The sequence below is a fragment of the Microcoleus sp. S28C3 genome (assembly GCF_036700785.1).
Classification (GTDB): Bacteria; Cyanobacteriota; Cyanobacteriia; order Cyanobacteriales; family Microcoleaceae; genus Microcoleus; species Microcoleus asticus.
This window is the reverse complement of record NZ_JAUBPO010000015.1, coordinates 1-52,330: the sequence shown is the minus strand read 5'-3', so window position 1 is coordinate 52,330 and position 52,330 is coordinate 1. Positions and strand designations below refer to the sequence as shown.

The following is a 52,330-nucleotide window of genomic DNA, read 5'->3' as shown; positions in this document are numbered from 1 at the left end:
GAACAATTTACTCTTAAAGGTCATCGCAACTGGGTAAATGCAGTAGCAGTCACTGCTGATGGCAAGCGGGCGATTTCTAATTCATCTGACAACACCATCAAAGTCTGGGATTTAACAACTGGAGATGAACAATTTACTCTTAAAGGTCATCGCAACTGGGTAAATGCAGTAGCAGTCACTGCTGATGGCAAGCGGGCGATTTCCGGTTCAAGAGACAGCACCATCAAAGTCTGGGATTTAACAACTGAAGATGAACAATTTACTCTTAAAGGTCATAGCAACTGGGTAAATGCAGTAGCAGTCACTCCTGATGGCAAGCGGGCGATTTCTGGTTCATCTGACAACGCCCTCAAAGTCTGGGATTTAACAACTCGAAAGGAAGAATTTACTCTCAAAGGTCATAGCGACTCAGTAAATGCAGTAGCCGTCACGGAGGATGGCAAGCGGGCAATTTCTGGTTCAAGAGACAAAACCCTCAAAGTCTGGGATTTGTCGAGTGGAAATGTCATTGTTAGTTTCGCGGGTGAAAGCTCGATCGCCTGTTGCGCGATCGCACCCGATGGAGTCACAATTGTGGCAGGCGACGAATCCGGCCGCGTATATTTCCTGCAGCTAGAAGGGGTGGAGGAACTAACATGAATTCCTCACCTCTGCCAACTCCCATCTCTACCGATTCTTACCCAAAGGAATTTCAGCAACTCCTGCGAGAAAAAACCGAGAATTTTGCAGGCCGCAAGTTTGTTTTTTCTGCGATATCCGACTTTCTGAACTCCCACAGCCGCGGTTATTTCACAATAGTCGGCACTCCCGGCTGCGGCAAAAGTTCCATCCTCGCCCAATATGTCAGGGCCTATCCTCGCAGTATCTATTACAACGCTGCAGTTGAGGGCAAAAATCGAGCTGAAGATTTTCTCGCTTCAGTCTGCACTCAACTGATTGACAAATACCTTGCCGCCAATGGGGAAACATCGGAAATCCTCAAGCTAAGATCTCAACTTCAAAATCTCGAATCCGATGATGGGAGTTGGTTTCTGTCTTTGTTGCTTCAGCAAATTAGCGATAAATTAGACGATCGCCAAAAGTTGATAATAGTCATTGATTCTGTAGACGCGATCGCCCGCACCAGTCAGCCTCCCAGCTCAAATCTGTTTTATCTGCCGAGATATTTGGGCGATCGTACTTATTTTATCCTCGCCCGCCGCCCGTTTTTGAGAGAGAAATCCGGTTTGTTAATTGAAACCCCCTCTCAAACTCTCGATTTAAGAGATTATCCCGCCCAAAATCGCGAAGATGCCCTTAACTACATTCAGCAATACCTATCAACTGCACCGGATTTAACTCAACCCGAATTCTGCCAACAACTCGCAACTGTCAGCGAAAACAATTTCATGTATCTGAGTCAGATGTTACCTGCCATTAACGAGAATTCACACCCCGATGCTAATCTGGGGGAGTCCTCACTTTTCCCTGAACTTCCTCCCGGTTTAGCAACTTATTATCACAACCACTGGCTGCGGATGAGAGGCGATGCTTTATCGGCGATCGAGTTGTCTGTGCTGAATGTTTTGATAAAATCCACAGCAGGTTTGTCTGTAAGTGCGATATCCAATATAATTGATGAGGATGAATACGAGGTTGAAAAAGTGTTAGATAATTGGATCGAGTTCTTAAATAAACAAGAATTTGGAGGAGAAATTTGCTATAGTTTGTATCATAATAGTTTCCGCGAATGGCTGGGAAAACAATCTATTTTAGAATCATGATGAGGACACGGCAGTGTCCATTGGAGTCAACTTAACGTTACACCGATAGTCCGACAGGGGTTGAAACCCCTGTCTCAAAGCTGAAGTCCTCTAAAAGAGGACTAATGAATTATTCAGTCCTTTTTTAGAGGACTTTCGCTATTAGACAGGGAATTCATTCCCTGGCGGACTGCCGGGTAGGCGGGAGGACTAGCGGACGAAAAGCTTAAGTTGACACGCCTTGGGCATTGCCGTGTCCTGACTGTGGGTAATATCAATTCCCATGCCACCGAGTTTTATATTATATCAAAAACAATACAACAATGAAACGAGCAGTATTTCTTGACAGAGATGGCGTTCTCAATATCGAAGTCGGCTACATCCACAAAGTAGAAGATTTGCATTTAATTCCCGGAATAGCTGAAGCTGTACGCCGTTTAAATGACCGACAAATATTTTGCTGTTTGGTTTCCAATCAATCGGGTCCAGCGAGGGGTTATAATCCCGTCAGCCACGTAGAAGCTTTGCACAAACGCCTGTGTCAGTTATTAGAAAATGAAGCAGGAGCCAAGTTAGATGCTCTTTATTACTGTCCTTATTTAAGCGCAGCCGAAGGCGGAACCAACCCAGAATTTACGCGGTATACGACTTGGCGAAAACCAAATACGGGGATGTTGGTAGCGGCGGCTTGGGAACACGATTTGGATTTGCGGAATAGTTTTATGGTGGGGGATAAAGCGACTGATGTTGATATGGCTCACAATGCCGGCTGTACTGGCATTTTGGTGCAAACTGGTTACGGGAAAAGCGTGTTGAGCGGTGAGTATCAGCATCATACTAAACCGGATTTTATTGCAGCCAATTTAGCGACTGCTGTGGAGTGGATTTTGCAACACTTTGATTAGTGTTTGTAGTGGTATTTAAGTTGTTTCTCGTTGAGTCTTAGAGGAAAGGGCAAGGTAAGGAAGCGCGACTGTGAAGGTTGTACCAACGCCGATTTTGCTTTCGCAGGCGATCGCACCTCTTTGCAATTCCACAGCTTTTTTAACAATTGTTAATCCCAAACCGTTACCTTTAATCTTTCCGGTATTCTTGCAGCGGTAAAACATTTCAAAGATTTTCCCTACTTCCGTTTCGGGGATGCCGATACCTTCGTCTCGGATACGCATAATTAGTAAAGGAGAGTTACTATTTATAAATTGGGAATTGCCAAAGAAACAGTGAGGAGATAAGCAGAAAATAGCTTCTTTATCTCCCTTGCCTGCTTGACGGTATTCCAATTCCAAGGTGACTTTCCCGCCGTTGGGGGAATATTTGATGGCATTGACGATTAAGTTAGAAATAATGCCGTGCAGCAATTGTTGATCTAACATCGCGCTCGTAACATCTGACGGGATTAATGTTAGTTTGTGCTTGGCTTCATTTCCTAACTGCAATTGAGCGAGCAATTCTTGACAAAATTCGACTAAATTTATCGGTAATGGATTGCATTTGAGTTTGCCTGCTTCTGCTCTACCCATGAACAGCATATCGTCGATTAGCTGGTTCATCTTTTGGGTAGCTGAGTGCACCAGTCGCAGGGTTCTAACTTGGGATTCGTCACTGCTGCGAGTTCGATCGATCTCTAGGAGTTCCGCAGAGATTAAAATTGCGTTGAGCGGGTTGCGCAATTCGTGAGCGGCCATTGAAATATAATGATTTTGGCGGTGCGATTTTTCTTCTAGCGACTCTCTGGCTGCTTCCGAGGCTTTGAGAGATTCTCGCATCTTGGTTTCGATTTCGTGTCTGTGCAGGGCAATCTCGATCGCCACCCGTAAATCATGTTGTTGAAAGGGTTTTATAATGTAACCGAATGGATCTGTAAGTTTCGCTCTTTGCAGCGTTTTATCGTCGGCATAAGCTGTTAAAAATACTGTCGGCACATTCCTATTAGTTCGGATTTTTTCTGCCGCTGTTACTCCGTCCATGTCACCTTTAAGCACGATGTCCATCAACACCAAATTTGGCGGGTTTTCTATAGCTTTTTGAATTGCTTCTTCTCCAGAAGAGACTGTAGCTGTTACTACATATCCGAGTTTTTTTAATCTACCTGCTATGTCTTGCGCTACAATAACTTCGTCTTCTACAACCAAAATTTTTATAGGGTTCATTTTTTTTTAAATGCGCTGCCGATAATTTAATTCTTTGAAAATTAGATTGTAGCAAGTTCCACACTGACTGTCAATGGCAATACTCGCCTCTAATTGATAAGCCAACATTTTAACTAATTGCAATCCTAATGTCTCAGTATTTTCCACATCAAAATTCTCCGGAAATCCGCGACCGTTATCTTGAATAGTTAAGTTAAATTGGTGATTGCTCCCTTCAAAAAAAATAATACTAATTTCCCCTCCTAAGCTAGGGGGAAAGGCATATTTTAACGAATTAGAAACCAGTTCGTTAATAATTAACCCGCAAGGAATCGCTGTTTCTATGTTTAAACAAATGGGGTCAACGTTGAGAGTGAATTGGATCGCAGTGTTGCCGCACCCAAAAGATTGATACAAATTAGCAACTAAGTTTTCGACGTAGAGGGGGAGGTCGATCCGATCGAGATGTTCGGATTGATACAGTTGCTCGTGAATCAAAGCCATTGAATGGATTCGGGTCTGGCTTTCTTCAAATAAAGTTAGCATCGCTTCGTCTTCAATGTATTGAGCTTGAAGTTGCAGCAAGCTGGAAATTACCTGCATATTATTTTTGACGCGGTGGTGAATTTCTTTGAGCAATACTTCTTTTTCGCGGAGTGCTGCTTGGATGCGGGCCTCGGTCAATTTGCGATCGCTGATATCTTCGCCAATACCCGCGATGCGGTAAATTTTGCCCGCTTCGTCGTAAATGGAAAAAGCTCGATCGCACACCCAGCGCATTGTGCCGTCTGGCCGAAAAATCCTATATTCGGTACTGGTTGACTCGCCCTGCAACACTCGCCCCATTGCCTCTTCCAACAAATGTTTATCTTCTGGATGCACCCACTCCATCATTTTTAATGGATCGGCATATAATTCTTCCTGGCTGCGCCCCCAGATGTTTTCGTAAGCTGGACTCAGATACAATAAATCGGTGAATTCAGCAGACATCAGCCAGAAGGAATCTTGGATATTTTCTGCTAGTTGGCGGAAGCGTTCTTCACTTTCACGGATAGTTTTTTCTGCCTGTTTGCTTTCACTTATATCTTCTGCAATGCCAACGATGCGGTAAACTTGACCAGCTTGATTTCTAATCGGAAAAGCCCGAGCGCGAATCCAGCGGATTTTGCCGTCCGGCCTCACAATTCGATATTCGATATCCTCTTCAGACTCAATTTGTTTAGTGAAGGTAGCAATAATGCGGTCGCGATCTTCTGGGTGGAAGGACTCTGTAAAAAAGCGCTCGCAAGCATACAAATCTGCACAGCTTCTGCCCCAAATTTTTGCATAACCCGGACTGATATAAATAATTTCCAGGGGTTGAACGTTTAACATCCAAAACACGCTTTCAATGTTTTCTGCTAGCTGTCGGAACCTTTCTTCGCTCTCTTTCAGTGCTGCCTCAGCTTGTTTTCGATCGCTAATCTCTTCTGTCACTACTACATTGTAAATTGCCCCGCTCAGCGGTTCTTGGATTAGCGATACTGTAATATTTACCCAAACTACAGTGCCGTCTTTGCGCAGCAAGCGTTTTTCCATTTTAAAACTGTCAATTTCCCCGGCAAATAATTGCTTGCTTTGTTCTAAATCTGCATCTATATCTTCTGGGTAAGTAACGTCCATCCAAGTTCGCGACAGCAGTTCGCTCGCAGTATATCCCACGATCTCGCAGAATTTTTGATTGACTCGCAAATAGCGGCCTGTTTTGTCAGGGTGGGTAATGCCGACTGCCGCTTGTTCGACGGTTGCCCGAAAGCGTTCTTCGCTATCTCTGAGGGTCGCTTCTACTTTTGTGCGATCGCTAATATCGCGCTGCACGCCAAAATATCCGACGATTCTGCCCTGGGAATCGTAAATGCAAATATAGTCGCCTTCCACCCAAATTATAACCCCGTCAAACTTGCGATTGTCATTTTTGATGTGAATTCTGCCAGCATCAAAAAATTGCCTGATTATCTCTCTGCCGCCAGTCAAGTTGTGGGAGAAAAAAGAGTAAAGCGTCCTACCAATAAACTCTTCTCTACTACCTCCGTATTGAGCGATCAAAGCATCGTTTGCCTTCGTTACCCGCCCGTTAGCAAACACGTAATCCAAAACTTTTTCTTTTTCAACTGTATCGTCCCAGTTAATCGGTTCGTCCAGCATCATAAAGAAAAAGCCATCTAAAGATTGAGAGAAAAACAATTCTAGCTGTTCTTGGCTTTCCCGCAGAGCTTCTTCGGCGCGCCAGCGATAGATAATTTCTTCCTGCAATTGATTGTTGGCTGTTTTCAAGTCTTCAGTGCGCTTTTGATATTTAATTTCTAGCTGATTTGTGATTTCTTCCCGCGCTATTTCTGCCTGTTTTTTTTCGGTAATATCTTGAGTAACGACCATCCCTGCAAAAATTTCTTCCCGGTTGTTTTTGACGGGAGCAATTGTTGTTGAATAAACGCGACCGCCGTATTTATATTCAAAAGTATTCTCTTTTCCTGCCAAAGCCGCGCGATATGTAGTCTCAAAAAGTGGCAAATCTTCTGGTGGGGATACTTCCCACAATGTTTTGCCTTCCAACAGTTCTTTGGACAAACCAACTACTGCCAACCCTTGACCGTCAACCAGGGTATAGCGCAAATCGCGATCGAACAAAAACACCGAACCATTCGGATAATGTTTGATGAGAGTTCGGTACATTTCCTGGCTTTTTTCCAGAGATGCGATTAACCGAATGCGATCGTCCTCGGTGATATCCAATTCAGTTGCCGAACCCGAAAAGCCAGCATTCTCGACTGCTTTGAGTTGTGCTTCTAATTTCTGGCACAATTCTCTCTGCTGCTGCAAATCCTCTTCAAGTTGCCGAATTTTTGCTTTTTGCTCTGCTACTAATGCTTCGCAGGTTTCGAGAGGTCGATCGATCTTGGTAGGATCAATACACATAATGGCTCTAGGTTTGCCAGTTGCGGGCTTGAGCTTTTTCTAGTTAATACTAACAAAGCTCAAGCCTTTACTGCCAACTTAAGTAGCCAATCTTTCTTGACCGAAAGCATCCAGGATACAAGCCCCCGGATTCATCCGTCCAGAAATAAAAAACCTGTATCCGATGAAACTTGCCCCCCGAATTTATCCGTGGGGTCAATCTAAAATCTAAAATCTAAAATCTAAAATCGATTGACTTGTGCCCAAAGCCTTCTACCTTTATTTAGGAACTCCCGCCGTCAAGACTTCCTGGCCCTCAAGTGTCACCAAAACATCATCTTCAATTCTCACGCCAATACCGCGCCATTTTTCAGGAACCTCCGGCTGTCCTTCAACGGGTTTAATATAAGGAGAAATATAAATCCCCGGTTCCACCGTCAGCACTTGTCCAGCCTGCAAAACTTGCGGATTTTCGCCGTACTGATAAACGCCGACATCGTGCACGTCCAATCCCAGCCAATGACCAGTGCGGTGCATATAAAATGGCTTGTATTTCTCTTCTTTAATTATCTCTTCAATGTCTCCCACCAAAAGTTTTAAATCCATTAAACCTTCCACCAAAACGCGCACCGCTGTTTCGTGAATTTTGCTGTAAGGATTACCCGGATATACTTGACTAATTGCCTGCAATTGTGCTTGCAAAACTAAGTCATAAATTATCTGTTGTTCGGCTGTAAATTTGCCGCTAACAGGAAAGGTGCGAGTAATATCAGCGTTGTAGTAGTCGCAAGCACAACCGGCATCTATTAGCAACAAATCGTTTTCCTGCATTTGGCGGTTGTTTTCGATGTAGTGGAGGACGCAAGAATTGTAACCGGATGCAACAATTGAAGGGTAAGCGGGAGTGCAGCCATTTAAGCCAAAAGTATGTTCTATTTCAGCTTGGATTTCGTATTCGTACCTGCCAGGTTTGGCGAATTCTTGAGCGCGGTTGTGCGCTGCAACTGAGATATTAGCGGCTTTTCGCATTAATGCTAATTCAGTTTCGCTTTTCACCAGCCGCATCGGGTGTAAAATGATGTTGGAATCTTCGATTGCTGTGGGGCCCGTGCCGCGTTTCGGGTAGGTTGCCATCAAGCGCTGCCAGTGATTGAGGACTGTTTGGTCGAAAGTACGATCGCGCCCGAAGTGATAGTATATGCGATCGGCTTTTTCTAAATATTTCGGCAATTTTTCCGCAAGTTCGGCGATGGGGAAAGCTTCATCCGCGCCGTACAATTCCTTAGCGCCTTCTACTCCGGCGCGATAACCGTGCCAAGTTTCTTTTTCCAAGTCTTTTGGCTGCACAAACAGGACAAACTTGTGTTCTTCGTGGTGCGGCGCGAGCACTGCTACCGCCGCAGCTTCGTTGAAACCGGTTAAGTAGAAAAAATCGCTATCTTGTCGGTATGCGTATTCTACATCGTTGTGCATGACGGCTGCGGGCGCGCTGCGAAATATCGCCGTCCCGCTGCCAATTTTTGCCATTAACTGTTCGCGTCTTTGCCGGTATTCGGTGGAGTTGGTCATCCGATTTTAGATTTTAGATTTTAGATTTTAGATTGAGTGTCATATTAACACTCGGCGGTTTCAAGCGCTGCTTGTCAAACTTGCACCCGCAAGCCCAAGGTTGAAGATATAGGCGATCTGTTTTTTTTCTGGGTCTACTTATTTATTCTCTTGTTCTGCGATCGCCAATTGACAAGTATAGTCAACCAGCCCCGACAAAGATGAGTTGCGATCGACTAAAGTCCATCTCGGATCGAAATTCGACCAATTTTCGCCATCTTCGCTAACTCTGACAGTTCTAAACTGTCGCTGCTGGCAGTTAACTTCCATTTGCGCCAACAATTTCTGGTTACTAAACTGTTGAGTTCCTAAAATGGTTCTGACTGGATAAGAAGGAGCACCGGGAATATCTGATTTACTTAATTCAACGCTGCTGGGGTCGAGGCAAATATCTACAAAACATCTTAATTTCTCGGCGCGGGCGCTCAAAGTATTGACACAAACAAAAATAAAAGTTGCTATTAAAAAAAATAACGAATTCTTAGTATGTATGGCAAATTTAGTATTCATCTGCGTTAATTGGCGTTTAGGAGCGGTTTAATATTATTGACAGTTTAATGAAAAAGTAGGGACGTGGCAATAGTGCTGCGTCCCTACTTTTTAAAGACACGGCATTGCCGTGTCCCTAATTTTTAAACAAGTCTTAAAGCTGAGGAACATATTGTTCTTTTTCAGGAACAAAAGTGTACTCAGAGACGATTAGGCGCAACTCTTCGCCGTCGATGGTTTCTTTTTCGATCAACAAATCGACTAAGCGATCGACCACGGTGCGATTTTCGCGAATAATTCGGCGGGCGTCGTCGTAGCAGCGATCGACAATTTCCCGGACTTGTCCGTCAATCCGAGAGGCAATTTCTTCGGAATATTCCGATCGCGCTGTGTAGTCGCGGCCGAGGAAAATTTCGCTTTGCTGAGCTTCCAGGGCGATCGGGCCCAAGGTAGACATCCCGTAGCGAGTCACCATTTGGCGCGCCATACCGCTGACTTGCTGCAAGTCGTTGCCGGCACCGGTGGTTACTTCGGCATCGCCGAAAACTACTTCTTCGGCTGCGCGACCACCCAAAGCACCGCTAATCCGGGCCAAAATTTGCGATCGAGAAATCAAACCTTGGTCTTCGCTGGGCATGAACCAAGTCAAGCCGCGGGCCTGTCCGCGAGGAACTAAGGTAACTTTTTGAACTGGATCGTGGGCTTGAATGATTGTACCGACGATCGCGTGGCCGATTTCGTGGTAAGCAATCAAGCGCTTGCTCTTGCTGTCCACCAAGGGAGTGCCTTCCATACCTGCTACCACGCGATCGACTGCATCGTCAACTTCGAGCATCGTAATCGCTTCTTTCCGGCGGCGGGCAGTTAAAATAGCAGCTTCGTTGAGCAAGTTAGCCAAATCAGCCCCGGTAAAACCCGGAGTGCGGCGGGCGATGGCGTCCAAAGAAATCTCCGGAGACAGCTTCTTGTTGCGCGCGTGAACTTCCAAAATTTCCAAGCGGCCTTTGATATCCGGCGTATCTACGCTAACTTGGCGGTCAAAACGTCCCGGACGCAGCAGCGCTGAGTCGAGCACGTCGGGGCGGTTCGTGGCAGCAATGATGATAATGCCAGTATTGCCCTCAAAACCGTCCATTTCGGTCAGCAACTGGTTCAGGGTTTGTTCCCGTTCGTCGTTACCGCCGCCGATACCGGCGCCGCGCTGGCGGCCCACTGCATCGATTTCATCGATAAAGATGATGCAAGGAGCATTTTCTTTAGCTTTCTTGAACAAGTCGCGAACGCGGGAAGCGCCGACACCGACGAACATTTCCACAAATTCCGAACCGGAGATGCTGAAGAAAGGCACGCCGGCTTCGCCTGCGATCGCTTTTGCCAGCAGGGTTTTACCGGTTCCGGGAGGGCCCACTAGCAGCACGCCTTTGGGAATCTTCGCCCCGACTGCGGTGAAGCGTTCGGGTTTTTTGAGGAATGTCACCACTTCTTGAAGTTCTTCTTTGGCTTCCTCAACGCCTGCTACGTCGTCGAACAGTACGCCTGTTTTAGCTTCCATTTGAAAGCGGGCTTTGGATTTGCCAAAATTCATGGCTTGGCCCGGGCCGCCGGGAACGTTGCCACCGCGGCGGAAGAGGAAAAATAGCCCTCCTACTAACAAGAGGGGAAATACTAGATTGCCTAAAAGTCCCCAGACAGCGCCGTCGTTGCGCAGTGGGTGAGTGTCGAAGCTGATTTTGGAGTCTCTGAGTCTAGAAACCAGTTCCGGGGCATTTGAGGGCAAGTCCACCCGCCACCGCTGCTCGTGATTGTCCAGTTCGGGATCGACTGCTAGGACAATAGCCGTCCGGCCTCCGTCGTAAAGGTCAACGCTGGTCACTCGACCGGCGTTTAAGTAATCTAAGAATCGACCGTAGCTGAGGCGGGTACTGGCGGTGTTCTTGGTCATTTCTGTGGGGGATGGGGCAAAAGCCCCCTGCCACAAGAAAAAGCCGATGACTAAGGCGGGTAAAGTCCAAAGTAGTATAGTTCGCCAAGAAATTTTCATAAATGCGGATGCCTTGAATTGGGGACAGATCGGGTAAGATCGCGGTGTCGGAGAAGTGCGACAAAAGTTTACACTCAGAATCTTAACTAAATTTAACTTAACAATGCACTCTCAGGCAACAGAGCTTAAACGACGATCGCTCCAGAAAAAGTTAGGTTAGTTACGGTAAGGGCGATCGTCCCGAATATAATGTTTGGTGCTGATTTCGATACCAATCTAGGTAGAGTTAGAAGAATCGCCGCAAAACCCACTGTCTTTAATCGTGGCAGTGTCAAGGGATAAGGCATGATAATGGTGAGGCTCAGTGAGGTAACACATTTCAATGACAACTAGACAGCTTGTTCCTAATTCGGCTATGCTGACGCAGCAGACTAAGATCGCTTCTCACAAATCGATTATTAGTGCTGATTTGGGTCGGACGGCAACTAAAGCCTGCGTGAGTCGCAACCCCAGCAGCGTTGTTTTCATCCCTGCCAACGTGGCTGCTATGCCCGTTGAAAAGGTTCGCGGCGGCAGCTTTGAGTCGAAAGCAACAGACCCTCTGTTGGATATGTGGCTGGAGTACCAGGGCAAAGGGTACGCTATAGGCCAACTGGCTGCAGATTTTGGCGCTAATCTCGGCGGCGCCGACCAGTCGAAAGTAGTAGATGCTTTGGTTAAGGTTTTTTCCTGTGCTGGATATTTCCAGATGAAGGGCGAAATAGCAGTTGTGCTGGGTTTGCCGTTTTATTCCCAGGATCAGTTTGAGAAAGAAAAGGAAGAGATTATCAGCCAACTGCGCTCTCCCCACGTTGTGGTGTACAGGGGCGAGCGTGTTGATATTAACATCAGTCACGTTTGGGTGATGCCCGAAGGCTTCGGCAGCCTGATTTGGTGCGAGGCTCAAGACAACAAGGAGTTTACGCCGGAGTTGCCCGAACTGTCGGTGGCTGTTGTCGATATCGGACACCAAACTACCGATTTGTTAATGGTCGATCGTTTCCGGTTCGCCCGCGCGGCTTCTAAGAGCGATTCCTTCGCCATGAACAAGTTCTACGAACAAGTTGCCTCAAAAATTCCGGGGGCAGACCCTCAATCTCTGTCTTTACTGGAAGCGGTGAATAAACCAGAAGGCCAGCGTTTCTACCGTCCGAGAGGAGCGACTAAGCCGACTAATTTAGATCCGATTATTAAGGATTTGCGGGAGGCTTTCGCTAACGAACTGTCCGAACGTTTGGTGCAGTGGCTGCCGGAACGGGTGACGGATGTGGTTCTGACTGGCGGCGGCGGCGAGTTTTTCTGGGAGGTGCTGCAACCTTTGCTTAAAGACGCCAATCTTAAGGCTCACTTGGCTCAGCCTTCTCGGAAAGCTAATGCTTTGGGACAGTTTATTTATGCTGAGGCTCAGCTAGCCACGATAAAGTAACGGATTAAGGCTTGAACCCTATGGCACTGTGGGCAAAAAATAAGGCGAATTTCTCGGTGGCGTTTACTGAAGATGCTGCGGATCAAACTTTGCTGGCCGCTATTGAAAAAGAGTTGGCTTTCACGAAGTATCAGACTTTCAGCAATCTCTGCAAGCAAGCTTTGTGGCAGTTTTTGTCTGTATCTGAGTCTGCTAGCTCTACACAGAGCTTTCAGCGGTTGGAACAGGGTATTGCTGAACTTGCGGTCAAATTTGCTGAGTTCGAGCGCAATGTTTCGGCTGAGGAATTAAGCCGTTTGGAGGGACTGGAACATCACCTGAGTCAACTCAGCGCGCAGTTGGATCAGTTGCAGGGGAGTGTTAACAGTAAGTTTGCTCAAGTTTCTTTTGCCCAAGTTTCAAAAGTAGTAGAGCCTGGCTCGATTGAGTCTGAGTCTGTGGCGGATGATAATTTAGTGTCAGATGCTGAGGTTGCTCCTCCTCGGAATTCCGATCCTTTGTTGGAGCGTTTAAGTTCTTTGTTACCCCAAGATTTCTAGAATGAGGTAGACCCAGGCTAAAAAGCCTTGAGATGTAATGTTAGTGGCCCGCTGTTGGCAGCCGGTACTGAATAAAGAAATAAAACGATCGCTCTTTTAAAAAAAAGGGCGATCGTTTTGTTATGGAAGAAGGAAGTTCGGCAACGGATTCGCTTTCTTTGAATGTAACGGAGGTCAGAAGTCAGAAGGCTTTAGTTATCTAGCGTCGTGAAGCCAGAAGCAATATAAGAGTTCATGTTCCGGCAATTAAGAACCTCCTAAACGTCGGGTGCGGTTGCTATATTAGTCATCCGCCATTAATCATTAGTCTCGATTTTATTCCATCAATCCTAATTTTTGTAATCGCGAACGAATTGCACTAGGCTGTCGCTGAAATCTCTGAACTAATTCGCCAATTTGTTGACCGCTAGCATATTCTTGCTTCAAGTTTTCGTCTTCATCCTGACTCCACTTGACATAAGCTCTGGGATATTTCTGGCGAATTTTCTCATTCTGGGTTTTAGGTCGATAGGCCTTCTTTCGATCGGCATTCAAACCAGAACCAAGCTCTGGGTTAATTTCCCCCCCGCGACTAGCTACTGCCTCCTGCACGCGGTTGGGAATCACAGCAATTTCTTCAGATAGCTCAGCCAAAGCATTGTCTACTTTTTGCTGAAGTTCTGTTAGCTGCCGCTGCTGCAAATTGCCCCACTGTGGCAGTTCGTTGATAAACTGCTGCAAGTCCAGAATTATTGTTGTCAAAGTTTCGACTTGTTGCAACTCCGGCCGCTGTTTGAATTGGCGGCTGGTGAGTTCGATCTCGCTTTGAATCATTTTAATAGTTTTTTCTAAAATTATTAATCGCTGGCGCAGGTTCTCAATTGCTGAAATGAGAGAGTGCACATTTTCTCCCTGCCCAACATTGAGATTTTCGCGAGATGTTTTAGAAAGAGCTTCATCTAAAGCATTTACAGCAAGTTGCAATTGCTCGATCGCGCGATCGGTAGTAGCTCCTTGTTGATTTACGCGATCGAACGTTGCCGCCGTACTTGCTTTAACTTGCCCGTGCAACTTCTGCCGGTTCACAAAATTTAACACCAACGAAATCACTACAGGCACTTGAGCATAAACGCTCTGCCCCCAAACCAAACTAACAGCCAATCCCACAGCAGAGGCAGCAAGAAAAACCGCTTCAGCAGTTTCTAACAAATTGCTCGACTTGGGATTTTGGATTTTGGTTTGTGAATTGGATGATGACATAGGCTAATACCATTTTAGATTGTAGATTTTAGATTGTAGATTTTAGATTTGGAATGACTGATGAAGCTCGTATTTTGGATCGCGAGCCTAATAATTGCATTCTTTTTTACTGGTGCAAAGATGGGGGTAAAAATAAAGTACGCGCCAGTGCAGATATCTGGTAGGGAATCGCACGTTGACCCGAGTTTAGCAGTGGTGAAAAACCGATTAAGTTTTTTATTCACAGCCATCTAATTAAATATATTAAATCTGCAAAATTAGTCGAGCTAAAGTGAAATAAATCAAGACCCCGAGGACATCAACTGCGGTGGTAATAAAAGGAGCAGACATTAAAGCGGGGTCTAAACCCAAAGAACGAAATAGAAACGGCAGAGCTGAACCGGCAATAGAAGCTAAAATTGCGATCGCCAACAAACTCACCCCCACCGCGATTGCCACTGCTAAATTCCCTTGCAGAGTGTAAGCCCAGCCCGTCGCTACAGTCCCCAATATACCTCCTAGCAGCGCTCCCGCCATCCCCTCGCGAACAATTACTTGAAACGGCCCCATTGCTGTAATTTCATCAGTGTTCAAACCGCGAATTACAACAGTTGAGGACTGAGCTCCGACATTGCCTCCAGTGCCAGTCAGCAGTGGAATAAAGGCTGCTAGGGCGACTACTTGGTGCAAAATATCTTCTTGAGCTCGAATAATTGCGCCGGTGACAGTATTAGTTAAAAGCAGAACAAACAGCCACACGACCCTTTTCCGGGCAACGGTAATTAAATCGGTCTGAAAATAATTGTCGCCGCCGGACTGGACGCCGCCCAAGGTATAAATATCTTTGGCTGCTTCTTGTTCTAAAATGTCGATCGCATCGTCAACTGTAATGATCCCGACCAGGCGCTGTTCGCGGTCTACAACGGGCACTGCTAAAAAATCGTAACGCTGGATCAGCCTAGCTACTTCTTCTTGATCCGTTCCTGTTTGAACAGAAACTACGTCGCGGGTCATAATTTCGCCCACAGTTTTGTCGAGGGGGGAAGTGACTAAATCCCGCAAGGATAAAATGCCGGTCAAGCTGCGTCCGGCGTCGGTGACGTAAAGAGAATAAATTGTTTCTGTAGTTTTAGCTAAAGAGCGAATTCGGTCTAAAGCTTGGGCGACGGTAAAGCTTTCTTTCAGAGAAATGTATTCCGGGGTCATGATCCGGCCGGCGGTACTGGCTTCGTAACCCAAGAGTTGCGCCGTTGCTTCCCGTTCCGTCGGGCTCAATTCACCCAACAGGCGACGGACTAATATTGCCGGGAGTTCGTCAAAGAGTTTAGCTCGATCGTCCGGGGACATTTTGTCTACAATATCGAGAACTTCTTGGCGTTTGAATTTTTCGCACAGGGACTGCTGAACGCTGGAGTCAAGATATTCGTAAACTGCGATGGCTTCGTCTTTGGAAAGCAAGCGGAAAGCTATTACTTGCATGGTTTCTGGCAAGCCTTCGATAGCTTCAGCTATGTCGGCTTCCTGCACCGGGTGCAAAATCGCTTTTGCTCCTTTAAAGTCTCCTTCTTCCAACAGGGCCCTTAACTGCGATCGAACTAATTCCCGCAGTTCCTTTCGCGCGTAGGTGGGTAGAGAAGACGATTGATAACTTTTTTCTGTCACTGATGACCCTCCTAAACCTGTGCTGCGCGCCTTCCTGAATCCAGTTTAGAGCTTATTGACGCCACTGGTTGCAGCGATCGGACTTGCCCTGACAATCTCCGCATCTTACACCTATTTTTCTGGTGCGCGCCGAGTACCTTGCGCGATTGGGGCTCAAATACATTTATCTTGATCGGCGACACTCATCGGAAAGAAAGGAGAATTGCGTCCGAGCACTTTTTCCAACAGGTTCGTCGAACTTTGATTGCGAATAAAATTATTGACTGTTTCTTTCCATTCAGTATCGCTTGCTGGCAAGATCATGCCGTAAGAAATGCAGGTTAAAGGCTGCTCCGGTATAACAGAATATTGGCTTGGAGTTAAACCCTGTCTCAGAGCTTCTCCTACTAACAGCATTCCGTCGCTAGCGAAGGCATCGATTGCTCCGGATACCGCATCTTTTACACCCGACTCTCGGCCCCCGATACCTTCATAAATGCGCTGGTTGGCTAGTTGATATCGGCCTGCAATGAATTGTTGGGTAAGAGAACCGCTTAGCACGCCAATGGTCACGTCTTGCAGGAATCCCGAAGGGTTGACTCTCACTCTGTTTTCTGGCTTGACTAACAAATAAGTGCCGCTGTATAAAAAAGGCAGTGAATATGCAATCCCGCTGGGGGGATTTTTTAGGATAGTATTAGGCCCGCATTCTAGGTGAGCGCGCTTGCTGGTAACGCTGCGAAAGCGCCCTTTTTCGGCTGATTCGTTGAGATCTGTTTCTAGTTTTTCTAAGCGGATGGAGCGATTTAATTTTTTTTCTAAGTCAGCTCGGAAAAGTTCTAAGCCTTCCATGCAAACTCCTTGCCATTTTTCACCTTCTAAGTAGCCGAAGGGAGGGGCGTCTTTTCTGATGCCTGCTTTGAGAATTCCGGTTTGCCGAATTTCTTCTAGTGTTGTCTGGGCTGAGGCAACTGTAGGTAAAACAGCAGGGAATAATAGTGAAAATATGGCTGTAAATGCTGCGAGTTTTAGGTTTTTGTTAGTTAGTGCTGAGTTCATTAGTTCGGCATCTAAATAGATATTTTACTGGTTTTTAATATGATACACAAAAAAACCATATTGTCAATATATTTTGGCGGCCTAATTTTGGGCGATCGGGCTGTTTTGGGTGCTGCGATCGGCTAACTTCAACCTGCACCCTCTAAAATTAAGTTTCGGGCGTTTTGCCGCATACAAGTGTCGCTTATTTTAATTAAATCGCCATATCCAATAATTTACAGCGGCTCTCTATCAGCTTTGGCTGCTATATTTCACTCCTATTTTACTACCCAAATTAAACCAATAGTTGATATTTTTCTTCTGCCAAACGGTAAAGCGGCCGCCAAACCAAACGGTTAGTCAATACAACCAACAACGACATCACAGAAGTAGCAGCCAAAAGCAAGGGAAAATTCCCAGATGCCGTCGCCTGAGAAATAGTTTCTCCCAAACCCTCTGTAGTAACAATTTGACCTTTAAACTGCACGTATTCGCTGACTATACTGGCATTCCAAGCTCCGCCAACGGCAGTAATAATTCCTGTGATTAAGTATGGAAAAATTCCCGGTAAAATCAAACTTTTCCAGCGCTGAATTAGGGATAGTTTGTAAACTTGGGCAGCTTCAAATAACTCCGAAGGTATGGCTTGAGCGCCAGCAATAACATTAAACAGCAAATACCACATTGTACCCAACATCATCAGCGCCACAGAACCAATTTGCAAGCCGCCCCCAGCCTGAATTAAAGCTAGTAGCAATACCGGAAATAAAGCGGTTGCCGGTACAGAAGCTGCTATTTGTACTAATGGCTGCAAAATTTGAGCTAAACGCGGATTTCGACCGATCGCCACTCCGACCGGCACTGTCCACAACAGCGATAAAAATAGCGCGCAAATGACTCGCAAAGCTGTAAAAAATGCACCCGTCATGACTTTTTGCCAGTCAGACAAATTCAGCAACCGCAGCAGCAGCACCGCTTCCCAAGTTCCCCAAAGCACAATGACGGCAAACCCGCTGACAAATATCCAATTTATCCAATTTCCGATGCGGCTTTTTTGTCTGGGATTTGTTGGTAAATTAGCAGGTGCAAAAGCTCTTGCCAAACCGCGATCGAAACTGTCTCTAATCGGTGAGATGCGCGACTTCAATACCCGCAGCGTCGCAGATCGCCTCAAAAAATCCAACAAGTTTGACTGCGGTACATTGGTAGCTTCCACGGCTTGATATTTAAACTTTTCCGCCCAAGCAATCAAAGGCTGCCAGATCAAAAAGTCTACGGCTATAATAACAGCAATTAATACTGCTAAACCCCAGCCGATCGCCCCAAAATTACCTTCATTGGCGGCCTTGCCCAAATAGGAACCGAGTCCGGGCAAATTAAAGTTTTTGTCACCCAAAGTAAAAGATTCGATCGCAATCAAAAAGAACCAGCCGCCCGCTACTGACATGACACTGTTCCACACCAGTCCGATCGCACCAGCGGGCAATTCTAACGTCCAGAACTGCTGCCAAGCATTGAGCCGATAAACTTGAGCAGCTTCCTTAAGTTCTCGCGGAATGCCGGAAAGCGACTGATAGAAACTAAAGGTCATATTCCAAGTCATCCCAGTAAATATTAAGATAATCGATGCGAGTTCTACGCCGATTCTTTGACCTGGAAATAAAGTAACTAGCGCTAAAACAACTCCCGGCAAAAAAGATAAAACTGGAATCGACTGCAAAATGTCTAACAAGGGAATTAAAATTTTCGCTGCGAGGGGAAAGCGGTAAGCAGAATAAGCATAAACTAGGGTAAACAGCAGGGATAACAAATAGGCTGCTGCCATGCGTAAAAGACTCTGGGCTGTATATGCTGGCAAGACATTTAGCGTAGTCTCAATTTGAAAATTTGGGTTGTAGTCACTGCTGAATTGAGAAGCTGTTTGGACAATGACCAAAATTAGAGAGAAGATTGCTAGAATCAGCAAGCCGTCTTGCCAAGTCCAAGCTGACCTTTCTAAAGTTTTATTGGCGGGTGTTAGAGGTCTTGTCATAATAATTAGTTATTGGGAATGGGAATTGGGCATCGGGCATTGGTAACTAATGAAAAGAGACAAAAGTCAACATTCAACAGACAGCTAACCACTAACTACTCAGCTTTATCTTCTGATTCTAAGAAGATTTCGCCGCCCGGTTCATCGTAACTGTATAACTCTGCATAGCGACCCCAGTCAATAGCAGTTTTCAATTGCCGCATTGCTTCTTTGGGGCTAAAGTGGGCTTCTAGAATATCCAAAATTAATTCTTCAGAAATGCGGTGATTGCGCTTAGCCTGAAGCATTAGAGAAATTTGCTGTACGAGGCGAATATTACTGAGAATTTGGGTGCGAACAATTTGTTTGCGCTGGTCAATTCCCCCGGCAATGAACTGAATGCCAACAGGAGTTAAAATGAGGTCGCCTTCTTGGATTACCAGAAAATCCATTAATTTTGCTCCTTCCACGATCGGCAAAATGTCGTCAACCTCTAACATTAATTCTTGACCGAGGCGGTAGAGGTCTTTTTCCTTGCGGTCTTCCAAGAGTTCCAACAGACCTGCGATCGCACCGGTTCGCACCTGCGGCAGAGATTGGTATTTAGCGCTTTGAGGGGGTTGAGTTTGAGACACAGCAGCGGCACTTTCAGCAGGTTCTGTCACTGTTTCGTCGCTCAAGTCAGGATTGGTGAGAATTTTGTAAACTTGGTCTACGAGAGCTTGGAATTCCGCAGTTTTGCGATCGCGGTAGTGCGGCAAAGTCACTGTCAATTCGGCGCGAATTCGCCCCGGATTGCGACCCAAGACTACAACTCGATCGGCTAAAATTACCGCTTCCTCAATCCCGTGAGTTACGATTAAAACAGCTTTAGTTGGAATCTTCTTTTCTAGCCACAAATCTAATAACTCAAACCGCAAGTTTTCTGCCGTCAGCACGTCTAAAGCTGAAAATGGTTCATCCATGCAAAGCAATTCGGGTTCCACCGCCAAAGCTCTAGCAAATCCCACCCGCTGCCGCATTCCGCCGGAAAGTTCTTTCGGATAAGCATTTTCAAATCCGTCTAAACCAATAACGTCAATCATACGCAAGGCTTTTTGCCTGCGCGTTTCTGCCACTTCTCCTTTAGCTTTTAAGCCTAATTCTACATTTTCTAGTACCGTCAGCCAAGGATAAAGGGCAAAGTTTTGAAATACAATTGCCACCCCAGGATTTAAGCCGACTAAAGGACGATTGTGGTAAAGAACTTGACCGCCGCTGGGCGGGATAAGTCCGGCAATCATCCGCATTAATGTTGATTTACCCGAACCGGAAGGCCCGAGCAAAGCTACTATTTCGCCCGATCGCAGCTCTAAATTAATTGGCTCTAAAATAGAGATTTTTTGACCGTTGGGCTGCTGGTAAGCTTTGCTAACGCCTTCTAAGGTGATGAGGCACTCTGTTGCTGTTTTAACTATCACAACTCAACCTCCTATGTTTTGTTTAATTTTAGTTATTAGTCATTAATCAGCCGTCAAAAACTCTGGTAAACTGACAACGGATAACAGCTAATTGATACCAGTTTCGTCAAATAATGCAACGGCAGGCAAGCCCCAAACCATGATGCAGTCAGTCATTCTCAATCGAAAATCAAAAATCGAAAATCGAAAATGGTATGACTGTCGAGTATTGGCCAATTTTCTGTGACAAACGATCGCTTTTTCACCAGGAACAAGACGGGAATAGCAGCGAGTTGGAGCGCAACTGAAAATACAACCAGCTAAGTAATTGAGCGATCGTACAAAATTCCCATCGCCAAACTGCCCAGAAACCATGATAAGCCATAGCCTGTGTTAAATATCCCATAGACGGAACCTATTTTGTTGGCAGGCACGAGTCCAGCTACGGCGGCTTTCAAAGTCGATTCCTCGGCTCCCATACCTATACCCCATAAAATCATTTCTAGCAATGCCCCCTGCCCGTTTCCGAAGAATACCAATGGGGCAAACAGTGAAGAAAAAATCACTGCAAACATCAGGGCCGAGATGCTGATGCGATCGAACTTGCCGCCCAAAAATCAGGGCTGCGATCGCATAAATTCCCATCGCCCAAGCGTAAAATAGCGGAATCTGGCTGTCAAATGCGATCGCGCTTCTGTGAAAGTCAGTCGATTTGAGATTTGAGGCTTGGGTGTAAGCGCTGAGTCGAAGGATTTTAGATTTACTCCACAGATGAATCTGGGAGTTTGAACAAAAGTCTAAAATTTCGAGCTCTCCACAACAGGAGTCGGAGGCTTGTATCCGTTTTTGGGCGGCCTTAAAGGTAATAAAGGGAAAATCCCCATAGCCAGCCCCAATCAGCCCTAAAGCATCTAAATCAACCCAAAACAGCCCCGGCAACCGTTCCCCTTTGATTTACCAACGCTCCTGCTTCAAAATCGCGGGGATTGAGATAAATTGGCTGTAGTACCAACAGCACTGTCAGCTCCCAATCAGACAGTAAATAAATGTTCTTCAGCTATTCAATGCTGTCAACTATGATATAGAATACCGAAATAAATCAATGGTTTATTAGTGGTGGCTACGGTAACCAAAATAATTTTATTTATTCAGGAAAAAACAAGATGCAGGAGGTAATACAAGCTTATTTAACCGCTTTTGCAGGTAGGAACCTGCGAGTTGCTAATTCTACTTTAGAAGGCGTGCAACAAGCAATACTCTCTCAGCCAGATGCCATTATTTTGGAAGTTGCCGTCGGCGAAATAGATGGAGTGCGATTTCTCAAACAACTAAGAAAACAACCCCCAACCCAAAGAATTCCAGTTGTGATACTAATTTACGTACCGAAATGGGGTTATTTACAGCAAAGCTGGTTCCAACAATATAACCTGCCAGCAGTGATAGTGAATCCCCTCGCTCCAGCTATGCTTTGTGTTAAAATTGCCAAGGTGTTGGGCTGGGATTTAGACTCTTAGATCAAATTAAGGAACAGGGAACAGGGCAGAGGGAACGGGGAACAGCAAAACTATTTTATGTAGGAATAAGCCTCAAAAGCTTTATCTGAATAGTGTAGAATTGTCAAAAAACAGATGTAACATTACAAGGTGCGTAATAATGTGCGTATTGTGGGATAAAAATTCTCTGCGCTCTTAATATTATTACAGAATGTTTAAACTTGTATCTTTTCCTTAAGCATTTTGTATTCCTTACCAAATCTTTATTTGTTTTTTCTAGGGTATTGTTCTTGGTGCTTCGACCGTGTTTACAGCACTTTGCAACAAGAGTTAAATACCCCCTTAGTTAAGATATAGGTCTTTATGACAGACTGCCCCTGCTGCTCGAATCAAATGCTCCGTCACGTTCACCAGCATCAAATCTACTGGTTTTGTAGCCAATGTTGGCAAACAATGTCTATTTACAATCTGAACAGATGTAGCTCAGCGCTCTTTCTAAATTTAGTGATATATCTAGGGCTTAAGGAATAAGATTATCGCTCGGTATAATTTAAAAGTTCTATTTAGAACCGATCGAGTTTGTTTAGAAATTGTCCGAAGGCGAACTGCTTTTAACGCTTAAAATTTGGCTCGTTAGCATCATAAAATTACACAATTTTTGCCCCAAAATTTGCAGATAAATCTATTAATATATCGTTAATTTATGGCTACAACTAGACTCAACCTGATTATAACCTTATGCCAAACACGATTTAAAAGATGGCTACCTCTTCTGCTTGGGGTGCTGGCTTCTCTTGCTGTTTTACTTACGTGGCAACAGCTAACCATCAACAGACAAATTCACATCGAGCAGTTAATTCAGCAGCAAGCCAATGCGATTCAGTCACAACTGAGCGAAGGATTATCAATTCGAGTGCTGACACTTCGGCAAATGGCGAATCGCTGGGAAGCCGATGGCGGTACGCCATTGGCTCTTTGGGAAGCCGATGCAGAGGCTTATGTAAAGGATTTCTACGGTTATCAGGCGATCGAATTAGTCGATCGATCATTTAAAGTGCGATCGGTTGTGCCGCTGGCTGGGAATGAGGCAGCGCAAAACCTAGATCTTAATCGGGAACTGCGTCGCAAAATCACTTTGCAAGTGGCTCGTGATTTGCGTCAACCTATGTTAACTCGCAAAATTTCACTCGTTCAAGGGGGTCAAGGATTTCTAGCAAGTTTTCCTTTATTTGTAGGGGAGCGGTTTGATGGGTTTATTGTCGGAGTTTTTAAGTTTCAAACTCTATTTGACAGTATTTTAAAAGTGCCTCCTGGGTACAATGTGGCTATATATGATGGCACAAATTTAATCTACGGTCAAGAGCTTTCATCTCATTATTCACTGCATAAAACAGTTGTAATAAGAGCCTATAGTGCAGAGTGGCGACTAGATATCGATCGCAATTTAGATTTAGTAGAAAAGGATAATTTTAATTTACCAATAGTTGTGTTAATTGGTGGCTTAATTTTAGTGTGGCTGCTGATGTCAGTCGTGTATCTCGCACAAGTTAGTTATCGCGAAGTCCATCAATTCAAAAAAGCAAATCGCCAGTTGGAATGGGAAATTCACCAGCGACAACAGGCAGAAATTGCGATCGCCCGACTAGCTGCGATCGTTGAGTCTTCGGAAGATGCCATTATCAGCAAAGATTTAGAGGGTGTAATTACAAGTTGGAATGTAGGAGCAGAAACAATATTTGGCTATACAGCAGTCGAAATAGTAGGGCAATCAGGGACAAAACTGATTCCCGCAGACTATCGAAATGAGGAAAACGAAATTCTCACCAAAATCCAGCGAGGAGAACGCATCGAACACTACGATACAAAGAGGCTAAGGAAAGATGGAACATTAATCGATGTCTCGATGAGTGTCTCCCCCATTAAAGACGAAACAGGGAATATAATTGGATCCTCAAAGATTTCCCGGAATATTGCTGACCGCAAACAAGCAGAAGCAGCACTACGTCAAAGTGAAGAACGCTGGGAACTTTCTGTACGCGGGAATAATGACGGCATTTGGGATTGGAATGTTCAAACCAACGAGATATTCTTGTCTAGTCGCTCGAAGGAAATCTTGGGCTATGAAGACCGCGAAATCAAAAACCTTGTAGACGTATGGGGTAATCTGGTACATCCCGATGATTTGGGATGGGTGATGCAAGCCGTTCAAGACCATTTTGCCAAGAAAACTCCTTTCTATATCACAGAACATCGCATTCGCTGCAAAGATGGTTCCTACAAATGGATGCTCGATCGCGGTCAGGCACTTTGGGATGATGCAGGTAATGTAATTCGGATGGCTGGCTCTCACACCGACATTACCGAGCGCAAGCAAGCTGAATTTGCTTTACAGGTAAGCGAAGCCAGATATCGGCAATTGATCGATAACTTAAATGCGGGTTTTGTGATTCATGCGACAGATACCAGCATCCAATTATGTAATGAAAAGGCCGGTGAATTACTAGGGCTTTCAATGGATCAAATGCTGGGAAAAACAGGGATCTCTCCGGCCTGGCATTTTGTGCAGGAAGATGGCAGCGTTATGCCCCTAGAGGAATATCCGGTAAATCAGGTTGTATCCACTGGAAGTTCCCTGAAAAATTATGTTTTAGGAATTAACAAAGAAATTGATAATTGTGTTTGGCTATTAGTTAATGCCTTCCCGGAGTTCGATCGAAACGGTCAAATTGCACAAGTTGTAGTTACGTTTATTGATATTAGCAAGCGCAAAAAAGTAGAGCTGGAAATCCAAAAAACTCGCAACTTCTTACAAGCACTGCTGGATCATCTACCGATTGCAATTTTTGTTAAGGACGCAGATCCTAAACGATTGGGCGTATTTCAGTTTTGGAATAAAACCAGCGAACGGTTATTTGGCATCTCAGCCGAACAAGCGATCGGCAAAAGTGGCTCTGATTTTTTCCCAATAGAACAGGCTATCTTTTTTGAGCAAAAGGATAGAGAAGCTTTTGAAAAAGGTAAGACTGAGGATATTGCTGAAGAACTCATTGACAGTCATAGTCTGGGCAAACGTTGGCTACATACTGTGAAGATTCCCATTTGCGACGAGCAGCATCTGTTCCAGTACCTACTTTGTTTTTCAGAAGATATCACCGATCGCAAACACGCAGAAGCAGAGCTTAGAGAAATGAGTGAGGTGATGAAAAATGCGGTGGCCGGCATTTCCCAACTGGATGTACAAGGGCGTTACCTATATGTCAATAAAGCTTATGCTGACATGACAGGCTATCACCCAGAAGAAATGATGGGGATGTCCTGGGAAAAGACCGTAGCTCCCGATGAGTTGGAAAAACTGGTTGCAGCTTATTGGCTGATGGTGCAAGAGGGCAGAGTTGAAGTTGAAACGAAAGGGGTTCGTAAAGATGGTTCGGTTTTTTACAAACAAGTCGTTATGATTTCAACTTACGACGAACAGCATCAATTTTTAGGGCATTACTGCTTCATGAAAGATATTACAGATCGCAAAAAAGCCGAACTTGCACTAGAACAGGAACTCCTGCGGACTAAAACGTTTTTTAACACTTCCAGGGACGGTGTTGTTGTCATAAATCGGCGCGGAAACGCGATCGAAGCCAGCCCTAGTTTTGCTAGAATGCTGGGCTACAGCTTAGAAGAAACCCTGAATATGAATGTCTCTGATTGGGATGTTCAATGGACGCAGGAAGAACTACAAATCATGCTCAATACAGAAGAGATTGTTCCTTTGTTTGAGACGCGACATCGCCGCAAGGATGGTTCAGTTTATGATGTAGAAATTAGCTTGGATCGGGTAGAATTAGAAGGTGAAATGATGAACTTCTGTATCTGCCGGGATATTAGCGATCGCAAACGCATTGAAGCGGAACGCCAACAAGCAGAACAGGCACTCCGAGAAAGTGAAGCTCGCTTCCAAGCCTTCATGAATCATAGCCCTGCCCCTGCCTGGATTACCGATGAAAAAGGTGTAATTTTCTATGCTAGCCAGACTTATCTCCATACCTTCGAGTTACCCACTGACGATCTGATTGGCAAATCCATTTGTGAACTTTACTCTGGCGCCGTCGCCCAACAATTTCTCGACAATATCCAAGCGGTTATTCAAACCCAGGAGGTAATTGAAACGGTTGAGGTTGCGCCCCGTCGAGATGGAACGCTGGGTGATTTTCTCGTTTACAAATTTCTCATTCCCGACTTATTTGGACAACTGCTAGTCGGTGGTGTGGCGATCGATCTGACGCAACAACATCAAGCTGAAACAGCTTTACAAATGAGTGAGGAACGCTTAATGCTAGCACTAGAAGCCTCTGGAGATGGACTGTGGGATTGGAACATTAAAACTGGAAAATTTTACCTGAGTTCCCACTACCAGGAAATGCGGGGCTACCAGCCGGGTGAGTTGGTGATGGATTTGAAGGTCTGGGAGCAGATGATTCATCCTGATGATAAATTCTTGGTTTTTGAGTATCTGAACAGTCACTTGCAAGATAGCTCAATTAAGTATGCCTTTGATTATCGCGTGCGTTGCAAGTCAGGGGAATGGAAGTGGATCGCTGACTACGGGAAAGTCGTTGCCTATGATGAACAGGGTAAGCCTTTACGGATGATTGGAACACACAAAGACATCAGCGATCGCAAACAAAAAGAAATAGCACTGCGACAAGCAATGGAAGCTGCAGAATCAGCAAACATGGCGAAAAGTATCTTCCTCGCCAATATGAGCCATGAACTCCGCACACCCCTCAACGTAATTCTGGGATTTACCCAGGTAATGACCCATGACCCTTCCCTCACTCCCAACCAGCAAGAAGACCTACAAACCATTCGTCGCAGTGGCGACCATCTCTTGAGTTTGATTAATGATATTTTAGACCTCTCAAAAATTGAATCAGGACACTGCACAATTGAAGAAAGTGGATTTGACTTAATTGCCCTGCTACATAACCTGCGAAATATGTTAGCAGAACGAGCAAGTTCTAAAAGACTTGACCTTTGTTTCGAGATTGCTCCCGAAGTTCCCCAATTTATTCTTGCCGACGCTCAAAAACTGCGCCAAGTTTTGCTCAATCTTTTGAGTAATGCGATTAAATTTACCGAGCGGGGAAGCATTACTTTGCGCGTCAGCATCAAGGCTCCCACTACAGAAGTAGCATTCACAACTCGGACTATTCTCCAGTTTGCAGTGAGTGACACGGGTGTAGGGATTGCACCCGAAGAAATTGATACTATCTTCGATGCGTTCGTGCAAGCCCAAGCTGGAAAGCAATCGGTAAGTGGCACAGGGTTAGGATTGACCATTAGTCGCAAACTCTTAGAACTCGTGGGCGGAGAAATTGCTGTTAGTAGCATTTTAAGACAGGGAACTACATTTACCTTTACTTTCCCCATCACTCCCACCAGTGGAGTTAACCTCACATCCGAACAGCACGATCGCATCGTGATAGGGCTGGCTCCCGGTCAACCCCACCGTCGCATTTTGGTAGTTGACGATCGCGCCGAAAATCGCCTGTTGATAGTCAGATTGCTGACACAATTAGGATTGGAGGTACGAGAAGCTACCAACGGACAGGAGGCAATCCAGCTATGGCTTGAATGGCAACCCGACCTCACCTGGATGGACATCAGAATGCCCTTGGTAGATGGATACGAAGCCACTAAAAAAATTCGGGCAATGGAACACGGACAAACCAGCATCATTATTGCACTCACAGCACAGGCTTCTCAGAGCGATCGCACCCTCGCCCTCGCTGCTGGCTGCAACGACTACATCAGCAAACCCTTCCGAGAAAATACGCTATTTCTCAAGATGGCGGAATATCTAGGCTTAGAGTATGTATACCAGAAAGAAGGAACAGTGCATGAGAAAGAGGAAACATACCTCTGCTGTACGATCTGTCCCGTTTCAGATGCCCTCGCTCCAACACTGATGGCAACATTACCAGAAGCATGGCTGGCTCAATTGGAGGAGAATGCTGTATGTGGAGACGATGGGGCGATCGTTGAACTTGTATCTCAACTCTCCCCAGAACTCGCTCAACTTGCTAACCGTCTGACTGAACTTGCCAACCAGTATCAATTTGAGCAAATTCTTCAGCTAATTCACGGCAATTCCCCAACCTGAGTGGGGGATAGGAAAATTCTTCAATCCAAAATCCCAAATCTAAAATCCACAATTGACAATTTTTTAACTTTTAGAATTACTTACTTTAAAATGCAAATACCAATTGCTACGAAACCACCCTCACTCACTCCTTTAGAATTGACAACTTTAGAGCAGTGCAGCGATGAATCAGTGTATGCTCCCGGTTATATTCAACCTTATGGAATAGTTTTGAAGTTGCAAGAAGCTAACCTCAAGATTTTACAAGTGAGTGAAAATGTAAAACTGTTTTTTGGCATAGCCGCAGAAGCATTGCTGGGTCAGCCCTTACAGCGGTTATTTTCCCGCGCTCAAGTGCAACGGATTGCCGAATATTTGAGCGAAAATAACCTAGAAATTCATAATCCGTTTGAGCTAAAAACACACCGGAGAATTGCCCAGGTAGATCGGGGTCGGAAAACTCAGACCTTTAGAAGCACGCTGCATCGGACAGGAGATGGGTTAATTCTGGAACTCGAATCTCAACTGACCACCAACAAAACTCATTCAGTCCACTTCTATCATCGCCTCCAAGCTGCCATCCTCAAACTTCGCAGCGCAACCAACCTTTCCGATTTAGCTCAAACCCTTGCCAAAGAAGTGAAAGCGATGACCGGGTTCGATCGCGTCATGATCTACCGCTTTGAAGCCGACAATCATGGGGTGGTGATTGGAGAAGAAAAAGAAAGCCATTTAGAAAGTTATCTGGGATTGCATTATCCGGCGACCGATATTCCCGTACCCGCCCGCAAATTGTTTTACCGCAACTGGGTGCGCCAAATTCCCGATATCAATTACACACCTGCCCCCCTAATTCCTACTAACAATCCCCTCACCAATACACCCCTGGATCTGGCTGATTGTGTGTTACGGGGAGTTTCGCCCTACCACATCGAATATTTGCAGAATATGGGAGTCGCCGGGTCGCTGACAATTTCGTTAATTGACGATCGGCGTCTCTGGGGATTAATTGCTTGTCACCATTACAGCCCGCGATTGGTGAATTACGAAACGCGCAAAAGTTGTGAGTTTTTAGGACAATTTGCCTCGATCGAACTGGTGCATCAGCAAGAAAAAGAATTGAATGTTTACCGAAAGCAAGTAAAAACTATTCAGGATCAACTTCAGCAGGCATTCCAGCGAGAGTCCAATTTTATCGAACAGGTATTGACTCGAAATGCCTCTCAACTGCTAAATTTGGTTGATGCTCAAGGCGCAGCCATCCTACTTGATGGTCGTCTGACACTGGTGGGTCAAACACCATCTGAATCAGAGATAGAGGAGTTTGTAAAGTGGTTGGCGCAACACAACCAGGAACGAGTGTTTGCAACAGCTTCTCTCTATCAGTTGTATCCCCAAGCGAAGCAATTCAAAGACCAAGCCAGCGGTGTTTTAGCAATCTCAATCTTGCTGAGCTATGTCAAAGAAAAGTCATACCACATTCTTTGGTTCCGACCCGAACAAATTCAAACCGTAAACTGGGCAGGTAATCCACAGGATGCCGTCACAGTCGATGAAATTGGAGCAATGCACTTGTGTCCCCGGAAGTCGTTTGAACTGTGGAGGCAGACAGTGCGGGAAATGTCTTATCCTTGGCAGGCGGTGGAGTTAGAAGCAGCCGCCGAAATGAGAAACATCCTGATGCTGGCAGTGCTGGAGTTTTCACAAGCTGCCCTAGAACAAGCCGCAGAGCGGGCTGCGATCGCTAACCGCGCCAAAAGCCAGTTTCTTGCCAAGATGAGCCACGAACTCAGAACGCCGCTGAATGCCATTCTGGGATTTACCCAGCTTATGAACCGCAGTCCTAATATTCCATCTGAATTTCAAGAGCATTTAGGTATCATTAGTCGCAGTGGAGAACACCTGCTGACATTAATCAATGACGTTTTGGAAATGTCCAGAATTGAAGCCGGCAAATTGGTACTGAATCGAAGTTGTTTTGATTTGCATCGGCTGCTTTTTTCTATTAACGATATGTTCCTCCTCAAAGCTTCTGAAAAAGGTTTGAATCTGAGTACAGAGTGGGATGCTACTGTGCCGCGCTATGTCTGCGGTGATGAAGCCAAAGTTCGCCAAATTTTGATTAATCTGCTAGGGAATGCGATCAAATTTACAACCACAGGAAAGATTGCGCTGCGGGGACGAGCTTTTTCATCAGACGGTATGCCATCGGGAACCCTAAGCGAAGGCGAAGACACCATCAACCAAACCAGTTGGACGCTGCCTATTTCTGTTCCCTATAATCTATGCGATATTAAAAAAACAATTACCCTGCATTTTGAGGTTGAGGATACCGGATCTGGTATTGCGCCCTCAGATTTAGAATCTATTTTTGAAGCTTTCATGCAAACCGATTGCGGTCGTCATGCAAAGGGAACGGGTTTAGGACTGTCTATCAGTCGTCAGTTTGCTCGTCTGACGGGAGGGGATATCACTGTCCGAAGCAACCTGAATCAAGGATCGACTTTTACCTGCGAAGTTATTTTGGCTCTACCGGAGTCCCTTGATTTAGAAGAGGCTGAAGCCGATCTCGTTATCGGGCTGGAATTAGGGCAACCGATGTACCGAATTCTAGTCGCAGAAGACGTTCCAGAAAATCGGCAATTGCTGGTGACACTGCTGGAGTCAGTTGGGTTTGAGGTGTGTGCGGTTGAGAATGGGGCACAGGCGATCGCCCGTTGGCAAGTATGGCATCCAGACCTGATTTTGATGGACATTCAAATGCCTGTCATGGATGGTTATGAAGCGGCGAGACAGATTCGAGCGCAAGAGTCATCAGTCATTAGTCAGTCGTTATCAGCAGACAACTCTGAGCCTAAGATAAATGACAAAGGAAACATGACCAGCATCATTGCTCTGACTGCATTAGCTTTTGAAGACGATCGCAACGCCTGTCTGCAAGCGGGTTGCGATGACTACATTACCAAGCCGTTTAGTGAAGCCACACTTTTCGACAAAATAGCTTTTCACTTGGGTGTCCGCTACTGCTACGCTGAAAAAGTTCTCCGAGAGTCATCTGTTTTACTACCAAAGACGTTGACTCCAGAAGATTTGAAAACTATGCCTATCGAATGGATTGCACAAGTCCATGAAGCAGCACTCGATCTCAGCGATCGCAAGCTATATCAACTCATAGCTCAAATTCCCAAGGAGAAACAAGATATCATTGAAGCAATGATATCGCTGGTTGATAACTTCCAGTTGGAAGCGATCGCAACTCTCACCCAATTTTAGAAAGAAGATTATGGCGACTTTACTTAAACTTGCTGCCCAAACGAATATTCTGATCGTGGACGATACCCCAGACAATCTGCGGTTGTTAGCCAAAATCCTAGAGTCACAGGGCTATATTGTTCGCAAATCACTCAACGGTAGAATGGCTCTCGAAGGTGTTCGCCGCAACTCTCCGGATCTGATTTTACTTGACATTAATATGCCTGAAATGAATGGGTACGAAGTTTGCCAACAGTTGAAAGCATCTGAAGCTACTGCTCAGATTCCGATCGTTTTTATCAGTGCGCTAGAACGACTCGAAGACAAGGTACGGGCGTTTGAATTGGGTGGTGTAGATTACATCACTAAACCTTTTCAAGAGCAGGAAGTGCTGCTGAGGGTAAAGAATCAATTACTCATTCAACAGCAACACCAACAACTGATCGAACAAAATCAACGTTTAGAACAGGAAATCCAGGAACGTCTGAGGGCAGAGGCAGAAGTAAGGCAGCTATCCCTGACGGATGAATTAACTGGATTATACAACCGACGGGGCTTCTTTTTACTAGCAGATCAACAACTAAAAATTGCTCGACGCACGCAAACCTCCTACTATATTTTATTTGCTGACTTAGATGGTTTGAAAAAGATTAACGACACTTTCGGACACGAGATGGGAGACAGAGTAATCGTTGACGCAGCTCAAATATTGAAGCAAACTTTTCGTGATTCAGATATTGTGGCTCGACTGGGAGGAGATGAATTTGCTTTATTTGTTCCTACTTTTTCTGGAAATTCATATAATTTTTATAATCGGCTGCAAGCTAATATTGATAGCTTTAATCGACAGCACGAGCGAGCCTATCTACTATCAATAAGTCTAGGGGTGCAGGCTGGGGATTTCAATAATGACTTTTCATTAGAACAATTGGTGGCAAAGGCCGATCAACTTATGTACGAGAATAAACGCACCAAACGCTGTTTAAATCGTTAACTGTTCTTTTGAGAACAGCGATATCCGATCGCCAGAAGTATTATTGATTAAACGTGAACTCAACCGAGAAAGAGTAAACTGAAAACAAGATAGGCAAACTGCTTGAAGACTTTAGCCCCTCACCAGGAAAACACCATGCAGTAAACATCATTTCACTTAAACCTGACAGGGTAGCAACCCCGTTAAAAACCATCTCTGTATTAGGTTAAGGGAACTTGTGTTCAAAAGATGTCATCGTTTTTGTCCGCAACCCCGATCTAAAATCGACTGACTGATGCTGTATGGGTGGAGAGTTTGCCTACAGTTGCATTCTTTTTTCTAACTGGTATTATTTGCACAAACCGATTTTATCTATTTGCCAATTCGTGCTAGAATGATGCCTAGCTGAACGGCGATTACTCCGAGTATGGCACTGCCAGCCCAGTAAGAAGCGGCGATGCTGTAATATCGATCGCGCCACAAGACATTCGTCTCTAAACCGTAAGTTGAAAAAGTAGTATAAGCACCCAAAAAGCCCGTTGCTACCATTAACCTTACTTCCGACGGAATAGTCGGAACTCGTTCAAAAGCGAGGGTAATAAAAAATCCCATAGCCAAGCAACCAGTGATGTTAATAAAAAAAGTTCCGTAGGGAAAAGCCGTACCGAAACGGCTGGCAAACCACAAGGTGATATAATAGCGGCTCAAAGCGCCGGCAACGGCACCTAAACTAATTGCGATCGGATGGCGCAGATTCGGGTCTTGCAGCATACAGCTATTAAATATTTGCTCCTTGATATTGAGATGAATTTTAGATTCAGCGGACTTATGTAAAGTATTGTATGATTAAATTGGCGATCGCTCTGGCTATTCTTAATTAAAACCTATAGAGAGTATTTATGCAAATTGTGCTAGTCGCCGTAGATGATGATTTAGTTAGAGCGTGGGAAAGCACTTGCGGAAATATGGAAAATGTAAAGATACACCGCGGCTCAATGTTCGATGTTAAATGCGATGCTATTGTTAGTCCGGGGAATAGTTTTGGTTTCATGGACGACGGTTTAGATTTAGAAATTTCGGAATATTTTGGAGGTCAGGTTCAAGAACGCCTGCAAAAACTAATTCAGACTCGCCATCACGGGGAACTCTTAGTAGGAGTAGCAGAAGTTGTAGACACCGATCATGCTGAAATTCCCTATTTAATAGCTGCCCCTATCATGCGCGTTCCCACAGTTTTAAGAGAGACAGTAAATGTCTATCTAGCAACCAGGGCTATTTTAACTCTCGTCAAATTTGGCACAGTCCCAGACGGAACGCCAGTCAAACATATCATTGAAACTATCGCTATTCCCGGCATGGGTACGGGCACGGGCAAAGTGCCGCCACATATCTGCGCCAATCAAATGAAAGTTGCGCTCGAAGATATCCTCCTATCTCAGTACGAATTTCCTCAATCTTTACTGCACGCTCAAAGATGTCACCACTTGTTATATTTGAGCGAGGTCGAAGATTTGCAGTTATAAAATTGGCAGTATGAAAGTTGCAATTTTTATAGTATTGAGAAATCAATTTTATTGGTGTGTGTTTTTTGAGGCTGAGCGATTTATTAAAAATTTAAGTTCGCTAAACCGTACCTGCAAGTTGGCGGTATCCTACACACGAACTCAACTTTGGTAGATATAATCTAATATAGAACTGAAACCGCTCGACTGCGGAAGCGCAGATTTAAAATTTGATGAAGCTGGAACAATAATTGCCGAGTTATTCTTAAAGGCCCGAATAAAATCTGGCGCTACACCTACAAAGTCTGCATCCAGGGACTGTGAGATTTTTTGAAAATGTTTGCTACCAAAGGAGAAGATTGATATGACAGATCCAAAAGTAACCGAAGAACCAATTTTAGAGGCAACAGTCGAAACGACGGATCTCGTCAAAAAAGAGATGCCCGACGCGACTGATGAGGCGGTCGCAGAAACTGCGGCGCTGTTTGAAGCAATTAAAAAACGCGCCACCGCCGAAGTGCAAGCAGCGGGCGAACTGACCCGCGAAGCTTATTTAAAAGCTGTGAATAAGGCTTCCGGGGCTATCGAAGAAAATAAGGATCTCGCCCACGAGAGATTCACAGAAGCAGTCAGGCTGATTAAACAAGAAACTGAGAAAAATTGGCTGGTGGTAGATGCGATTAAAACGCGGGCGCAAGCGCAGGTGCAAGATGCCGGCGAAGTCAGTCGCGAAGCTTATTTGAAAGCAGTGCGACAAGCGCGAGAAGCGGTGGAACAAAATAAATTGATCGAACGCGATCGCATCGAACAAGCTGTTGACCACATTCACACGGAAGCTGAAAAGAATTGGCACCTTATTGTGAAGCAAATTGAGTCGATCGGCACTCGCTTGACGGATGCGGCTAAGTCTGCATGGAACGCGCTGACGGCGTTTTTTGACAAGTCTCACAGCGATCGCGGGGATTCCTAGAAGGGCCGGCAGGGGGTTGGGAACTCCCAGCGGGTTGTTAGGGTAGTTAGCTTTGGAATTAATTCCAAAGCTAATGCCGATCGTGCGTGCATTTGCATTCAGCAGAAGTTTCAGGCATACTGCATAATTAAAAAGCTTTATTTTTAGTCCACAACCCCGAATTATGAGAAGTTACTACTGCGGCGAACTGCGAAGCGAACACATCGGAGAGACTGTCACCCTTTACGGCTGGGTGGATCGCCGCCGCGATCATGGCGGGGTGATTTTTCTGGATGTGCGCGATCGATCGGGTATCGTGCAAATTGTCAGCGATCCTGAACGCACCCCCGATTCCTATCGCGGGGCTGAGGCTTTGCGCAGCGAATACGTGCTTAAAATTACCGGGCGAGTCACCGGCCGCCCCGAAGAGTCCCTCAACCCGAAATTGCCTACGGGTGAGGTAGAAATTTATGCTGACGAAATTGAGTTGTTAAATGCGGTTCGCAAACAGTTACCGTTTCAGGTGGCGACGGCGGAAAATGAAAGCGTCCGGGAAGATTTGCGGCTGAAATATCGCTATTTGGACTTGCGGCGCGATCGTATGAGTCGCAATTTGCAGCTTCGCCACCAAGTTGTCAAAGCTATGCGCCGCCACCTGGAAGATGTCGAAGGTTTCATGGAAATTGAAACGCCGATTTTAACTCGGGCGACTCCAGAAGGTGCGAGAGATTATTTAGTTCCCAGCCGCGTCAATCCCGGTGCATGGTATGCTTTGCCGCAGTCGCCGCAGTTGTTCAAACAATTGTTAATGGTGTCTGGTTTTGACAGATATTATCAAATTGCCCGCTGTTTCCGCGATGAAGATTTGCGCGCTGACAGACAGCCAGAATTTACGCAATTGGACATGGAAATGAGTTTCATGTCTGTGGAAGAAGTAATTGCCTTAAATGAAGGTTTAGTCTGCCATATTTTCCAAACTGTCAAAGGCGTTGAATTGCCTTGTCCTTTCCCGCGTTTGACTTACGCAGAAGCGATGGATCGCTACGGTAGCGACAAACCGGATACTCGCTTCGGTATGGAATTAGTCGATGTTTCCGATTTGATGAAAGATTCGGGATTTAAGGTGTTTTCCGGGGCGGTTGCTGCGGGCGGAATTGTGAAAGTTTTGCCGATTCCGGGCGGGAATGATGCGATTTCTAATGTGCGGATTAAACCGGGTCCCAAAGGCGATTTGTTTAAGGAAGCCAGCGAAGCGGGTGCGAAGGGATTGGCTTACATTCGGGTGCGGGATAACGGCGAAATTGATACGATCGGCGCAATTAAGGATAATTTGACGGAAGCACAAAAACAGGAATTGCTCGATCGCACGGGCGCGCAACCAGGTCATTTGTTGTTATTCGCAGCGGCTGACGCGACAACTGTCAATAAGACTTTGGATAGATTGCGTTTGTTCGTGGGTAACGAATTGGGATTGATTGACAAAGACAAGATGAATCTGCTGTGGGTGACAGATTTCCCCATGTTTGAATGGAACGCTGACGAGAAGCGTTTGGAAGCATTGCATCACCCGTTTACTGCGCCGCATCCTGACGATATTAATGATTTGAAAACTGCGAGGGCTCAAGCTTACGATTTGGTGTTAAACGGTACAGAAGTCGGCGGCGGTTCTCTGCGGATTTATCAGCGGGAAGTTCAGGAAAAGGTGTTTGAGGCGATCGGCTTATCGACTGAGGAAGCTTACAATAAATTCGGCTTTTTGTTGGATGCGTTTGAGTATGGAACTCCGCCCCACGGAGGCATTGCCTACGGTTTGGATCGGTTGGTAATGCTGTTAGCTGGTGAGGAATCTATTCGGGACGTAATGGCTTTTCCGAAGACGCAGCAAGCGGGGTGTTTGTTGACAAATGCGCCGTCTGGTGTGGATGAGAAGCAGTTGAAGGAGTTGCAAGTGCGATCAACTTATACGCCCAAGTCATAAGGCGATCGAGACTTAGGCAAAGCCGATGTGTCATGCTGAGAGAAGCGAAGCATCTCGCTGGATGCTTCACTACACTGCGTTTTGTTCAGCATGACAGACACTATTCTGCGTCCTGGACTTTTCATTGAGTCAAAACTTTCGCTGATACTCTATGCTATAGTTACATTCCACGTCTTGAGACTAAAAACGCTATAATTATCATAATCGAAAATAGGTAAAAACGATGTCAACAGTTTATCGTTTAAAAGCCAGCGAACTCAATCATCATTTTTTAGAACAAATCAAGGCGACTTTTGGAGATAAAGAGATTGAAATAATTGTTTCTGAGTGTGATGAAACAGAATATCTTTTAAAATCAGAAGTTAACAAAAATAGACTTTTAAAAGCTATTGAAAATGTTAAAGAGGGGCAAAATTTAGTTGAAGTTAACTTACAGAATTTGCAATGAGCAGAAGAATTGTTTTTGAATCTTCTGCTTTTGCAGATTTTAATGAATGGGCAAAATTAGACAAAAAAATTTATCGCAAAATTGTAGAATTGATTAAAGATATAGACCGCTCACCGTTTGAAGGATTGGGAAAACCTGAACCTCTGAAATACGAGTTAAGTGGTTTTTGGTCTAGGCGCATTGATAACGAACATCGTTTAGTTTACCAAGTTACGGATCGAGAAATTGCGATCGTGGCTTGTAAGTATCATTACACTGAATAGATGTGATTGCGTTTCCGAAGACGCAGCAGGCTGGTTGTTTGCTGACAAATGCGCCGTCTGGTGTGGATGAGAAGCCGTTGAAGAAGTTGCAAGTGCGATCGACTTATACGCCCAAGTCATAATTATGAAACACCTTGACAATTTAACCATTCATAGGTTCCGAGGCCTGCGAGATTTGAACTTGCAGGGTTTGGGCCAAATCAACATATTGGTTGGTGGGAATAACTCAGGTAAAACTAGCGTTTTAGAGGCGATATCAACCTATTGTCGCCCCTTAGATATCGGAGAATGGCTGAAAACAGCAGAGCGTCGAGAAATCAAGGCTTCTCCCACGCTTCCATTAAATGCTTTCAAATGGTTATTTCCTCAAAAAAATGAAGTACCTAAACCCATTCTTTACGTAGGAGAAACCTATATTTCTGGGAATGGTAGCTTCCAAGTTTTAGAATCTAGAGCAATCTACAACCAGATGGAACTGCTATATCAATCAGAAAAAGATCTGGAAGATAGTGCTGAAGATTGGCTAGAATCTTATGACTATACTGAATATAAGAGTTCGCACGGTGCTGAAATAGAACTCAAAGCAATATTTCGCGATCCACCAGGAGGTGATGCACGTGTCTTGGGTCGTGAATTCTCAAAAAAAATTGAATTATGGTCTAATCAAAGGCTGAGTAGAGGTGATTTCCGCAAACATCACTTCTACCCAGAATTGCCAATTGATATGGTAACACCTGTTTCTCACAGGCAGGAAAAATTAGAGTCCTATCTTCTGTCACAGGCCATACTAAGGGGATTAAAAAATGAGGTAATTAAATTACTTCAGATTGTCGATATAGAAATAATTGACTTGGAAATTTTGTCACTTGAAGAACCTCGCCCTAGTATCTATATCAACCATAAATTATTAGGATTTTCACCTTTAAGTGCTTTTGGTGATGGAGTGCGGCGTTTGCTATTCATTGCTTTATCTATGGCAAAAGTCCGAGGTGGAGTTTTACTAATTGATGAAATAGAAACAGCAATTCATACTGAAGCACTTCGCAGTTCCTTTGCTTCGATTGTGCAGTGGTGCAAGCTGATGGATGTGCAGTTATTTGCAACGACGCACAGTTTAGAAGCGATTGATGCGATGTTGGATGCTAGCGATGCGGAGACGGACTTAGTTCTTTATCGTTTAGAGAAATGGGAGTCACAAACTAAAGCAGTTAGAATTGAACGGGAAAGATTGCAAAGATTGCGGGAGGATTTGGGTCAGGAGGTGCGTGTGTGAAATACGCCATTATTGGAGTAGAAGGACCCCACGATCAGGCATTTACAGGGAAGGTTCTCAAGCTTTTGGGTTTGAAAGATTTTCGGGAAGAGTTGAAAGGATTAGAGTCTCAGTTAGACCCCTTCTGGCGCAAGTTTATTCCTGTTTATCCTAAAAAAGGAAATTTGTATAAACGTCTTGATATGCCTTCTATTCTGTTTAATGATACTATCTCAGTCGCAATTTATGCAGGTGAAGGAAGCAATCTTGTGACTAATTTGGATGACATTTTATTTGCAAATTCTGAGTATCAAACAAATTTGGCAGCATTCGGGATAGTTGCCGATTGCGATAAATCAACTCCCGATCGCATTGTCGAACCATATGCAAAGAAATTCCGAAGTTATTTTCCTAATTTTCCGAAGTTCCCTGGTGTTGTAGATACCAATAGCCCGCGCACAGGAATCTATGTTTTGCCAGATAATGTTTCACAAGGTGTGCTTGATACTTTGCTGTGCAGTTGCGGAGAGATAGCTTATCCCGCGTACATGAAGAGAGCTAATTCTTATCTAGATTCTTATCTAGATGAGTTTTCCGATCAAGATGAATTTTCTAAAAAAGAGAGGAAATCTTTAAACTGGAAAAATTTCGATCGAGAAAAAGCTTTAGTTGCTACTGTTGTCAGCGTTCTCAAACCTGGGAAGACTAATACAACAAGTATTGCTGATAATAATTGGGTCAGCGAACAGACGCAACAGCAGGTTCCTGCTTTGGTAAATTTTATTGAGTTTTTGAGCCAACTTTTGGAAGTGAGTTAATGGACGATCGCACTTCACAAAAAAAGTACGATCGCCCTCAAAGATTACTCTTTCCAGTAACGGGTTAAAATCCGAATTACCTCACCCGCTATCGGCGATGGTAGAGGCGGGCTCCATTCCCCAACTTCTGCAAAACCTAAAACGTGCAACAGATTAACGATGCTGTCTACCGCTTTGGGAACGCCACACAACAGCAAACGAATCGGTTGCTTACCTTGAGGTACATCAGGAATTTTTTCCCGGAGCAGTTCTGGAACTGATTTTGGCTGTGATATCATACAGTTTCTCCTAAATATGGGAGTTCAAGCCCCCACCGAACGATCGTGAGTCTGACCGGTGGGGGTTTTGTGTTTTACTAATTACACGGTATCACACCGTGTGTCACTAAGCAAGAGGCGTACAAAGAAAGTACGATCGATTTATGAAGTAAATTCCCAGTTGCCTAACTTGCCAGCAAAAAACCTAAAACGAGTCACCAGCTACGTTCCTCCAAACGCCTATAACGTCTTGGAAGATTGGGCCAAGAAAGAAGACCGGACAGTCAGCAATCTCGTAAGTCGGATTGTCTCTGAAGCTGTAGATGCTTACTTGGCTAAAAAGACTACAGAAGATGAACCCAGCAGCAATTAACCTTTGATCTCTACGCTGATGGGTCATTCTCAACTGCCAACCTGTCGGGCCGTTTATTTTGTGTTGGAGTTGGGTTTTCTTTTTCCTCTAACGCGAAACCTGATCCAAAGGGTCAAATTCAGCAACCTGTTTTTCACCAAGATAGGTTATCGCTAAGACTAAAACACTTAACGTAAGGCCTAAAATCGCATAACTCGGTAGTGAAAAAATAGTTACTTTAAACAAATAAGGCAATTCCCTCCCCTTCCAGTTCCACCGCTTTGCTAGAAACACCAACAGCCCGCTATGAATCACAGCGGTTTGCACCATGACACAGCCTGCAGCCAATAACCAAACCGACATTCTTTGCCTAGAGAAGGCACAATTTTTAATCTGAAAACATAAATCATTCAGCAAAAAAGCCACCGCCGGTGCTAACATCACAGAACTGGTTGGCTGAGAATAGTTGATAGCAATACTCAAAGTGGAAATTAGCACCATTTCCGATAAGTCAACTTTTTTTGACCAAGCATTGCGAGATTGTTTTTTGTAAAAATACCAACTCACTAAACCAACTAGCAACAGAATTATCAAGTTAGAAAATAGCTTCGCCACGAAGGGACTATCGGGGAAAAATCTCGGCCCCATAACCCTTAAATCAAGGCGGCTCATAGAAATATAAGCATTATTCGATGGATCGTTGAGCCAGAGTGGAAATCCACGAGTCGCATCCTGTATAAATCCTGTTAAAGTATTGCCCGTTACAGCTAGACCTATAACTGCCAAAAAAGTTACCGTGACTATAGATATAAAAACTACCTGAAACCGTCTTTTGATTAAAAAATAAGGAAGAAACAATATAACTAAAGTTGGTTTAAAAATGGCAATACCTAATAAAAATCCTGCAATTACATCCTGATTTTTTCTAGCATAAATAAACATCCATAACAGCAGAACCGCAATAAAAGTTGCCACATTGCCAACTTGAAGATCGAATACAAAACCGTAGAGAAATGCAACTGATATACTACAAATAGTCCTAAAAGCTCGTGAGTGCGAGTCCAACAAGATATTCGCTCCCCATAAAACAAAACCTGTGGCAATAAGATGCAGCCAAGTCCAGATTGTGAATGCAGTCTTCATCGGGAAATAGCCCAAAAACCACAGCGGAGGGATGATATTAGGTGGATAAACAAAAGATGGAATAAACCCACACACTTTTGTGATGCTACAGAAACCGATGTTAAACACCTCCACATTAAAGGGACTCAAATGCTGATGGGCTAATTTACTCGCTACATAAAACCACTTAAAATCCCAGTAAGGCGGATCGGGCCGATTAGTCAGATTGTAAACCAACCAACCGGTATAACAGAGAAATCGGGTGAGAACTAATACAATAACTGCTTGCAAAATAAAGTTAACAATAGGTTGACGAAAAAACAGAGTCAACCTTTGGATCGAAGGATGTTTTAAAAACAAAGAATCTTGCCATGCTGCTTTTTCGCTATCTAATCGCCAATTAAACTTGAGAAAAAAAGCGACTGAAATTAAAATAATTACATTCCAAAATCCAAAGCTAACCATAGAAAATCATGTTAAATAAATTACTCTTTGATGATATCACAACCAGAAATCGTCAACTAAAAATCAGCATTTCAACCTAAAATATTGACTTTTGTTCCCCGTTTCTACCTAACTCTCTTTTCTCTGTTTTCTCTGCGTCCTCTGCGCCCTCTGCGGTTAGAAAAAAAAATCTTATTCACAAACCAAATAGCATTGCTATCTAAAAGCCCGATCGCACTTTTGCCCCTTGTAACCCTGTTCACCCCCAAACATATGCGTTAACCTAGTTGACTACAGCTTGTACCGCACTCCCCAACTAAATTCATGCTTCCCCGCATCAAAGAATTAGCCGGCACCCTAGCACCCCGCTTAATCGAAATTCGCCGCCACATCCACTCCCACCCCGAACTCAGCGGCCAAGAATATCAAACCGCAGCCTATGTAGCCGGAGTTCTCGCTTCCAGCGGAGTCCGGGCGATCGAAGGAATCGGCAAAACAGGAGTCCTCGGCGAACTCAAAGGCCACAGCAGCGAGTCCCGGTGGCTGGCAATTCGCACCGATATGGACGCTTTGCCGATTCAAGAACGCACTAACTTAGAATTTGCCTCCCGCAACGAGGGAGTGATGCACGCCTGCGGCCACGACATCCACACCACCGTCGGTTTGGGCGCAGCGATGATATTGTCTCAGCTAGAGGAAAAATTGCCCGGTCACGTCCGCTTCTTGTTTCAGCCGGCGGAAGAGATTGCCCAAGGTGCTCAATGGATGATTAAAGACGGGGCGATGCAAGATGTTGACGGCATCCTCGGAGTGCACGTTTTTCCGACGATTCCCGGCGGTTGCATCGGTATCCGCCACGGGGCACTGACGGCGGCGGCAGATGACATAGAATTGATTGTGATGGGCGAATCCGGCCACGGTGCGCGTCCCCACGAGGCGATCGACGCAATTTGGATTGCTTCTCAGATAATTACCACCTTGCAGCAGGCAATTAGCCGCACGCAAAATCCTTTGAGGCCGCTGGTTTTGACGATCGGGCAAATTAACGGCGGACGAGCGCCGAACGTGATTGCCGATCGAGTAAAATTATTGGGAACTGTGCGATCGCTGCATCCGGAAACCCACGAAAACCTGCCGGCTTGGATCGAACAAATTGTTTCTAGCGTTTGCGGGACTTACGGCGCTAAGTACGAACTCACCTACAAGCGCGGCGTCCCCGGAGTCCAAAACGACCCAAAACTCACGCAATTAGTCGAAACTGCGGCTTTAGAAGCTTTAGGTCGATCGCGCGTCCAAATTTTACCAGAACCATCCCTCGGCGCGGAAGATTTTTCGATGTACTTAGAACACGCACCGGGAACCATGTTTCGCTTAGGAGTGGGACTGACTGACAAACCCAACTATCCCCTCCATCACCCGCAATTTGAGGTTGATGAAGCCTCCATTGTGATCGGCGCTGTCACCTTAGCCTATGCGGCCTACCAATATTGGAAACAGGATTAAGGTTGACACTTCTACCTCGCGAATAGCTTATTAAGGAGGATTTAGGGGAATCGTTTATGTACCTCACCAGACAGAGAAACGCTATAGAAGCTGTAGAAATAAATTGTCATAATCCTCCAATTATACAATTATAAACAGTGATACAATCGGTATTTATAGCCAGCTATTTTGGGTTGAGGTTGCGAATCAATCGCACAGTTTCGCCCTTTTCCTTCCACTGAGGCTGTAAAATTTATCGTCCACAAATCCAAAATTTTTGGCATTTGAGCTAAAGTTTTGTGCAGTGCATCTGTCGCAGTTTGAGAATCACCATCTTTTTTTGCTAAAAGAAATTGAGGATAATTTGGTTGAGACTTTGTACTCAAAGATGAACTAGATAAACGTTTAAATTCCCACGCTATCCCCATCATAGCTCTTGTTTCTGAGTGGCTTTTGCGAACAGTGGCAATTAAAACAGGAATCTTTGGCGATGCTGACTGTATTTTAACAATGTGGGGAACTAAAATATCGGGGCGTTTGGATTTTTGAAAGCCAAAATTTGAAACAACTGTCATACTACCAAGTAAACCCATTAATAAGATGATTGTTACTGCTTTTCTTCCGTCTATTTTTAACGCTAGAATTGGCAATTTTAAAAATTGACTTAATTTATTGTTTGTTTCTAAGTATTGATTTTCCCAACAAACAGCCAAACTTACTGCGAGCAAAATGATAACAGCGGGAAAGTAGACAAACTGATAACGAGCCGCCAAAGTTAGATCGGCACCCAAAATGTAGGTGATCCCTAAAAAGATGGCGATCGCACCCAACATAAACCCGCCTAAAACTTGAGTAATTAAGCTACCATCTGATTCTCCTAACTTAATTTTAAGACCTCTAATCAAAATTGGCAAAGCAAAAAACATGAAAATTAACAATGCCAAACCAGAGGCAAAAATCGCTAGTAAAGATACTCCTTCCACTGGCAATAATGCCAACATTGTCACCATCCACGCTAAAACTCTGGGTGCTGGTTCTAGCAATTCAATCGGGTTTTTTACCTCATAAATCCAGCGCGTCATTTCACTTTTAGAAGCTGTACGCAATGCCGGAAGCCAAACTAAACATCCCACCAACGTACCCGCAGCAACCTTGTAGATTCGGAATAGAGAATTGGGAATTAGTAATTGAGGACTGAGGGTTAAATCTTGAGTCGAATCTAACTCTAATTTTTCCTGGCGCTCTGTCCGTTTTTTTATCCAAATAACAGCTATTAAACTTAAACCTTCAGCAGCGACAACGAGAACAAAAAAGTAATGTGTTGCAATCCCTGAACAGTTAACTACTACCCAAAGTAATCCTGCCCAAATTGGTAAAATGTTACGATTATTTATAGTGCGAGTTGCTATTGCCAAACAGCACAAAGAAGCGATAATTAATAAAACTGGTAAAGTGTAGTGTCGAGCTTCTTGGGCGATAAATATCCCGTAGGGAGAAACCGCCATCATTGCGGCCGCCATTTGAGCTATTAAACGAGATCGAAATGCTACAAAACCAAAGCAAAACATAGCTGGAATTGAGGCGACACCGAGAATCGCAGGAAGCGCTCTAGCGGCCCATAAAGAAACTAAACCCGCTTCGGTCGAAAATAGTTTCATCCACAAATGAGCCAGCACAAAATAAACTGGAGGATGGGTGCTTTCTGTCATCAAATTGTGGATGACTGAGGTGATATTAGCTTGAGAATTCACTTGTAATGGCTGCAAGAGGGTATCAAGCGCGATCGCACTATCTAGCGGTATCGTCTGCAAACTATTTCCCAAACTAAAAATTAACGTTGCTATCTCAATTGTTGAAGGTGGCTTATCTGCCAAATTAGTAAAGCGTAAAACTGTGCCCATGGCTATCCATATTAGGACCAGCAATGGATGAAACCAAGGGTTCCCATCATTATTAGCAATTTTTAGTTTTAAACTTGGGACAGTCATTGTTTATACACCCTCAACATTTAGCAGCAAAGTATTCTACCTATCTCGATCCTCAAGTACCTTAAACCGCACCTCAATATCTTGTATGTAGCAGCCTATGCAAGCAAGCAGTGCGTAAATAAAAATCACAACTCTAAAATGGCTGCGATCGCCTTCAACTTGAGTTTAAGCTGCGATTCAAGCATCTTTTAGGGGAGTCCAGCGAAAGGCGCCATCGCCTCCTATTTCCACTACTACCTTAATTCGCGGTTCTCAAGTTCGCAAAACCGTCAAATATTCGATTTGACTACCGTTCTTTCTTGACTGTTCCCCTTGTCCTCTTTTCCACTCCATGATATATTTTGTATGTAAAATAAAGTTTTGCAACTCTTCTAATTGTAACTCTATCAAATTTTTTTGTGACTTGTTTAACATTTTTTTCTCCTTTTTTTCTTTCCTACATGAGCGCGATCGCCCGATGCTCCCACTAACTCTTGTCTCCTCCTTTTTTTTCTTAAATTTGAGCTTACCATTTTTCTTTTATTTACACAAATCCTTCAGACCCGTTGTAGACTGCAAAACGCGAAATTTTATTTCCTTACAACTTCTCTCTAACTCTTTCTCTGCGTTCTCTGCGTTCTCTGCGGTTAATAAAAAAACTTGTTCGGGACATAAAAAAATATTCCCATCAAACAACAGCAATTGTTCCGCGTTTAACCCGCATCGATCGCCCGTAAAAAATCAGAAACTTGCGCTACCGTATTTGATTAAATATCTTACCTTTCCCCCAACAAAATTCATGCTTCCCGCATCCAAGAATTAGCCGCCACCCTCGCCCCCCGCTTAATCGAAATTCGCCGCCACATCCACTCCCACCCCGAACTCAGCGGTCAAGAATTTCAAACCGCCGCCTACGTAGCCGGAGTTCTCGCTTCCAGCGGAGTTGACGCGATCGAAGGAATCGGCAAAACAGGAGTGCTCGGCGAACTCAAAGGTAACAGCAGCGAGTCCCGCTGGCTGGCAATTCGCACCGATATGGACGCTTTGCCGATTCAAGAACGCACAAACTTAGAATTTTCCTCCCGCAACGAGGGAGTAATGCACGCCTGCGGCCACGACATCCACACCACCGTCGGTTTGGACGCAGCAATGATATTGTTTCAGCTAGAGGAAAAATTGTCCGCTCACGTCCGCTTCTTGTTTCAGCTTTCCGACGATTCCCGGCAGTTGCATCGGTATCCGCCACGGGGCACTGACGGCGGCGGCAGATGACATAGAATTGATTGTGATGGGCGAATCCGGCCACGGTGCGCGCCCCCACGAGGCGATCGACGCTATTTGGATTGCTTCTCAGATAATTACCACTTTGCAGCAGGCAATTAGCCGCACGCAAAATCATTTGAGGCCGCTGGTTTTGACGATCGGGCAAATTAACGGCGGGCGAGCGCCGAACGTGATTGCCGATCGAGTAAAATTGCTGGGAACCGTGCGATGCTGCATCCGGAAACCCACGAAAAACTGCCGGCTTGGATCGAACAAATTGTTTCTAGCGTTTGCGGGACTTACGGCGCTAAGTACGAACTCACCTACAAGCGCGCCGTGCCCGGAGTCCAAAACGACCCAAAACTCACGCAATTAGTCGAAACTGCGGCTTTAGAAGCTTTAGGTCGATCGCGCGTCCAAATTTTACCAGAACCATCCCTCGGCGCGGAAGATTTTTCTATGTATCTAGAACACGCACCGGGAACCATGTTTCGCTTAGGAGTGGGACTGACTGACAAACCGAACTATCCCCTCCATCACCCGCAATTTGAGGTCGATGAAGCAGCCATTGTGACCGGCGCTGTCACCTTAGCTTATGCCGCCTACCAATATTGGAAACACCAAGTAAGTAGGTAAATTCGCTTTCCTTCAATTACCCGCAATCAGATTGTGGGGTGGGTAATGGCTCAAAATTGCTTGATGTAAAGTTTATTTGCGCCTACCTGCTTAACAAAATTCTGGCACCTAAACTAGCTTATCTTCGGCAATTCCCCTATAGCAGCGGCCAAATGTGCTAACGTACAATCAAAAATCCCCCAATTTCAACTATCGCGAGACAGATAACCGTGTTCGCTCAAGCACCTCAAACTCCCAATTACAAATGGTTTAGCTGCATTTCTAGCACTGTTTTCAGCGCATTGTGCCTGTTACCCATTTTCAGCGCTGCGGGATACGCCCAAACTCCCCAAAATAGACCCATCAAAATCGGCGTAGTGCAGCGGTTTGGCACGAAAGCAACCGACAAACTGACGCTGAAAGCATTACCGGGCGACAGCTTAACTTTGCGTTACAAAACTCCTCAAGGCATAGAAACCAAAACTGCTGCTAGCGTCAAGTTAGAAATAGCCCCGAAACCGCTGGAAACGCCATTAGTAGAAGAACGAGTGGTACTCAGTTCTCACCGCAGTTTCGAGAGTGCGGAAGACAGCGCCAATCAGTGGCGCGCCCAGGGAATAGAAGTAGAAATTGCTCAACCTTTGCGCTGGCAAGTTTGGGCGAAAAGAGATGTTTATAACTCTCCTTTGGTGCGGCGCTGGCTGTTGCAAAGTTTGCAAGATCAAGGCAACAAAACAGCTTTTTTGGATTCCAAAGTTTTAAAACAAATACCCCAGGCATTTTGGGTTTTAAACGGCTTTCGTTTCAACCGCAATGAGTTGGATGTGACGGCGGGGAAAAATGCGATCGAGGTATTGGAACAAACTACCCAAGAAGCGACAGCTACTGAACCAGAAAAAGCTATTCAACAAACTCGCCGTTATGGTGGCAGTTTGCGCCTGCAAAAAAATGCTTACGGCACTTATACTTTGGTGAATGAAGTGCTGACGGAAACTTATTTGCGGGGTGTTGTTCCTCACGAAATTGGGGCTTTTTCGCCTTACGCTGCGATTGTCGCTCAAACCATTTTGGCGAGAACCTACGCCCTGAGAAATTTGCGCCGATTTGCTGTGGATAACTATGAGTTGTGCGCTGATGTTAACTGCCAAGTTTATCAAGGTTTGACCGAGGTTTACCCGCAAAGCGATAAGGCGATCGCCCAAACGACTGGTTTGGTGCTAACTTATCAAAATCAGCTAGTAGACGCGCTCTATTCCGCGTCTAGCGGCGGCGTGACAGCCTCTTTTAACGATGTGTGGCAGGGCGCGGAACGTCCATATTTGCGATCGATCGTGGATTCCCCTAACAATGTCTGGGATTTGTCCAAGCAGAGTTTGTCTGACGAAAACAATTTCCGCCGCTTTATCAGTTTGGAAAAAGGGTTTAATGAGGAAAAAGAAGACACTTTTCGGTGGCGCGAACCAGCTTCTTTGACAGCGATTGGTGGATTTCTCAAACAGTATCTTCAGAAGAAACAGCACCCGCTGGCTAATTTGAAAACTGTCACTCAGGTGGAAGTGGTGGAAAGGTCGCCCGCAGGTCGAGTTTTAAAAATGAAGGTTCAAACTGACTTGGGCCCCATCGATATCGACAAAGACGAAATTCGCAATGCTTTTTACCCGCCGATCAGCACGCTTTTTTACCTAGAACCCATTTACAATCCCGACAAAACTCTCAACGGTTATGCTTTTGTCGGAGGCGGTTTTGGACACGGGGTGGGAATGAGTCAGACTGGTTCTTACAATTTGGCTAATTTGGGCTGGAACGGATCTCAAATTCTGGGCTTTTATTTTCCCGGCGCTCAAGTTGTGCCGCTCAGCGATAACATTACATTTTGGCGCGAATAGTCGATCGGACTCTGCCTAAAGTCGGCGATTTAAATCATCGCCACTACACAAACAAAGTCCGCCTTCGCGGACTAAATATCAGTCGTAAAAGTTTTAGATTTTAGAGTTTGGATTCTAGATCGGTTTCACCGTTAATCTAAAATCGGCCATCTAAAATCTAAAATTATTTGGTCAGCTATCTGCTCAAATAGCTAGGAATTCATAGCTGAGAGTGACAGACTGCTGGCGGCTTTGTTTCAGTCTTAGACGCAGAAACCCGGTTTCTTAACATAATTGCCGTATTTCAGCTTAATTCTGGAAACGAGAAACCGGGTTTCTTAGGGTATCGCGCGGAGCGTCCTTTCTTAGTAGAGCGATTCTTCTTGGTGAGTTTCGATCGTACAGTCAGACTTCGGATAAGCGACGCAGGTGAGGACAAATCCACCCTCGATTTGGTCGTCATCTAAGAAAGATTGGTCGGATTGGTCAACTTCGCCTGCTGTGATTTTGCCGGCGCAGGTGGAGCAAGCACCAGCCCGACAAGAGTAGGGGAGGTCTAGTCCTGCTTCTTCTGCAGCATCAAGAATGTAAGTATCGTCATCAACGTCAATGGTCTGGTTAATTCCTTCGGCTTCGCTGATGAGGGTAACTTTGTAAGTTGCCATGCACTAATCCTCTCAAAAATTCAACAAGATCTATAATTTTTCCTAATGCAACCTTCAAGGCTCTATCAGCTTTGAGGTTAGCTCTTAGGTTTGTTCCCTCTATGATAGTAGGGGAAAGAAGCAAGGTTGCAACAGTTATTTACAGAAAATTTGAATGGGATTAGTTATAACTTTTTCTAATTTCATCTTGATTACTTATACCTATGTTGGGTTCAGCCTTGTGATACTGTTGCCGCAAGACTTGCGCTAAATAATCCGGTTTCTAGGAAAAATCCTGTTTTGAGCCCTACAGCACAAAAACCGGGTTGTTTGTATGGGGTGTGTCGATCGAGTTTCAGCAAGACTGGCTCCAAGGCAAGTCCCTGCTGCCGGTGAAATGTATAGTTAGATCGCATCTAGACTTGGGTGTTGCAGGTTCGATCGCATAAATCGCACCACAACCACAGCTTAAAATCTGGGCGGTGGAACCCTAAACCCCTGCACCGCAAGTCTGTAACTATCTAAAAATGTCAAATCTAAAATTCTATGACTAATATTGATACTCGCTCTAGTTTTTCGGTTAATTCTCCAATTCGCGTGGGGATTGTGGGTACTGGTTTTGCGGCTAAGTTGAGGGCGGAGACGGTTCAAGCTGATGGGCGATCGAACTTGGTAGCTGTTGCGGGCCGCACCCCGGATAAAACCGCAGCATTTTGTCAGGGATTCGGGGCTGAAGCTGCGGTTTCTTGGCGCAAGCTGGTAGAAAGAGATGATTTAGATTTGGTTATTGTCTGTACGGTGAATCGGGATCACGGGGCGATCGTCCTGGCGGCCTTAGAAAATGACAAGCACGTTGTGGTGGAATATCCTCTATCTTTAGACGTATCTGAAGCAGAAAGGGCGATCGAACTTGCCGCCCAAAAGCAAAAACTCCTCCACATCGAACACATCGAACTGTTAGGCGGTTTGCACCAAGCAATCAAAGAATCTTTGCCCTTAATCGGTAAAGTTTTTTACGCCCGCTACATTACTATTACTCCTCAACGTTCCGTACCGCAGCGGTGGACTTTTCAACATTCCCTATTTGGGTTTCCCTTAGTCGGTGCAATTTCTCGACTGCACCGATTTACTGATTTGTTCGGGGAAGTGGCAAGCGTTAACTGTCAAGCTCAATTTTGGGACACTCAGGCGGATTTCTACAAAGCTTGTTTGTGCAACGCACAGTTGCGCTTTGCCAACGGCCTTGTAGCTGAAGCTGTTTACGGAAAAGGAGAGACTTTTTGGCAGTCTGAAAACGTTTTTACCATCTACGGAGAAGCAGGAACGCTGGTTTTTACTCCTGAATCCGGTCAATTAATTCAGGGAGAAAATCGGCACAGCATCAAAGTAGGAACGCGGCGCGGCTTGTTTGCCAAAGACACCGAGATGGTGTTGGAATATTTGTCAAACGGTACGCCTTTGTACGTGAATAATGCCAGTAGTTTGTACGCTTTGAAGGTGGCAGATGCTGCGAGGCGATCGAGTGAGATCGGGCAAAATGTAGCTCTTAGCAATTCATAAATAGGACTGACGCAATAAATCGTTTTTTATGTTAACTATAGGTTAAGGTGGGCTGTGGCGCATTACAGTAAAATTGCCAGAGTCTATCTATAGTAGTTCGTACTGTAACTTAGATTAGAGAGTTATGCCTGTGAGCAAAAATATTTAGAACTAAAAGCACTGTCGAATGCAGGTTTTAGCATTGACGACCCTTTTGTCGCTGCTGCTAAACATCAACCAAGCTGTGCTAAAAAATTCAAAAAACATAGATAACGTTGGGCTGCTTTCGCTCACTAAAAAAAAGGAATTTATGCCTGGACACGACATTATCGTTATTGGAGCTTCGGCAGGCGGACTCAAAGCACTGGGCGCGATCTTGGGTAATCTGCCTAGTGACATAGATGCTGCCATCTTTATTGTTAAGCACCTCGCAGCCGATAAGCCCAGTATTCTTCCCCAAATTCTGACAGATCTAGGCTCTCTGCCGGCATCTCACCCGTCCGACGGAGAGGCTATTCAAAAAGGGCGAATCTACGTCGCGCCGCCCGATAATCACCTGTTGCTCAATCAACAAGGGTCAATCCGCGTGGTGCACGGGCCTAAAGAAAATAGATTTCGGCCCGCCATCGATACGTTATTTCGTTCAGCGGCTCGTGCTTATGGTTCAAGGGTGGTGGGTGTGGTACTCACTGGCTATCTGGATGATGGCACGGTGGGATTACAGGCAGTCAAGAAACGGGGCGGAGTGACGATCGTCCAAGATCCAAAAGAAGCAGAATACCCCAGTATGCCAACGAGTGCCTTGCGATACGTGAAGGTCGATCGCTGCCTGCCACTGGCAGAGATCCCAGACCTGCTAGTGGAGTTATCAAAGCAACCTGCCGCCGAGCAAGAGGCCTACCCCATGACCGAAGAGATCGAAATTGAATCTAACATTGCTGAACAGCAAATGAATACTAAGGAGCTTTTAGATAATGTAGAAGCGATCGGGACTCGGACAACTTACACCTGCCCTGAATGCAACGGCAGCATCTGGCAAATTGACAAATCAGAGCCGCTGCGGTTTCGCTGTCACACGGGGCACTCGTTTACGGCTGATACATTTCTGGCAGAGCAAACTCAGAGTTTGGAGAACGCGTTATGGTCGGCAACTCGAATAATGGAGGACAAGGTGATGTTTTTGCGTCAAATGTCTGAGCGAATGAGAAATTACAATTTACAAAGTGCGGCAGCAAAATACGAAGACCACGCCGAAAGCCTGGATGCCGAAGTATCACTGATTCGAGGCATAATTGTCAAAGGCTTTGCCACGAAACGAACCATTGTTGAAACAGATGAAGAGCAGCCACATTAACTCAATCTCGATGGCTCTTCTGGAGTCAAGGTGATAAGCAAAACTAATTATAAAAGCAAGCTAATAGCCTCGCCCGAAAGTTATCAAAGTTGACAAAGCCATAGGCTTGCCGCTTAATCAACTTGATT

At 45.0% G+C, this 52,330-nt stretch carries 38 protein-coding genes and 3 pseudogenes; 22 read left to right on the top strand and 19 right to left on the bottom strand.

From position 1 onward, the window contains the following. From QUA13_RS06870 to QUA13_RS06860, 3 genes and pseudogenes are all read left to right on the top strand, one after another. A pseudogene (locus tag QUA13_RS06870) lies at positions 1-639 on the top strand (WD40 repeat domain-containing protein); the annotation flags it as partial. Further along, the gene (locus QUA13_RS06865) at positions 636-1,763 is read left to right on the top strand and encodes an ATP-binding protein (RefSeq protein WP_333197626.1); all 1,128 of its coding nucleotides are present in this window, start codon (positions 636-638) and stop codon (positions 1,761-1,763) included. The pseudogene QUA13_RS06870 and the gene QUA13_RS06865, both read left to right, overlap by 4 nt. A gap of 302 nt (positions 1,764-2,065) precedes the next feature. Further along, positions 2,066-2,647, top strand: coding sequence for an HAD family hydrolase (locus QUA13_RS06860; protein WP_333197625.1), 582 nt, complete (start codon positions 2,066-2,068; stop codon positions 2,645-2,647). Between the two features lie 15 nt (positions 2,648-2,662). On the opposite strand, the gene QUA13_RS06855 is transcribed toward QUA13_RS06860, so the two are convergent. The 5 genes from QUA13_RS06855 to ftsH2 all read right to left on the bottom strand — a co-directional run bounded on the left by QUA13_RS06855 (position 2,663) and on the right by ftsH2 (position 10,943). After that, the gene (locus tag QUA13_RS06855; protein WP_333197624.1) at positions 2,663-3,892 is read right to left on the bottom strand and encodes an ATP-binding protein; all 1,230 of its coding nucleotides are present in this window, start codon (positions 3,890-3,892) and stop codon (positions 2,663-2,665) included. 6 nt (positions 3,893-3,898) lie between these two features. Further along, positions 3,899-6,826 (bottom strand): PAS domain S-box protein, encoded by a 2,928-nt coding sequence (locus QUA13_RS06850; RefSeq protein WP_333197623.1) that lies wholly within the window; start codon positions 6,824-6,826, stop codon positions 3,899-3,901. A gap of 258 nt (positions 6,827-7,084) precedes the next feature. Then, the gene (locus tag QUA13_RS06845; protein ID WP_333197621.1) at positions 7,085-8,374 is read right to left on the bottom strand and encodes an aminopeptidase P N-terminal domain-containing protein; all 1,290 of its coding nucleotides are present in this window, start codon (positions 8,372-8,374) and stop codon (positions 7,085-7,087) included. Positions 8,375-8,512: 138 nt separating this feature from the next. Continuing rightward, the gene (locus tag QUA13_RS06840; protein WP_333197619.1) at positions 8,513-8,923 is read right to left on the bottom strand and encodes a hypothetical protein; all 411 of its coding nucleotides are present in this window, start codon (positions 8,921-8,923) and stop codon (positions 8,513-8,515) included. A gap of 133 nt (positions 8,924-9,056) precedes the next feature. Continuing rightward, a complete protein-coding gene (ftsH2, locus tag QUA13_RS06835) occupies positions 9,057-10,943 on the bottom strand; it encodes an ATP-dependent zinc metalloprotease FtsH2 (protein WP_172185051.1) in 1,887 nt (628 codons plus the stop codon). 322 nt (positions 10,944-11,265) lie between these two features. On the opposite strand from ftsH2, the gene QUA13_RS06830 reads away from it, so the two are divergent. Both QUA13_RS06830 and QUA13_RS06825 read left to right on the top strand, forming a co-directional pair. Beyond that, entirely contained in the window at positions 11,266-12,348 is a 1,083-nt protein-coding gene (locus QUA13_RS06830) for a ParM/StbA family protein (RefSeq protein WP_172185049.1), read from the top strand. Positions 12,349-12,368: 20 nt separating this feature from the next. Further along, positions 12,369-12,887, top strand: coding sequence for a hypothetical protein (locus tag QUA13_RS06825; RefSeq protein ID WP_333197617.1), 519 nt, complete (start codon positions 12,369-12,371; stop codon positions 12,885-12,887). 315 nt (positions 12,888-13,202) lie between these two features. Here QUA13_RS06825 and QUA13_RS06820 read toward each other — a convergent pair whose 3' ends face one another. The 6 genes from QUA13_RS06820 to QUA13_RS06795 form a co-directional block, all read right to left on the bottom strand. Further along, positions 13,203-14,126 carry a hypothetical protein gene (locus QUA13_RS06820; RefSeq protein WP_333197615.1) on the bottom strand — a complete coding sequence of 308 codons (924 nt, stop codon included), beginning with the start codon at positions 14,124-14,126 and terminating at the stop codon, positions 13,203-13,205. A gap of 243 nt (positions 14,127-14,369) precedes the next feature. Further along, positions 14,370-15,767 carry a magnesium transporter gene (mgtE, locus tag QUA13_RS06815; protein WP_333197613.1) on the bottom strand — a complete coding sequence of 466 codons (1,398 nt, stop codon included), beginning with the start codon at positions 15,765-15,767 and terminating at the stop codon, positions 14,370-14,372. A gap of 153 nt (positions 15,768-15,920) precedes the next feature. Continuing rightward, a complete protein-coding gene (locus tag QUA13_RS06810; RefSeq protein ID WP_333197611.1) occupies positions 15,921-16,805 on the bottom strand; it encodes an amino acid ABC transporter substrate-binding protein in 885 nt (294 codons plus the stop codon). Positions 16,806-17,079: 274 nt separating this feature from the next. Continuing rightward, on the bottom strand, positions 17,080-18,816 hold the full coding sequence (locus QUA13_RS06805) for an ABC transporter permease subunit (protein WP_333197609.1): 1,737 nt from the start codon (positions 18,814-18,816) through the stop codon (positions 17,080-17,082). Between the two features lie 95 nt (positions 18,817-18,911). After that, on the bottom strand, positions 18,912-20,255 hold the full coding sequence (locus QUA13_RS06800; protein WP_333197607.1) for a nitrate/sulfonate/bicarbonate ABC transporter ATP-binding protein: 1,344 nt from the start codon (positions 20,253-20,255) through the stop codon (positions 18,912-18,914). Positions 20,256-20,554: 299 nt separating this feature from the next. Beyond that, on the bottom strand, positions 20,555-20,848 hold the full coding sequence (locus QUA13_RS06795; protein ID WP_333197605.1) for an MFS transporter: 294 nt from the start codon (positions 20,846-20,848) through the stop codon (positions 20,555-20,557). Between the two features lie 549 nt (positions 20,849-21,397). Here QUA13_RS06795 and QUA13_RS06790 point away from each other — a divergent pair. The 4 genes from QUA13_RS06790 (at position 21,398) to QUA13_RS06775 (ending at position 32,109) form a co-directional block, all read left to right on the top strand. Then, positions 21,398-21,748 (top strand): hypothetical protein, encoded by a 351-nt coding sequence (locus QUA13_RS06790; protein WP_333197604.1) that lies wholly within the window; start codon positions 21,398-21,400, stop codon positions 21,746-21,748. Positions 21,749-22,430: 682 nt separating this feature from the next. Then, a complete protein-coding gene (locus QUA13_RS06785) occupies positions 22,431-27,884 on the top strand; it encodes a PAS domain S-box protein (RefSeq protein WP_333197602.1) in 5,454 nt (1,817 codons plus the stop codon). A 90-nt stretch (positions 27,885-27,974) separates the two neighbouring features. Next, the gene (locus QUA13_RS06780; RefSeq protein WP_333197600.1) at positions 27,975-31,136 is read left to right on the top strand and encodes a response regulator; all 3,162 of its coding nucleotides are present in this window, start codon (positions 27,975-27,977) and stop codon (positions 31,134-31,136) included. Between the two features lie 10 nt (positions 31,137-31,146). Then, positions 31,147-32,109, top strand: a complete 963-nt coding sequence (locus QUA13_RS06775) for a diguanylate cyclase (RefSeq protein ID WP_172185030.1) — start codon at positions 31,147-31,149, stop codon at positions 32,107-32,109. Between the two features lie 351 nt (positions 32,110-32,460). On the opposite strand, the gene crcB is transcribed toward QUA13_RS06775, so the two are convergent. Further along, positions 32,461-32,859, bottom strand: a complete 399-nt coding sequence (gene crcB / locus QUA13_RS06770) for a fluoride efflux transporter CrcB (protein WP_333197597.1) — start codon at positions 32,857-32,859, stop codon at positions 32,461-32,463. Between the two features lie 128 nt (positions 32,860-32,987). Here crcB and QUA13_RS06765 point away from each other — a divergent pair, with 128 nt between their 5' ends. The 7 genes from QUA13_RS06765 to QUA13_RS06735 all read left to right on the top strand — a co-directional run bounded on the left by QUA13_RS06765 (position 32,988) and on the right by QUA13_RS06735 (position 39,298). Next, complete coding sequence (locus tag QUA13_RS06765) at positions 32,988-33,611, top strand: macro domain-containing protein (protein ID WP_333197595.1); 624 nt, start codon at positions 32,988-32,990, stop codon at positions 33,609-33,611. 343 nt (positions 33,612-33,954) lie between these two features. Then, on the top strand, positions 33,955-34,560 hold the full coding sequence (locus tag QUA13_RS06760) for a hypothetical protein (protein WP_333197593.1): 606 nt from the start codon (positions 33,955-33,957) through the stop codon (positions 34,558-34,560). A gap of 163 nt (positions 34,561-34,723) precedes the next feature. Next, entirely contained in the window at positions 34,724-36,517 is a 1,794-nt protein-coding gene (gene aspS, locus QUA13_RS06755; RefSeq protein ID WP_333197591.1) for an aspartate--tRNA ligase, read from the top strand. Positions 36,518-36,740: 223 nt separating this feature from the next. Continuing rightward, on the top strand, positions 36,741-36,965 hold the full coding sequence (locus QUA13_RS06750; protein ID WP_190655705.1) for a hypothetical protein: 225 nt from the start codon (positions 36,741-36,743) through the stop codon (positions 36,963-36,965). Continuing rightward, positions 36,962-37,228: a Txe/YoeB family addiction module toxin gene (locus QUA13_RS06745; RefSeq protein WP_194069249.1), complete on the top strand. Its 267-nt coding sequence runs from the start codon at positions 36,962-36,964 to the stop codon at positions 37,226-37,228. Before QUA13_RS06750 ends, QUA13_RS06745 begins: the two co-directional genes overlap by 4 nt. 190 nt (positions 37,229-37,418) lie before the next feature. Continuing rightward, positions 37,419-38,501, top strand: coding sequence for an ATP-binding protein (locus tag QUA13_RS06740; protein ID WP_333197589.1), 1,083 nt, complete (start codon positions 37,419-37,421; stop codon positions 38,499-38,501). Then, positions 38,498-39,298: a DUF3226 domain-containing protein gene (locus tag QUA13_RS06735; RefSeq protein ID WP_333197588.1), complete on the top strand. Its 801-nt coding sequence runs from the start codon at positions 38,498-38,500 to the stop codon at positions 39,296-39,298. Before QUA13_RS06740 ends, QUA13_RS06735 begins: the two co-directional genes overlap by 4 nt. Before the next feature lie 44 nt (positions 39,299-39,342). Here QUA13_RS06735 and QUA13_RS06730 read toward each other — a convergent pair whose 3' ends face one another. Then, positions 39,343-39,576, bottom strand: a complete 234-nt coding sequence (locus QUA13_RS06730) for a hypothetical protein (protein ID WP_333197587.1) — start codon at positions 39,574-39,576, stop codon at positions 39,343-39,345. 100 nt (positions 39,577-39,676) lie between these two features. On the opposite strand from QUA13_RS06730, the gene QUA13_RS06725 reads away from it, so the two are divergent. Next, on the top strand, positions 39,677-39,928 hold the full coding sequence (locus tag QUA13_RS06725) for a ribbon-helix-helix domain-containing protein (RefSeq protein WP_333197584.1): 252 nt from the start codon (positions 39,677-39,679) through the stop codon (positions 39,926-39,928). A gap of 87 nt (positions 39,929-40,015) precedes the next feature. Here QUA13_RS06725 and QUA13_RS06720 read toward each other — a convergent pair whose 3' ends face one another. After that, positions 40,016-41,494, bottom strand: coding sequence for a glycosyltransferase family 87 protein (locus QUA13_RS06720; protein WP_333197582.1), 1,479 nt, complete (start codon positions 41,492-41,494; stop codon positions 40,016-40,018). Positions 41,495-41,797: 303 nt separating this feature from the next. Between QUA13_RS06720 and QUA13_RS06715 the strand changes: the two genes are divergently transcribed. Beyond that, positions 41,798-42,976: a M20 family metallopeptidase gene (locus QUA13_RS06715; protein WP_333197580.1), complete on the top strand. Its 1,179-nt coding sequence runs from the start codon at positions 41,798-41,800 to the stop codon at positions 42,974-42,976. Between the two features lie 128 nt (positions 42,977-43,104). On the opposite strand, the gene QUA13_RS06710 is transcribed toward QUA13_RS06715, so the two are convergent. Then, on the bottom strand, positions 43,105-44,856 hold the full coding sequence (locus QUA13_RS06710) for a hypothetical protein (protein WP_333197579.1): 1,752 nt from the start codon (positions 44,854-44,856) through the stop codon (positions 43,105-43,107). A gap of 264 nt (positions 44,857-45,120) precedes the next feature. Beyond that, positions 45,121-45,189: pseudogene (locus QUA13_RS06705) on the bottom strand (NAD(P)H-quinone oxidoreductase); the annotation flags it as partial. Positions 45,190-45,717: 528 nt separating this feature from the next. Here QUA13_RS06705 and QUA13_RS06700 point away from each other — a divergent pair. Together QUA13_RS06700 and QUA13_RS06695 are read left to right on the top strand one after the other, a co-directional pair. Further along, positions 45,718-46,821 (top strand): annotated as a pseudogene (locus QUA13_RS06700) (amidohydrolase). 209 nt (positions 46,822-47,030) lie between these two features. After that, positions 47,031-48,686, top strand: coding sequence for a SpoIID/LytB domain-containing protein (locus tag QUA13_RS06695; protein WP_333197577.1), 1,656 nt, complete (start codon positions 47,031-47,033; stop codon positions 48,684-48,686). A gap of 344 nt (positions 48,687-49,030) precedes the next feature. On the opposite strand, the gene QUA13_RS06690 is transcribed toward QUA13_RS06695, so the two are convergent. Further along, complete coding sequence (locus tag QUA13_RS06690) at positions 49,031-49,330, bottom strand: ferredoxin (RefSeq protein WP_172189286.1); 300 nt, start codon at positions 49,328-49,330, stop codon at positions 49,031-49,033. Between the two features lie 212 nt (positions 49,331-49,542). After that, a complete protein-coding gene (locus QUA13_RS06685) occupies positions 49,543-49,725 on the bottom strand; it encodes a hypothetical protein (protein WP_333197575.1) in 183 nt (60 codons plus the stop codon). Positions 49,726-49,855: 130 nt separating this feature from the next. Here QUA13_RS06685 and QUA13_RS06680 point away from each other — a divergent pair, with 130 nt between their 5' ends. Together QUA13_RS06680 and QUA13_RS06675 are read left to right on the top strand one after the other, a co-directional pair. Continuing rightward, complete coding sequence (locus QUA13_RS06680; protein ID WP_333197573.1) at positions 49,856-50,869, top strand: Gfo/Idh/MocA family oxidoreductase; 1,014 nt, start codon at positions 49,856-49,858, stop codon at positions 50,867-50,869. Positions 50,870-51,158: 289 nt separating this feature from the next. Continuing rightward, on the top strand, positions 51,159-52,202 hold the full coding sequence (locus QUA13_RS06675; RefSeq protein ID WP_333191737.1) for a chemotaxis protein CheB: 1,044 nt from the start codon (positions 51,159-51,161) through the stop codon (positions 52,200-52,202). A 43-nt stretch (positions 52,203-52,245) separates the two neighbouring features. Here the strand turns inward: QUA13_RS06675 and QUA13_RS32690 are convergent, their stop codons facing one another. Further along, the gene (locus QUA13_RS32690) at positions 52,246-52,329 is read right to left on the bottom strand and encodes a hypothetical protein (protein ID WP_445242686.1); all 84 of its coding nucleotides are present in this window, start codon (positions 52,327-52,329) and stop codon (positions 52,246-52,248) included. Position 52,330 lies beyond the last annotated feature (1 nt).

Excerpts from the sequence above, each read along its gene's own strand:
- QUA13_RS06865 (WP_333197626.1), top strand. The coding sequence starts at position 636 with ATGAATTCCTCACCTCTGCCAACTCCCATCTCTACCGATTCTTACCCA.
- QUA13_RS06860 (WP_333197625.1), top strand. The coding sequence starts at position 2,066 with ATGAAACGAGCAGTATTTCTTGACAGAGATGGCGTTCTCAATATCGAA.
- QUA13_RS06855 (WP_333197624.1), bottom strand. The coding sequence starts at position 3,892 with ATGAACCCTATAAAAATTTTGGTTGTAGAAGACGAAGTTATTGTAGCG.
- QUA13_RS06850 (WP_333197623.1), bottom strand. The coding sequence starts at position 6,826 with ATGTGTATTGATCCTACCAAGATCGATCGACCTCTCGAAACCTGCGAA.
- QUA13_RS06845 (WP_333197621.1), bottom strand. The coding sequence starts at position 8,374 with ATGACCAACTCCACCGAATACCGGCAAAGACGCGAACAGTTAATGGCA.
- QUA13_RS06840 (WP_333197619.1), bottom strand. The coding sequence starts at position 8,923 with ATGAATACTAAATTTGCCATACATACTAAGAATTCGTTATTTTTTTTA.
- ftsH2 (WP_172185051.1), bottom strand. The coding sequence starts at position 10,943 with ATGAAAATTTCTTGGCGAACTATACTACTTTGGACTTTACCCGCCTTA.
- QUA13_RS06830 (WP_172185049.1), top strand. The coding sequence starts at position 11,266 with ATGACAACTAGACAGCTTGTTCCTAATTCGGCTATGCTGACGCAGCAG.
- QUA13_RS06825 (WP_333197617.1), top strand. The coding sequence starts at position 12,369 with ATGGCACTGTGGGCAAAAAATAAGGCGAATTTCTCGGTGGCGTTTACT.
- QUA13_RS06820 (WP_333197615.1), bottom strand. The coding sequence starts at position 14,126 with ATGTCATCATCCAATTCACAAACCAAAATCCAAAATCCCAAGTCGAGC.
- QUA13_RS06810 (WP_333197611.1), bottom strand. The coding sequence starts at position 16,805 with ATGAACTCAGCACTAACTAACAAAAACCTAAAACTCGCAGCATTTACA.
- QUA13_RS06805 (WP_333197609.1), bottom strand. The coding sequence starts at position 18,816 with ATGACAAGACCTCTAACACCCGCCAATAAAACTTTAGAAAGGTCAGCT.
- QUA13_RS06790 (WP_333197604.1), top strand. The coding sequence starts at position 21,398 with ATGCAGGAGGTAATACAAGCTTATTTAACCGCTTTTGCAGGTAGGAAC.
- QUA13_RS06785 (WP_333197602.1), top strand. The coding sequence starts at position 22,431 with ATGGCTACAACTAGACTCAACCTGATTATAACCTTATGCCAAACACGA.
- QUA13_RS06780 (WP_333197600.1), top strand. The coding sequence starts at position 27,975 with ATGCAAATACCAATTGCTACGAAACCACCCTCACTCACTCCTTTAGAA.
- QUA13_RS06775 (WP_172185030.1), top strand. The coding sequence starts at position 31,147 with ATGGCGACTTTACTTAAACTTGCTGCCCAAACGAATATTCTGATCGTG.
- crcB (WP_333197597.1), bottom strand. The coding sequence starts at position 32,859 with ATGCTGCAAGACCCGAATCTGCGCCATCCGATCGCAATTAGTTTAGGT.
- QUA13_RS06765 (WP_333197595.1), top strand. The coding sequence starts at position 32,988 with ATGCAAATTGTGCTAGTCGCCGTAGATGATGATTTAGTTAGAGCGTGG.
- QUA13_RS06760 (WP_333197593.1), top strand. The coding sequence starts at position 33,955 with ATGACAGATCCAAAAGTAACCGAAGAACCAATTTTAGAGGCAACAGTC.
- aspS (WP_333197591.1), top strand. The coding sequence starts at position 34,724 with ATGAGAAGTTACTACTGCGGCGAACTGCGAAGCGAACACATCGGAGAG.
- QUA13_RS06750 (WP_190655705.1), top strand. The coding sequence starts at position 36,741 with ATGTCAACAGTTTATCGTTTAAAAGCCAGCGAACTCAATCATCATTTT.
- QUA13_RS06745 (WP_194069249.1), top strand. The coding sequence starts at position 36,962 with ATGAGCAGAAGAATTGTTTTTGAATCTTCTGCTTTTGCAGATTTTAAT.
- QUA13_RS06730 (WP_333197587.1), bottom strand. The coding sequence starts at position 39,576 with ATGATATCACAGCCAAAATCAGTTCCAGAACTGCTCCGGGAAAAAATT.
- QUA13_RS06720 (WP_333197582.1), bottom strand. The coding sequence starts at position 41,494 with ATGGTTAGCTTTGGATTTTGGAATGTAATTATTTTAATTTCAGTCGCT.
- QUA13_RS06715 (WP_333197580.1), top strand. The coding sequence starts at position 41,798 with ATGCTTCCCCGCATCAAAGAATTAGCCGGCACCCTAGCACCCCGCTTA.
- QUA13_RS06710 (WP_333197579.1), bottom strand. The coding sequence starts at position 44,856 with ATGGGCACAGTTTTACGCTTTACTAATTTGGCAGATAAGCCACCTTCA.
- QUA13_RS06690 (WP_172189286.1), bottom strand. The coding sequence starts at position 49,330 with ATGGCAACTTACAAAGTTACCCTCATCAGCGAAGCCGAAGGAATTAAC.
- QUA13_RS06685 (WP_333197575.1), bottom strand. The coding sequence starts at position 49,725 with ATGCGATCTAACTATACATTTCACCGGCAGCAGGGACTTGCCTTGGAG.
- QUA13_RS06680 (WP_333197573.1), top strand. The coding sequence starts at position 49,856 with ATGACTAATATTGATACTCGCTCTAGTTTTTCGGTTAATTCTCCAATT.
- QUA13_RS06675 (WP_333191737.1), top strand. The coding sequence starts at position 51,159 with ATGCCTGGACACGACATTATCGTTATTGGAGCTTCGGCAGGCGGACTC.